This is a genomic window from Rothia sp. HMSC065B04 (assembly GCF_001812285.1).
GTDB classification, from domain to species: domain Bacteria; phylum Actinomycetota; class Actinomycetes; order Actinomycetales; family Micrococcaceae; genus Rothia; species Rothia mucilaginosa.
The window spans coordinates 722,782-780,452 of sequence record NZ_KV808408.1 but is presented as its reverse complement, the minus strand read 5'-3'; the positions used below and the strand labels follow the sequence as shown (position 1 = coordinate 780,452).

The window sequence follows — 57,671 nt, the reverse complement described above, 5'->3', positions numbered from 1 at the left end:
CAGTTATTTTCGTGTACATGCTCATCGGCGCCGTCATCTTCCTGGTACTGCGAGCTATGGGCGAGATTCTGCTCTCCAACCTGAGGTACAAGTCCTTCTCTGACTTCACCACCGACCTTGTCGGCCCCATGGCGGGATTCTTCCTCGGCTGGTCCTACTGGTTCATGTGGGTGGTCACCGCCGTCGCGGATATCATCGCAATCGTCGGCTACCTGCACATGTGGTGGCCCGACCTGCAACCATGGATCCCGGCGCTCGCCGTCATCGGCGTTCTGCTGACCCTGAACCTGGTCTCCGTGAAGAACTTCGGCGAAATCGAATTCTGGTTCTCCATGATTAAGATCGTCGCCATCGTCGCCCTGATTATCGTTGGCGGCGGCATGATCGCCGTCGGCTTCACCTCGCCCAGTGGCGCGCAGGCATCCGTCGCAAACCTCTGGAATGACGGCGGAATGTTCCCCAACCACTTCATTGGCTTCCTCGGCGCGTTCCAGATTGCCGTCTTCGCGTTCATGGGCTCAGAGCTCGTCGGTACCACCGCAGCAGAAACCCAGGACCCCGAAAAGACCCTGCCCAAGGCAATTAACGCTGTACCGGTACGTATTATGGTCTTCTACGTGGGCGCGCTCGCTGTCATCCTGATGGTCACCCCCTGGCGCCTGGTCAGCCCCGATAAGAGCCCCTTCGTCGCCATGTTCACTCTGGCGGGCCTGGGCATCGCCGCGCACATCATCAACTTCGTGGTGATTACCAGCGCAACCTCCTCGGCGAACTCCGGTATCTTCTCCACCTCGCGTATGGCATTCGGCCTGGCACGCGAGCGCAGTGCACCGCAGTTCCTGGGCAAGATTTCCAAGAACGGTGTGCCGCGTAACGCGTTGTTCCTTTCCGCCGTGATGCTGCTGTCCTCGATTGTGCTGCTCTACGCGGGCGACTCGATTTCTCGTGCGTTCAACCTGGTCACCACCGTGGCTGCGGTGCTCGTGATTTTCGCATGGGCCATGATTATGGTCAGCTACCTGATGTACCGCAAAAAGTTCCCCTCGCGCCACAAGAAGTCGAAGTTCCGTCTGCCCGGCGGCCGTTTCTCCGCGTGGCTGTCGCTGGCGTTCTTCGCTTTCACCATTGGTGTGCTGACCATGAACGAGGAAACCCTCATGGGTCTGCTCGCGATGCCCGTCTGGTTCGTGATTCTGGGTATCGGCTGGGTCTTCAAGCGCCGCGCTGATGCCCGACGTCACGAAGCAATCTCGACCCGCACCGCGCAGATTGCGATTGTGGAGGCGTCCGAGATTTTCTCGGCACGCTAAGCCGCATCTACTATCTGCGCCGGCTATCGGTACCGGCTGCCACAGCTGGTTTCCCGCGCATGCGTAAAGCCCGCGTCACCTGCTCCTCTCAGGGAGCAGGTGACGCGGGCTTTCGCTGTCTCCAGGGATGAGAATTTGAGAGGCTCGCGGGAGTGCGCTTAGGCGGGGGGCTTAGACGAACGCCATCTCAGTCTCTTCGGCAAGCGGGTCGTCGTCGTCATCGGTGCGGTAGAAATCCCAGCGTTCACAACCGCAACCGGAACGCATCGCCTCAATGACGGCGGCAGCTGCCTCCAGCGGGTCGAGCGCGTGCAGGTTCCACAGCGCATGCACCGGTACCGGGTGCCTCCAGCCGTGCTCCTGTAGGAACTCCGGGTCGAAGGCGGGCAGCGCCTCGACGGTGGGTTCAAGCTCGCAGAGGAAACCAGTGGGGGAGCGGAAAACCGTCACCACGGGGGTCGGGTCGGCGTCTTCCAGGCAGGCTCCGTCGAAGAAGTAGTAGGTGCTCAGGCGGCGGTTCCAGGCAAGCTGCGCGAGGCGTTCGCCGAAGACCTCCACCGTCTGCTCCCACTGGGTGCGGTGGTACGCCGCCAGGTCGGTGTGGGCGGTCTGCACCACGCCGATGCCCTGCTCGGTGAGTTCGCGGGCGCTCAGACGTGCGGGTTCTGCCGGTTCTGCCGGTTCCGCGGGAGCGCCCGCAGGGAAGCCGCCGTCCGGGGTATCCGGCTCTGCTAGTTCTGCTTCGGGGAGCTCAGCGTTAGCCAGCTCAGTGTTAGTCAGCTCAGCATCGAGGAGCTCAAGCTCCTCCGCCGCGCTCACCTCGGCCTCGTTCGACTCAGTGGCGCTCGCCTCCACGGCAGCTACGCTGGCTTCGTTCCTCGTCCACAGGCGTAGCTCGCGGGCAATCTGCGTGCGTCCGCGATGCAGGGTCGTCTGCCAGGAGCCGAACTTGGCGCGTACCGCACCCAGGGGCGGCACCTGCTCAATGAGCGTGGGAATGGTAGACCAGTAGCCGTAGTTCAGCGCCGTCGGCTCGCGGTCGTAGCGGGCGCAATAGCTCAAAAAGAGGCTCAGAGTCTTCGGCGCAAAATCCTCGGGTACCGCCGCGGCGTCGATATACCACTCGTTCTCGAGCGCCTCCGCCGGGTAGATGCCGGTGCGGAGCATGCCCAAGGACCAGTTGCCGTCGCCGAGGTAATCGTTGACGGTCTGAACCGGTGCCGGCCACGCCGATTCGCCCTCCATGCTGGCGGCAAGCAGGGTGTACAGGCTACCGCCCTCGGTACCGATTTCTTTCACGCCGCGCTGCCGGATGTCCTCAAGGGTCTGCGCGTAGGCTTCTTCCTCCAGTTGGGAGTAGGGGTGTGCGGCAAGGTATTTGAGCGTTGCGCCAATCTTCGCCAGAACGTGCGCAATGTCTTCATTGCTGAAGTGGCGTGCCTCCAGCGCGGGCGGCAGGTCGTGAATAATATCGCAATCAAGAATCAGCGCCGTGTACTCGGGCTCCGGAGGCAGATCGTAGGCTTCAGCGAAAACGTACCAGAGGCCGCATGCGAGCACCGTGTAGCTCGGGGCGTCTGCCGTGACCGGGCCAAACTGCCAGATGCCGGAGCTCAGCGCATAGTTCAGGTACTTCTTGTTGATGTGCGGGTACAGAAAGTTGAGGCGGCGGAGAACCTGGGTAGGGGTGAACCCCAGCGCGGCGAGTTCGGCGATGAGTTCCGCGTACTCGTCGTGAAAATCTAAGTAGCCCTCCGGAGCGTTTGATAGCGCGGCTTGTTCGCGCATGGGTCCCTCTTTCATCTGCGGGATGTGGCGGCACCATGTCGTACCGTGCCGCCGAAACCCTGAATGTGTGCACGCAGACAAGGGCGTTTGCGTGGTGTGAGGCCACCCCTTATCTGCATGAATAAGCGATATTTTTTCAAAAAATATGCTCTTTTATCTAAATTTATCGCTGAAACTAAGCACTATTCAAATACGTGAACCCCTAACACGGTTTCTTACGGAAAGATGACAATATTTAGCGCACCCACAGGGCAAAATGTGCGTAAAGACTCGTAATCTGCACTAGAAGATGCGATAGAAAAATACGCTTACCCGCACCCGCACAGGCGAGCAAAATACGCCCCGCGCTGACTCTTTTCTGAGCATTACCGGTCAACCCATGAGCTGCGGCGAAATATGCGAAACTGGAAGGATGAGCGAACACCCCCTCCCGAGCAGCATCCGCCCGCGTGCGGATCGAGCTGCACACCCCGCGCCCAGCAGCGCCGCCGGCAACGAACCCAGCAGTGCCGCACACCGCGAAAAACACGAAACCGGCGGCAAGACTGAGCAGCCTGCCGAGCACCTCATCAACGCGCTCGCCGTAGAAACCGGTATCGCGCCGCACCGCATCCGCGCAGCCGTGGCGCTGCTTGACGCCGACAACTCCGTACCCTTCATCGCCCGCTACCGCAAAGAAGCAACGGGTGCACTCACCGACACCCAGCTGCGCACCATCCAGTCGCGCCTGGGTCAGCTCCGCGCCCTCGAAGAGCGCCGCAACCGCGTGCTCGAAGCGCTCACCGAACGCGCCGACGAAGGCCTCATCGACCCGCTCACCCTGCTGCAGCTGCGTTCCTCGCTCATGAACGCCGCCACCATCGCAGACGTGAACGCCATCTACGCCCCGTACCGCAGCGAGCGTGTGACCCGCGCCCAGATGGCGCGTGCCGCCGGGCTTGATTCCCTCGTCGAAGACCTGCTGGAGGTGCCCCTCGCTGAGGCGCACGCCATCGCCGCCGCGTACATTACCGACGGCACCGAAGACGACGAGGACGAGGGCATTGAGGTTGCAGAGGCGGACGAAGCCCTGCAGATTCACAGTGCTGAAGAGGCCCTCGACGGTGCCCGCGCAATCCTGGTTGACCGCGCCCTCACCGACCCGGTGCTGAGCGAAAAGCTCCTCAAGCGCCTGCGTGAAGGCGGCGTGATTGAGTCCCGCGTGATTGCAGGTCAGGAAAGCATCGGCGCGAAGTTCTCCGACTATTTCGCCTTCTCGGACCGTATTCGTTCCATTCCGCCGCACCGTGTGCTGGCGCTGCACCGCGCCAAGGACGCCGGCGTGGTGCGCCTCAAAGTGGATGTGGCACCCGCCCCCGTGGCGCTCAGCCGCCTGCGTGGTGCCGCCCGCGCCGAAGCTGAGGCCGCCGCCGAAAATTACGAGAACGTCCGTTCTGCATACGAGCGTGAAGTCGCCGCCGCGCTACGCATCCCCGTGCAGGTGCTCAACACCGTCGACGACGAAGACCGCGTGCTCGGCTGGCTCGCCGCCACTGTGCGCACCGCATGGCGCAGCCACCTGCGCCCGCGCCTTGCCGAACGCATCCGCCACCAGCTACTCGACGCCGCCGCACAGCACGCGACCGAGGTGTTCGCCTCCAACCTGCGCGATATTCTGCTCGCCGCACCCGCCGGACACAAGACCACCCTCGGCCTGGACCCGGGCCTGCGCCACGGCGTGAAATACGCCGTAGTCGACGGCACCGGTGAGCCGCTGCGCGTGGGCACCGTCTACCCGCACGCCCCGCGCAACCAGTGGGCAGAAGCACTGCGCGAGCTCGCCGCCGCCTGCCGCGAGCACGGCGTGGAACTCATCGCCATTGGCAACGGCACCGCAAGCCGCGAAACCGACAAACTCGCCAGCGAACTGATTCGCGCCCTGCGCGAGGAGGGTGTAGAGGCGCCCCAGAAGGTGACCGTTTCGGAGGCGGGTGCCTCCGTCTACTCCGCCTCGGCCCTGGCCGCCGCCGAACTGTCCGACTACGACGTAACCGTGCGCGGCGCCGTCTCCATTGCACGCCGCCTGCAGGACCCGCTCGCCGAGCTCGTCAAAATCGACCCGCAGTCCATCGGCGTGGGACAGTACCAGCACGACGTGCCGCCCGCCGCCCTGCGCCGCGCCCTCAACGACACCGTCGAAGACTGCGTGAACGCCGTGGGCGTGAACCTCAACAGCGCCTCCGTGCAGCTGCTCGCGCACGTGGCGGGCGTGGGCACCGCAACCGCCGAACGCATCGTCGCCTACCGCACCGAACACGGCGCCTTCGCGAACCGTCAGCAGCTGCTGAACGTGCCGCGACTGGGCGCGAAGACCTTCCGCCAGGCGGCAGGATTCATCCGCATCCGCGGCGGTGAAGAGCCGCTAGACGCCTCCGCCGTGCACCCGGAAGCCTACCCGCTCGCGCGCCGCATTATTGCCGACGCGCAGGCACGCAACGGCGCCCACTGGGTTGCCGGCGCCCTGGGTACCTCGGATGGAACCGACCCGCTCGCCGGGCTGAACCCCGCCGACTACGTGCAGGATAGCGATACTCAGGCGAGCGCGGACGAAGCCACCGCCGGCGTGTACACGGTCGAGGACATCTTCACCGAGCTGCGCCGCCCCGGCCTGGACCCGCGCGGTAGCTTCCGCACCGCCCGCTTCTCCGAGTCCGTCTCGCATTTCGAGGACGTACGCCCCGGCATGGTACTCGAGGGCACCGTCTCGAATGTGGCGGCATTCGGTGCGTTCGTGGATATTGGCGTGCACCAGGACGGCCTCGTACACATCTCGCAGATGAGCCGCGGCTACGTGGCGAACCCGCACGATATTGTGCGTAGCGGCGACATCGTGCAGGTGCGCGTCGTGGAGGTCGACCCGGCGCGCCGCCGCATCTCCCTTTCCCTGCTGGTAGAGGACGAGAACTAGCGGGGGAGAGCACGAGCGTTCACTGACCTGTTGGGCAATCCGCGAATGATCATTCTCTAAAACCTTAGCTCCCGCAAGAGCACGCAAAAGCCCCGACAAGCACTATCCGTGCCTGTCGGGGCTTTATGTAGGTGTGTATCGAGCTATACGCCCGTGCTACACCTTAGAAGTCGATGTTCGCCGGGTCAGCGCCAATACGACCCTCGGGGGTAGAAAGCGCATCCACAGCCGCGATGTCCTCAGCGGTCAGCTTCACGTTCACCGACGCCAGGTTCTCCTCAATGCGGGAGGGGGTCACAGACTTCGGGATAGCCACGGTGCCCTTAGCCAGGTGCCACGCCAGCACGACCTGCGCGGGGGTTGCGCCGTGGCGCTCCGCGATCTCAGCCAGTACGGGGTTCTGCAGCAGGTCGCTACCGTTGCCCAGCGGGCTCCACGCCTGAGTCGCGATGCCGTACTCGGCGTGAACGGCGCGCAGCGCCTCCTGCGAGAAATAGGGGTGCAGCTCAATCTGGTGGATGACCGGAACCACGCCGGTCTCCTCGATAATCTCGCGCAACTGCTCCTCGGGGAAGTTCGAAACACCAATCGAACGGACCTTACCCTGCTTCTGCAGCTCAATCAGCGCACGCCAGGAATCCAGGTACAGGCCCTGCTGCGGCTTAGCCCAGTGAATCAGGTACAGGTCAACGTAGTCGGTGCCCAGCTTCTTCAGGGAAGCCTCGAACGCCTCGAACGCGCTCTCGTAGCCCTGGTCGGAGTTCCACAGCTTGGTGGTGAGGAAGATGTCTTCGCGAGCCACGCCGGAGTTAGCGATAGCGCGGCCCACGCCCGCCTCGTTGCCGTAGCTAGCGGCGGTGTCGATGTGGCGGTAGCCGATCTCCAGGGCGGTGCTCACAATCTTCTCGGCGACCTCGTCCTCAATCTGCCATACGCCGTAGCCCAGCTGCGGAATGGATCGGCCGTCGTTGAACTTTACGTTGGGTACGTTGTAGCTCATGATGCTCCTTTGGAATTTTATGGGGAGGCGGCGCCTCCGTAAGTAGTCCTACAAGGCTACGTCTCAGAGCCCCACGTTGAGAAGGGCCACGGCAGAATCAGGTATGAATCTAGCCCGAGGCGTAACCAAATGACAAAAATGACGGGTGCCAGACATCCCAGTAGACTCGAGGGCGGCTACCACTCAGACTCGAAGGCGGCTATCGCTCGACAGCCGGCGCAAAGAGCTCGCGCACATCCTCAGCCGTGACCGCCGCGGAGGCGAACTCGCCCTCACCGACCACCGCATCGAAGAGCGCCGCCTTCGACTCCTTGAGCTGCATGACCTTCTCCTCAATCGTGCCCTCGGCGACCAGACGATAGACGTGCACCTCCTTGTCCTGGCCGATGCGGTGAATACGGTCCACCGCCTGCTGCTCGGCGGCGGGGTTCCACCACGGATCCATGATGAACACGTGATCCGCCTCGGTCAGGTTCAGACCGAAACCGCCAGCCTTGAGCGAAATGAGGAATACCGGCTCCTGACCGCTCGTGAACGCCTCGATGACCTCGGCGCGGTTGCGGGTCGAACCGTCCAGGTACAGGTGGCCGATGCCCTCCTCCGCCAGGCGCGCCGAAATGCTCTTGAGGTAGCCGGTGAACTGGCTGAACACCAGCACGCGGTGGCCCTTCTCGAGCAGGTCGGGTAGCTGTTGAGCCAGGTAGTCGCGCTTGACCGACGACACCCCGGCGTAAGCTTCCGGATCAATCAGCGCGGCATCAAGCGCCAGACGGCGCAGCAGGGTCAGCGACTGGAAAATCGTGAATCGGTTCTTGTCCATATCCTCCAGCAGACCCAGCACCTTCTGGCGTTCACGCTGCAGATGCGTGTCATAGATGCGGCGGTGACCGGGAGCCAGCGGTAGGTTCACGCGCGTATCGTTCTTCGCCGGAAGCTCCGCCGCCACCAGCTCCTTGGTGCGGCGCAACATAAGCGGGCGGATGCGCCGGCGCAGACGAGCCGCCGTCGCCGCGGCGTGCGCAGGGTCCTCACCGGACTCCGCCGGGCGAGCGTACAGGTCACGGAACGCACGGGCGGAGGGGAACAGACCGTCCGCCACAATCGCCAGCAGCGCCCACAGCTCCATGAGGTTGTTCTCAATGGGCGTGCCGGTCATCGCGATCTTGGTGCGGGCGGGCATCGCGCGGGCAATGGACCAGGCGCGGGTGCCGGTGTTTTTGACGAATTGCGCCTCGTCCAGCAGGAGCGCACCCCAGCCTTCGGGGGCGGACTGCTCGCCCGTGGAATCGCCAGCGTGCTCGTCAGCGGTGTGCTTGTCAACAGCACGGCCCAGCGTGCGGGCGTAGCCGGTGTATGCGTCCTCGTCCATGCGCAGCAGCGTGTAGCTGGTTAGCACCAGGTGCGCCCCGGCAATCCGCTCGGCAAGCGGGGTCTTACCGGAGGTGGTTTCGGTGATGGTCACGACCTTCGCCTCGGGCAGGAAGCGTTCCGCCTCCGCCGCCCAGTTGGTGATGACGGAGGTCGGGGCAACCACGAGGAAGGGCGCGAACGGCTCGATGCTCTCACCGCGCTCGGCGGCACGTTCGGAGGCGGCACGGTGCTCCTCAATCACGTGGGCGAGCAGGGCGAGAGCCTGCACGGTCTTACCCAGGCCCATATCGTCGGCGAGAATACCGCCCAGCCGCTGCTCGTACAGGAAGGACAGCCACTGGAAACCCTCCACTTGGTAGGGGCGCAGGGTCGCCTGCAGACCGGCGGGTACCGGGCGCTGAGCGATAACCCGACGGGAGGTCTTCTGAGGTGCGGGGGAATCCTGAGTGCCCTTGTCAGAGGTCTTTTCAGTACCTTTTTCGGGGTTCTCTTCAGTATCCTCCAGGCCCTCAACCAGCTGTAGCAGCGAACGCACCTGAGCATCCCATCGCGCGGTCGTATGCACGCTCGCCGCCAGCGACTCCAGCTCAGAGAACAGCCCCGCCTGGTGACGGTTAATGCGCAGCTCACCGCCCGCATCATCGAGTTCGCGAGCCTCCGCAATGAGGGTGCGCAGGGTCTTAAACTCGGGTCGACGCAGTGAGAAATAGGTGCCATTACCGAGCAGAATACGGTCCGCCCCGCGATCGAGCGCCTCAAAAATCTGGGCAAACGGCACGGTCCAATTATTGACCTTCACCGCAATGCCCAGGCCGAACCAGTCACGAGAATTGCCCTCGCTCACGGTGATTTCAATCAGCGCGTCGGTTGCCTCCACGAACTCCGGCGGAGTGCCGATAAAACGCACCTGAACAGCGGAAACACGGCGAAGCTTCGGCAGAATCGCGCTGAGCAGCTCGCGGGTCTCCCAGCCTTCGATGCGGCGCTCTTCCAGCCCGGAAAGCGCCGGGTGGGCAGCAAGAATGGCGCGCACCGAACGCAGTACGCGCGCCTCAAAACGCTCATCGCGAACCTCGCCGCCCTCTTCACCGGGGTAACCGAAAACGGGCAGGGAGTACACATCGGAGGCACCCGCAGAGTCCTGTGCGCTCGCCTCCTCTGCACTGTCCTCCGCGAAGGGGTTCAGCGGGTACTCCCAACGCCAGCTCAGCTGCGCGTCGTGGCGTACCTGCTCGTCAAAGCTGATTACAAGCACCAGATGCGGCGGCTTCACGCGAGGTAGCGCCAGCGCCGGATCGGGGGTCAGCGAGGGAATGGAACGGCTGAGCGCGGGCAGATACTCCTTCTGGAACGTGGCGCGTTCCGCGGCGGGAATGTGTACGGTTCCGGCATTAATGAGCGATTCGGAGGCGGCATCGAGCGGCTCAACCAGGGGGATGAGCGCCAGCTCCACGCCCTCGGGCAGTTCGGGCACGGCGGGGGAGTATCGCACCCGTTCACCCTGCGCTGGGTTGATGGTCGGGGTAGAGGGCTCAGTAGGCGCCTCCTGCGCGTCCTTTTGGGCAGTCTTTTGCACGAAAGATTCGCGGCCCACTTCATCCAGCGCGCCGGGGCGCGCGGTCTTCCAGTGCACCGCCTTTGCCGCCTGTTCGTACTCCTGCTGGGCGAGCCCTCCCAGGGCAAAGAAGCCGGTGCGCGGGGTGCCGATGGGGTGGCAGTGCGCGGCGGGTAGCCAGAGCTGGCGCAGTAGTTCGCCTTCGCGTCCTTCCCAGCTGAGCGCGGCTTGAAGCTGCAGTCCGGCGCCTTCCGCGTGTTTCTCTTCGCTGGCGGCGGCGTGCAGGCGCACCTGTGCGGGGCTCAGCACGGCGTAGTTCACTTCGCGACCGTTGACGAGCAGGGGCAGGCCAATATCCTCCGCGCGGGCTAGTACGTCCCAGAGCAGAGTGGAGGCAGAAGCGCTGATTGAGATCCAGTCGCGATGCGAGGAATACATGTTCTGCCAGGGGCGGGCAATTGAGTAGAGCTCGGCGAAGAATCGTTCGTGTTCGGGGTAGATTTCGTGCCGTCCGACGGGCCCGCCCACGCTGGATGCGAAGGTTTCCCAGCTGAGTCCGCCCTTGATCCAGCGCCCGGTTTTGGACGCCATGAGCGGGCGGGCGAGCAGGTTAATGCTGGGGGTTGCGCCGGGCATATTGCGGCCGCGCGCGTAGGAGCCGGAGACGCTCAGGGAGAAATCCAGGGCACCGCTCACGCGCATCGAATCAATGCCCGCAAGGTCCTGACGTGTGGAAAGAACGGAGGAGAGGTCGCGTCGCCATGCCGAGATTTTGGTGGCGGATGCCTCTGCCTGCAGGCTCGGGGAGGCGCCTAGCTCGTTGAGTGCAAAGCTTCCCTGGGGGTTTGCGGGCTCGGTAGCCGCTGCATCGGGTGCGGGCAGTTTCGCCGCGGTGGTGAGCGCACCGGAGGCGCGCAACGCCGCGAGCGGGTCGGCGGCTTTCTTCGCCTCTGCAACATCCGCACTCTTCGCTGCTACGCCATGAGAGCCAGTATTGGGCACGCCGACGGGTCCGGGGTGTTCGCTGAGCGCCTTTTTCGCTACGGAGGCGCGGTCGAGCGCGGTGAGCATGAGCGCTACGGCGTGCTTGCAGTCGGTGAGTACGGGGCAGGTGCAGCGGGCAGTGAAGGTTGCGGAGCCGCTGACGGCGGGGAAGAAGCGGACGGTCACTTCGTAGGGGATGATGGTGCTTCCGTTGACGAGCCCGGTGAGGGTGCGTTCGTCTTCGTCGTAGCTGTAGCGGATGACTTCGCGGTTGCGCTGGTAGGCGACACCGCGCTGGTAGGTGCGGTGCCCGGCCTGGCGAATGATCTGCGGTACGGTGACGGGAATTTCGGGGAAAGGATTGTTGGCGCTCACCAGCTCATTATCGCGTATCGTGCGGGCTTGCGCCTTGTCGCCGGTCATTTGCTGGCGGCTGCCGGGCTGACTGTTGGATTGACTGTCGGGCTGGTTGCTGGGGCGACTATTGAGCGGTGGTTTGGGGTGTATTTCGTATTTGTGGTGGGGGAGTTTTTAACGCATAAAAACACCGGTATTCACATAAGATATTCCGCACCGTATTAAAAATTCACGCCATTTAAAACGTTCTCACAAGCCAAAATGCTAATAATCTAAATCTCTTTCAAAAAACGCTTTACTTAACTTGAGAAAATGCTGTAAGCTAAACCCAGCTTCAAGAGTTTCGACTGATAAGCTCCGACTATGGTCGAACGCCAACCCCATGTTCACGGGTGGCTCGGATGACGAAGCGGTTTGTATTCACCACCGGAATAACCGGTGGTAATTGGTACAGACAAGAGCAACGCGAAAGGATCGCGCCACTCACGGCGCAGGTTGTCACATGTACAACGGCTCTGCAACCAAAGCAGCAATCTCTCTGAACCCCTCCCGCTCCTACCAGGAAAGCCTGCGTGCCGCAGCTGTCCCCGCGCGAGGCGGATACACCGCAGTCAGCATTGACGACTACTCCCGCATTTCTTCTAAGCGCGACGAGTTCCTGAACTTCCTTCTTCTGCCCAACCCCGAGGGCATCCCCGCTATTGAGTACGCCGGTCTGCGCGTAGCGTAGCATTAGGGGTATGAATTTCTCCGGTATGCTCCTGGACTCCGACGTTCTTGCGGAGATCCGTAAGGCGGATCCAGACCCCGCCGTGGTCGCTTTTCTGCGCCGCCGCTCGTTCCGGCACATGTACATTTCTGTGCTGAGCATTGGCGAGCTGAAGGGCCTGTACCCCTACCCGGAAACTGATCGCTGGATTACCGAACTTCTTGAGCGCTTTGGCGACCACGTTATTAACGTGGATGCGCGCGTGAGCCTCGAGTGGGCGGGCCGTCAGGCGCCGCGCGGTGTGCATGCCGTGGGTCGTGATGATGCCGGTCCGCTGCCTACCGCCGCCCTGGAGGGTCTGATGGCGGCGAGCGCGAGCGCCTATGATTTGGAGCTGATTTCTTCTAAGGCGCAGGTGTACCGTGCCTGGGGTGTTGAAGCTTCCAACCCGTGGACTGAGGATTAAAACTTCGCCTGATACGCGTCCTCGCGTGCGCGTCTGTATGAATACCTGTGCGAATAGTTGTGAGAACCCGCTTTCGAGTGTTAATCGGAGGCGGGTTTCGTCGTTAATTCGTGGCATGATTGAAGGACGATGAAAAGCACCTCACCTATCTCTCGTTATTCCATGCCCATGCCTCTGTGGCTTCAGGGTGTTGTTGAGCTAATTGTTACTGCCCTGTTCTCTGCGCTTGCTGTGTTTGCGGCGATGTCTGCCGTGTGGGCGACCAAGGGTTTTGGCGACATGGAGTTCTCCTCCGTGGCCGCCATGTCGGCGCACCTGTGGCTTCTGATTCACGGTGTTCCTTTGGATCTTGCGGCTGCTTTTGGTGCTTCTGCCGGCACGATGACGCTGGTGCCTCTGGGTTTGAGTATTCTGCCTCTGCTGCTCTGCTACCGTTCGGGTCGTCGCCTGGCGCGCGCCTCGTATGAGGGTGAGTTTTTGATTCCGGTGCTGTCCGGTTCGGTGACCTATGCGCTGATTAGTTCGGCGATGTACGGTTGGGCGAGCCCGCATCCGCAGCCTCTTCAGGCGTTGAATGCTGCCCTGGTGCCTTTGGGTATTGTGGTGGCTGGTCTGATGTGGGGTGGTTACCGTGAGGCGCGTTCGCTCTCGCGCATGGTGGGTGTTGATACTGCGGAGCAGATTTCGCAGATGAGTCAGTATTCGCGTTGGGCGGGTTCGTACGCCTGGGCTGTGGTGCGTGCTGCGGTGGTTGCTTTTGTGGCGCTGATTGGTCTGGGTGCGGTGCTTTTGGGTATCGGTATTTTGGCGGGCTGGTCGCAGATTGTTGCCACCTACCAGGAGCTGCATGCGGGCGCTGTGGGTGATACTGCGGTGACTTTGCTGCAGCTGGGTTTCTTGCCGAACCTGGTGATTTATGCGATTGCGTGGTCGACCGGTGCCGGTTTCTCCTTTGGTGCGGGTACCTCGGTTGGTTTGACCAGTAGTGATGCCGGTACTTTGCCGATGCTTCCGATTCTGGGTGCTGTGCCCGAGTCGATGGGCACGTTCGGTCTGGTGGGTCTGCTGGTGCCGCTGGGTGCCGGTGCGATTGCTGGCTGGTGGTTCTTGCGTGAGGGTGAGGATCACCTGGATGAGTGGGTTGCCCTGAAGGTTCCGTTCCGCCCGCTGTCTGCGCTGATTTCTGCGGTGGTGCTGGGCGTGATGACCGGTATTATGACGTCGTTTGGTGCCCTGTGGCTGGGCTGGATTTCGTACGGCTCTCTGGGTATTGGTCGTTTTACGGAGGTTGGTGCTGAGCCGCTGACTTTTGCGGCGCATACCGCGTTGACGGTGGGTGCCGGCGTGACTTTCGGTATGTTGCTGAGCCGCGCCCTGGTGCCGGATAGTAGCCGTGAGCTGCCTCGTTTTGCGGATGAGCGCCCGAACCTGGGTGAGCGTCTGATGAGTTTTACTGCTTCGACTCGTGAGCGTTTTGCACAGGGCCGTGAGCGTTTTGCGGAGCGTCGTGAACAGCGTGCGCAGGCGCGTGCGGAGCGTATGGAGCGTGAGGCTGAGGAAGCTGCGGCACGTGAGGCGGCTGAGCGTGAGGCCGAGGAAGCTGCAGAGCGTGAGGCGGCAGAGCGTGAAGCTGAGGAGGCGGCACGTGCGGAGGCTTCCGAGAATGTTGTTGAGGCTGAGCTGTCTGTAGTATCTGGGCAGTCCGTAGCATCTGAGCAGTCTTCTGAGCAGTCTGTTGTATCTGAGGTGGCGACCGGTCACGTTCCGGTGCATCCGCAGGAGCCTGTGGTTGCCGTTCCGGTAGAGACGACTGAGCAGCTGGCGCAGCGTGCGGCGGCGGATGCTTTCGCTGAGATTGTTGCAGAGCGCGAAGAGGCGGCTGAAGAGCCTGTAGTAGCAGAATCCACTGCGGACGCTACTCAGGAGTCTGTCTCCGAAGAGCTTATTGCGCAGGAGAGCTCTGCTGAGGAGTACGAGCCGATTGAGGCCGTTCAGCAGGTCGATTACCTGCACTCTGCACATGCTGACTCTGCGCATGCTGAGGATTACGAGAGTATCGAAGCTTCTGTTGAGCCTGCCTCCAGCGAGCACGCTACTTATGAACACACTGCTTATGAGCCCGCCCTGTACGCTCACGACCCCTCCGATGAGCAGACCCGCGAGCTGATTCAGGAGCCCGTCTACGAGGCTGCTGAACCTGTTGAGCGTGAGGACGCTGTCGAAGAGCCCGCAGAGCAGGCGCTGCGTTCGAAGGGCCGCGCGAGCCGCATTATGGCGTACTTCGGCTTTGGTCTTGAGCAGCCCGCCGCAGCGCAAGATGACTCAGCGCAGGATAGCTCAGCCGATGCCGCTCACGCCGCATCCGCCGCGCAGGATTCCGCTCGGGACCGTGCCAATGACCGCGCGCATGAGCGTGAGCAGAAGCGCGAGGCGAAGAAGGCGGCTAAGGCGGCACGCAAGAAGCAGAAGAAGGACTCAGAGCGCGACTTTGTGGATCGCGAACTGGATGTCCTCTCTGCTGATCAGGCGATGAAGCGCATCTTTGAGGTTCGTAGTCAGACCGGAGTGCTTCCGCTGGTGACCGATGAGGCGTCTACCGTGGAGCTGCCCCCGCTGGATGTCATCTCCTCGAAGTCCCAGGGTTCTAGCGCCCAGGGTTCTAACCCGCGTAAGAAGAACTAGCGCACTGCATTCTTAGCGAGGGGAAGAAGAGCTGGACGCGCCGGTGAGCTTGTCCATCGTGCCCTGGAACTTCTCGTCGCAGGTGGACATGTCGGTCTGAGTCAGCGCGGCGGCGCGGCACTCACGGTACTCCTGCGCGCCGGGCATGAAGGCGAGGCCAATGCCACCGAGCAGGGTCATAGCGCCGTAGATAATGCTGACGCCTGCGGCAATGTAGAAGAACCAGGGGCCACGGTAGATTGCGGTGCGCACAATCGCAATAATGCTCAGGGTAATGCCGGCGAGCGCGAAGAGGAAGAGCGCCAAGAAAAGCGGCATCGTGGAAAGCACGAAGGAAGACGCCGCAAAAATCACCAGCGCGGCAACAATCAGCATGAGCGAGGTGCGAATATTCGCTTTCTGCTGTTCGATGGGGTCGATGGGCTTGCGCGGCTTCTTGCCCTGAGGTCCCCGAGGCTGCGGCATCATGTTCTGCGGTGCCTGCTGCGGCGCTCGCGGTGGAACCTGCTGGTTCTGCGGTGCACCGTTGTTCGGGGTGGGCTGCTGCGGGGTGTCGTTCGGAGTGTTGTTCGGGGTGTTCTGCGGGGGAGTAGACATACCTATAAGGGTACCGCCCCGTCTGCCCGTGACCTATTGAGTTTGCGACCTGTTGAGTTTGCGTCCGGTGAACCCCAGTGAGGATTCGTCTCGCCGGGGTTTCTTTGTGCTCGCCTTTGGGCTTTAGGCGTGTTGTGAACCTCTTACCCCCTTTGGATAAGGGTGTGAGACGGGTTATACTAGTCGGGTGCGAATTGTGGTTATGGTATCCGGCTCCGGAACGAATCTTCAGTCCATCCTCGACGCTGTAGCAGCGGGCGAGCTTCCCCTCGACATTGCGGCAGTGGGCGCCGACAAGCCCTGTCTGGGCATTGAACGTGCCCAGGCGGCGGGCGTACCCACCTTCCTGGTGCAGCCCGGCGACTACGCCGACCGCCCCTCCTGGAACCGCGCGCTGGAAGAAAAGATCGCTTCCTACAACCCCGATTACATTGTGTTCGCCGGCTTCATGCGCATTGTTGACGCGCAGCTGGTCGAGCGTTTCAAAAACCGCATTATTAACACCCACCCCGCCCTGCTGCCCTCCTTCCCGGGTGCGCACGGCGTGCGTGACGCCCTAGCGCACGGTGTGAAGATTACCGGCCTGACCGTCCACTTTGTGGATGCGGGCGTTGACACCGGCCCCATCCTCGCCCAGGCGGCAGTGCCCGTTCTGGATGACGACACCGAAGAAACCCTGCACGAACGAATTAAGGTGCAGGAGCGCCGCCTGCTCGTGCAGACCATCGCATCCCTGGCTGAATCTCACGGCGCTGCATCTGACGGCGCTGCATCCGACAGTTAATTCCGCCCACTAGATTTTTGCGGCGGAATGAGCCGAGCTCACACCCCGCCGCCCACACACGTTCCGTTGTGGCACCCGAGTACCCCTGAGGGGAAGGTGCACAGCGGCGGGGAATACCCCCACACATATCCTGTCTATCCGGGCAGGCTACGTCCATCCACCAGCTGTGCCGCCGAGAACCGGCGTGCACGTCTAAAGCATCGGAGTATTTGTGTCTCTCATTGAGCTCGATCGCGTGCCCCTGCGCCGCGCCCTCATTTCCGTCTACGACAAGACCGGTCTGGAGGAGTTCGCCCGCGGCCTGCACGAGGCTGGCGTTGCGCTGGTCTCCACCGGCTCCACCGCATCCACCATCGCGGCAGCAGGCGTACCCGTCACCGAGGTCACCGAAGTGACCGGTTTCCCCGAGTGCCTCGAAGGCCGCGTGAAGACCCTGCACCCGCGCATCCACGCCGGTATTCTGGCTGACCGCCGCAAGCAGGAGCACATCGACACCCTCGGCGAGCTGGATGTCGAGCCTTTCGACCTGGTGGTTGTGAACCTGTACCCCTTCGTTGAGACCGTTTCATCCGGTGCCGATCAGGACGCCATCATCGAGAAGATCGACATTGGTGGCCCCTCCATGGTTCGCGCTGCCGCGAAGAACCACGACGCCGTCGCAATTGTGGTAGACCCCGCCGACTACGCGCGCACCGTTGAGGCCGCTAAGAACGGTGGCTTCTCCCTGGATGAGCGCCGCCGCCTTGCCGCTGGCGCATTCGCCCACACCGCCGCATACGACACCGCTGTGGCCACCTGGACTGCATCCCAGTTCCTGCAGGATGAGGACGCTAACTTCTGGCCCCCGTACGCTGGCCTGGGCTTCGAGCGCAGCGAGACCCTGCGTTACGGCGAGAACCCGCACCAGCGTGCCGCCCTGTACGTTGACCCCGCCGCTGCCCCCGGCATTGCTCAGGCGGAGCAGGTGCACGGTAAGGCGATGAGCTACAACAACTACGTTGATGCTGATGCCGCTCTGCGTGCCGCTTACGACTTCGACGAGCCGGCTGTTGCCGTTATCAAGCACAACAACCCCTGCGGTATTGCTGTGGCAACCCCCGGTGCGGCTGACCCGATTGCGGACGCTCACGCGAAGGCGCACGCTTGCGACCCGCTGTCCGCGTACGGCGGCGTGATTGCCGCTAACCGCCCGGTGACCGCCGCTATGGCTCAGACCGTCAAGGGCATCTTCACCGAGGTGATCGTGGCTCCCGGCTTCGAGCCCGAGGCGCTGGAGATCCTGCGTGAGAAGAAGAACCTGCGCCTGCTGGTTCTGCCCGAGAACTTTGCCCGCGAGGCTATCGAGTACCGCCCCATTTCCGGTGGCGCACTCTTCCAGGAGGCTGACCGCCTACAGGCTGAGGGTGACGACCCGAAGAACTGGACCCTGGTTGCCGGTGAGCCGGCTGACGAGGCAACCCTGCGTGACCTCGAGTTCGCGTGGCGTGCACTGCGTTCGCCCAAGTCCAACGCTATTCTGCTTGCCGATAACGGTGCCGCCGTGGGCATCGGCATGGGCCAGGTGAACCGCGTGGATTCCTGCAAGCTTTCGGTGGAGCGCGCGAACACTCTCGGCGGTGAAGGTAACGAGCGTGCCCGCGGTGCGGTTGCCGCATCCGACGCGTTCTTCCCCTTCGCTGACGGCCTGCAGGTTCTGCTGGACGCCGGCGTGCGTGCCGTCGTGCACCCGGGCGGTTCGATCCGCGACGAGGAAGTTATCGAGGCGGCTAAGGCTGCTGGCGTGACCATGTACCTGACCGGTACCCGCCACTTCTTCCACTAAACACGTGTAGCGGGCTCAGTACGCGCTGAGCTACCTGCTGTGAGCGGGGCATCCTGGGGTAAACCCGGGGTGCCCCGCTTTTATACCAGGTGCCCGTGCATCCGTATTGTGGGCAGTCGTATTTATAGAATTTTTGCTCTATTTTGCGCCGGATTTGCGCATGAGGGCGCGTTAACGGCGACCAGGATGCGCACGGATTGGCTAAAAATTCGCTAGGATTAGGTTGTGCCTAAAGTCAGCGAAGAATACAAAAAGAACAGGCGTTCTCAGATTGTAGAGACCGCCCGCGAATGCTTCATCAAGCACGGTTATCAGAAGGCTTCGATGAGCGATATTATTGCGGCCACCGGCCTGTCTGCCGGAGCGATTTATAACCACTTCTCCTCCAAGGATGAAATCATCCTGGCGGCAGCCCGCATGGACATGGCGCCCTTCGACCGCATCCGCGCCGAACAGCCCTGGGACTACGTGTTCGGGTGCCTGAAGGTGCTGGACACCCCCAAGATTCGCCGTCACCTGCTCGTCACCTGGGGCGAGGCCGTGGCAATGCCGCAGCTGGCGACCGTGGTGTCTGAGCAGCTGAGCTACCTGCGCGATCAGTCCCTGGAGCGCTACCGCGCCTGGGGTGCCGCTGAGCTGGACTTCACCGAAGAGGAGCTTGAAGAGTGGCTGACCGTTATCGGTGCCGCGGTGCTGTCGGTGCTGACCGGTTACGTGGTGCAGACCCAGCTGGTGGCTGGCGGTAAGAAGGAGAGCGCTCGTGAGGCGTACCTGGAGTATGCTTCCGCTATCCTGCGTCAGGCGTAGGGTGTGTAGACCCGCTTAACGGCCGCCGATAAGCCTGCCGGGGTGTGTTGTGCGCCCCTCGCCGGTGTTGCGCCGACGCCGTAAAAACTTCATCGTGATGCTTTGTAAAGCCCGTTTTCCTTCTCGAAGGAAAGCGGGCTTTACGGTATTATGAGGTGTAGCTCATATTTTTTCATTCAGGGTTTTCAACTGGATGCGCCCGCCGCCTCCTGAAGATCGCCCGGCGCATGCCGCGGCAACCCCGATGATGAGCGACCGAAGATAACGCAAAAACACTCCCAGGAGCGTAATGTCCGAGCAGAAGATCCTCGAGATGCCCCTCGCCGACCTCGACCCCGAGGTTGCAGAAGCCATTGAGCTGGAGCGCAAGCGCCAGCAGAACACCCTCGAGATGATTGCATCCGAGAACTTCGTCCCCCGTGCCGTCCTCGAAAGCCAGGGCTCGGTACTGACCAACAAGTACGCTGAGGGTTACCCCGGCCGCCGCTACTACGGCGGCTGCGAATTCGTTGACATCGTTGAGTCCCTCGCTATTTCCCGCGTGAAGGAACTCTTCGGCGCTGAGCACGCCAACGTTCAGCCCCACTCCGGTGCGCAGGCAAACAACGCCGTTATGCACGCGCTACTGACCCCCGGTGACACCATCATGGGTCTGTCCCTGGCACACGGTGGCCACCTGACCCACGGCATGAAGCTGAACGTCTCCGGCAAGCTGTACAACGTTGTCGCCTACAGCGTGGACGAGAACGGCTACGTTGACATGGAGCAGGTGCGCGAGCTGGCCCTGGCCGAGCGCCCCAAGCTGATTATCGCCGGCTGGTCCGCGTACCCCCGCCAGCTGGACTTCGCAGCGTTCCGCGCGATTGCTGACGAAATCGGCGCGTACCTGTGGGTGGACATGGCTCACTTCGCGGGCCTGGTGGCTGCGGGTCTGCACCCGAACCCCGTCCCGCACGCACACGTGGTCTCCTCCACCGTGCACAAGACCCTGGGCGGCCCCCGCTCCGGCTTCATCCTCTGCACCGAGGAGCTGAAGAAGAAGATTGACTCCGCTGTGTTCCCCGGCCAGCAGGGCGGCCCGCTCATGCACGTGATCGCTGCGAAGGCTACCGCGTTCAAGGTCGCCGCATCTGACGCGTTCAAGGACCGCCAGAAGCGCACCGTTGAGGGCGCACAGATCCTGGCGAACCGCCTGCTGCAGCAGGACGTGAAGGACGCCGGCGTTGCGATTGCTTCCGGCGGTACCGACGTTCACCTGGTGCTCGTTGACCTGCGCAACCACGCCCTCAACGGCAAGGAAGCAGAGGACCTGCTGCACCAGGCTGGTATTACCGTCAACCGTAACGCCGTGCCGAACGACCCGCGCCCGCCGATGGTGACCTCCGGTCTGCGTATCGGTACCCCCGCACTGGCAACCCGCGGCTTCGACGCCGAGGGCTTCACCGAGGTAGCCGACATTATCGCTTCCGTACTGTTGCCGAACCCGGACATCGCTGCGTTGCGTGCCCGCGTTGAGGCACTGTGCGCCAAGTACCCCCTCTACCAGGGCAGCGAGAACTGGTAGACCCATGAATGACCCCGTTCGCTCAGCATCCCTTCGTGGGTGCTGAGCGGGCGGGGTTATTTCGCCCTCTTACTTTTACCGCCCTGCCCGCTACACCCGTTCAGGGACGTAGCGGGGGAGTGGTACCTCCTAGGCACACCCTAGAACCCAACACACAGACCATCCGTTTCGGCGAACCCGCCGCAATCTATGGAAGGAAAAACAATGCCCCAGATTCTAGACGGTAACGCAACCGCCGCAGCCATCAAGGAAGAGCTGAAGGAGCGCGTCGAGGCGCTCAAGGCTAAGGGTATTACCCCCGGCCTGGGTACCGTGCTGGTCGGTGACGACCCCGCATCCCGCTCGTACGTGGGCGCTAAGCACCGCGACTGTGCAGAGATCGGTATTAACTCCATCCGTGTGGACCTGCCCGGTGACATCACTCAGGAAGAGCTCGACGCAGAGATCGACAAGCTGAACAACGACCCGGCGTGCACCAGCTACATTGTGCAGTTGCCCCTGCCCAAGCACCTGGACACCAACCGCGTGCTGGAACGCATCGCCCCCGAGAAGGACGCTGACGGCCTGCACCCGACTAACCTCGGCAAGCTCGTGCTGAACGTTTCTGAGCCGCTGGATTCCCCGCTGCCCTGCACCCCCAACGGTGTCATTGAGCTGGTGAAGCGCCACGGCATCGACTGGAACGGTAAGAACGTTGTGGTGCTCGGCCGCGGCATTACCGTGGGTCGCCCGCTGGGTCTGCTGCTGACCCGCCGTGAGGTGAATGCAACCGCAACCCTGGCGCACACCGGTACCGAGAACCTGGACGAGGTACTGCGCGAGGCTGACGTTATTGTTGCCGCTGTGGGTGTTCCGCACGTGCTGAAGGCTCACCAGGTCAAGGACGGCGCAATCCTGCTGGACGTTGGTGTTTCCCGCGCTGAGGACCCGGAGACCGGCAAGAAGAAGCTCTTCGGCGACGTCTCCCCGGAGGCTGCACAGAAGGCGTCCTGGGTTTCCCCGAACCCCGGCGGTGTGGGCCCGATGACCCGCGCGGAGCTACTGGTGAACGTGGTTGAGACCGCGGAGCGTCAGGCGGCGTAAGGCTCGCAACATTTCAGAGCTAATAACTCAAAAGGGCGGTGCCCCGGTAGAACAATCTACCGGGGCACCGCCCTTCACACTGTCATCACAAGAAAAGGCAGATGCTAAAGAATCATCTCGTAGAAGTAAGCATCGGCAAGGTACAGGGTCTCTGCGTACTCGACGGGGCTACCTTCTTCGGTGTAGCCGGTCGCGCAGACCTTGAACGCCGCCTCGCCCACGGGAACCTGGTGGTTGAACGCCTCGGCGTCGGCGTCGGTGAAGAGCGCCGCGCTGGTGCGTACGCGGGCGTGCTTAATGGCGTTGGGGGTGTCGGCAAGCTGGTCGAAGGAGCTTGAAGCGCCGGACATTTCCGCCATCATGGCGTCCAGGATGCTGCTTGCGGCGGCCTTGACAAAGTAGGAACGCTCAAAGCCAATGACTTCGTGGTTGGCAAGACGCAGACGACGCACGAACAGCACCTGCTCGCCCACCGGCACGGATAGGTGGGTGGAAATCTCTTCGGTGGCGTCCACCCAGCGGGTCGCAATCATGCGGGTGGAGCCCTCAAAACCGCGGCGGCGCATATCGTCAACGAAGGTGTCCACGCGCGGAATGTAAGTGGCGTCGGTGCGCTCGGCAACGTAGGTGCCGGAGCCCTGCACGTTGTAGAGCAGGCCGCGTTCAATCAGAACCTTCAGGGCGCTACGAACCGTCTGGCGGCTCACCCCAAAGTTCTGCTGAATCATGCGTTCGGTGGGCAGCTTATCGCCGGGCTTGCCGGGAATAATGTAGCGCTGCTCAATGTAGTGGATGACCTGCTCGTACTTCGGGCCGGGAATCGGGGGTAACTCGTAGCGGCTCTCAGCGTTGTGAGCGGTACTTTCGGATGCGGTGGTGCCCGCAGAATGTGAGGGGGCACCGTGGTCGGTGGTATGTGAGGAGTGTGAATTCATCACCCAATAGTTTACCGTTCAGCCAGAGAAAAAACGCGCACGAGTGAAAATTTCTCTTCCCTCAAACTGGCATAATTAAGACTATGCATTTTTCTAACACCCCTGCACCGCGCCCGAGCGGTCTGCTTCGCGTGGCGAGCGTGAATGTGAACGGTATCCGAGCCGCCTACAAGAAGGATATGGCGGCGTGGTTGGCGAGCCGTGACATCGACATTCTCTGCCTGCAGGAGGTGCGCGCCCCCGACGCTATCGTGCGTGAGCTGCTGGACGAATCCCAGTGGCATATTCTGCACGCGGAGGCGGCAGCGAAGGGGCGCGCCGGTGTGCTGGTGGCGACCCGCCGCACCCCCAACTCTGCCGGTGAAGTCCTGGAGAACCAGCCGGTCGCGACCCGCTCGAATATTGGCGAAGAGTACTTTGACGATTCGGGCCGCTGGGTTGAGGCGGACTACGTTCTGCCCAACGGCAAAACCCTGACCGTGGTCAGCGCCTACGTTCACTCCGGCGAGGTCGGCACTCAGAAGCAGGACGATAAGTACCGCTTCCTGGAGCGCATGCTGGTGCGCATGCCTGAACTGGCAAAGCACTCGGACCACGTGCTCATCGTGGGCGATTTGAACGTGGGCCACACCGAGCTGGACATTAAGAACTGGAAGGCTAACCAGAAGCGTGCCGGCTTCCTGCCGGAGGAACGCGCCTACTTTGACCGCTTCTTCGGCGATATCGGCTACCGCGATGTGGCTCGTGAGCTGGCGGGTCAGGTGCCCGGCCCCTACACCTGGTGGTCTTACCGCGGTAAGGCGTTCGATAATGACGCTGGCTGGCGTATCGACTACCACATGGCGACCCCGGCGCTCGCCGAAAGCGCCGTGGAAGCGGTCGTGGACCGTGCGGCAAGCTACGATGAGCGTTTCAGCGATCACGCGCCGCTCGTGGTTGACTACCGCATCGGTGAGTAAGACGCGGACCCACCTACAGATAAGTTTTTGAAGATGTGCTGCACCGTCCGCAGCACCGCACAGGAAGAACTGCACAGGAAATAACTATGGCAGACGAAAAGAAGCAGGATAAGTCCCTCATCCCTAACGCCTCTCAGCAGAAGGCACGTATCTATTCGGGTGCGCAGCCGTCGGCTGATTCGATGCACCTGGGTAACTACATTGGTGCTGTGAACAACTGGGTGGCGTTGCAGGACGACCCGAATAACGAATGCCTGTTCTTTATCCCGGATATGCACGCCATCACCGTTCCTCAGAATCCCGAGGAGCTGCGTGAGCGTACCCGCCTGACCGCGGCGCAGTACATCGCCTCCGGTATTGACCCGACCCGCACCCCGCTGTTCGTGCAGTCGCACGTGCCCGAGCACGCCCAGCTGGCGTGGATTCTGAACTGCTTCACCGGCTTCGGTGAGGCCTCCCGTATGACCCAGTTCAAGGACAAGTCCCAGAAGCAGGGTGCCGAGAACGCCTCCGTGGGTCTATTCACCTACCCGATTCTGATGGCTGCCGACATCCTGCTCTACCAGGTGGACGGCGTGCCCGTGGGCGAGGACCAGCGTCAGCACCTGGAGCTGACCCGTAACCTGGCTCAGCGCTTCAACTCCCGTTTCGGTGAGACCTTCGTGGTACCCGAGCCGGTGATTCTGAAGGAAACCGCTAAGATTTACGACCTGCAGGACCCGACCTCGAAGATGTCCAAGTCTGCAGCCACCGACAAGGGCCTAATCAAGCTTCTGGACACCCCCAAGACAACCCAGAAGAAGATTAAGTCCGCCGTGACTGATGACGGCTCCGTCATCGCCTACGACCGCGAGGCTAAGCCCGGCGTCTCCAACCTGCTCTCCATCTACTCAGCAATGACCGGCGAGAGCATCGACGAGATCGTGGCACGCTACGAGGGTAAGATGTACGGCCACCTGAAGGTTGACCTTGCCGATATCGTGGTGGAGCGCCTCACCCCGGTGCGTGAGCGTACCCTCGAGCTGATGGACGACCCCGCCGAGCTGGACCGCCTGCTGGCTGTGGGTGCATCCGCTGCCCGCGAGATCGCTACGGTCACCATTGAGAACGTGTACAAGAAGGTTGGCTTCCTGCCTGCCGCAGCAATCTAGCGCGCTGTTCAGCCAGTCCGGCTGAGACGCCGCATTACCTGCACGATTGAGATGACAGCACAAGAGAACTCTTCGAGCCCCACGACGGCTCCTGTATCCCCGACCCTGAAACCCGGTCGCCGCTACCTGAGCGTTATTGCGCACGTGAGCGGTGAGAATGTTCAGCGCCTGGAAGAGTGGAAGCGCGCGGTAGCCGGTGGTGCGGTGGCGCCTATCAGCACCCACGTGACCGTGTACCTGACGGAGCTGAACGAGTCTCTAATGGCTGAGGTGCAGTCCCCGCAGCTCCGCGAGGCGCTGGACACGCCGCGTTTTGAGGCGCGCTGGGGTTCGGTGCACTCCTTCCGCCCGGTCACCGAGGTGGAGTACCTGAACCTGGAGGCGGGTAGGGCCGAGTTCGAGCAGATTCACCAGAAGCTGGTTGAGCTATTCGGTGCCGGCGCGGCGTCCTTCCCCTACGTGCCGCACGTGACCCTGGGTCACGGGCTCACGGAAGAGCAGGTGGCGAACGCCCGTGAGGTGTTTGATGCTCTGCCTGCCGAGCAGCGCACCTTCACCGTGGATCACCTGCACTGCTACTCCTATGACGGGCAGGACTGGGAAGAGATTAGCGTTCTGCCGCTGCGTTAGGAGCTGGCGTATAAGCCTGGAATACGTAACGAGAGATGCGACCGATAAGCTATCGGTCGCATCTCTCTTTACGTTTTCGCTAGGTTTATTTCAGCGTGAGAGCCCTAGTGGGAGTGGCCCTCATGAGCCTTACCGGACTCGTGCGCGTCAGCCGAAGCCGAGGAGGAAGCAGCGCCGTGTGCCTCAGAGCCGTGTGCCTCAGCCTCAACCGGTGCAGCGTTCGAGGAGGAGACACCCAGGATCTCGTTCGGGGTCTTCGGAAGCTCCACGCTCATCAGCTCCTTCGGTGCTGCCGGGTTCGACAGGGACACCGCAATGAGCTTCTTGGTCGCCGGGTCGGTCACGTAGGCGGTCTTACCGTCCACCCACAGTGCCGGACGCTCGTCCTGCCACGTCTCAGACTCGGTCCACGCCTCCATGAGCTGTACGGAGCCGAGCTCGGCACCGGTCGCCGGATCGAAGACGCGCAGCTTACCGTCGGTGGTCAGCAGTAGCGCCTCACCCTGGGGGCCGCGAGCCAGCGAACGGAAGGTGTAGCTCACGCCAGAAGGCAGGGAGTAGACGGTGCGGGTTGCCGCAACGGTGTCGATAATGGAGAACTTCTCGGGGCGCTCCAGCTTAGCGTCCTTGTCGGTCTTGTAGTCCGCCAGAACGTACTGGGAGTCAGCCTTGCCAGCCTGGTTACCGGAACGCGAGTACGGGTCCTCGGGATTGGTGATCTTGGTGAATTTGCCGTCCTTGTAGATCAGCGCGCCGTCGGTGCAGCCGATGGAGAACGCGCCGTCCTTGGCGATAGCTTCACCGTGAACGCCGGGGCAGGCGGGGCTCTCGGTGACGGTCTTGCCCTGAGCATCCACAACAGCGGCGCCGGTGCGGGTCTTCGAGTCGCCGACCGCTACCAGGTACTGGTCGTTGGGCAGCGGGATTGCGAAGCCGTGGTGCGGCTTCGGCAGGGTGACGGTGGTGGTCTCCAGGGAGGAGGCGGTGCGCTTGTCATGGGTCAGCTTCGCCGGATCGTACACGGCGAAGGAGCCGGTGCCGTCAGCGAATGCCGCGACCTTGCCGTTGTCCTTGATGACGTGACCGGTGTGGTCAGCCGCCAGAGACAGCGAAGACAGCGACGGGGAAGTGGTGTAGTAGTGCGAGTGGTCGCCGTGCGCTACGGACCATACGCCGGTGTCCAGGAAGGTGTAGCTGTTGCCGTCTGCAACGACGAGGTGGCGGTTATCGCCAGCGTCGGAGAGGCGCAGGAAGCCTTCCTTGGGGATGTCTGCGAGCAGCTTCATGTCCTTGGCATCATAGACGAGCACGCCACCGTCGTAGGTGATGGCGACGCGACTTGCCGCGCCCTTGCCTTCGGTGATGGGGGCGGGGGTTGCGCTCGCGGAGGTGGAGGCGCTGGGGCTGGTCTGTGTATTCTGGCCGGTCTGGGTGGTCTGGGAGCCGCATGCGGTCAGGGCGAGGGCGGCTACTGCGCCGAGTGCGCCGGCGCGGGTGAGGAAAAACTTACGGGTCATGTGCATGCACCAAGACTAACATGAGAATGGTTCTCTATAGTGGTTGATCCTTGGCTCGTATCAGAGTCTGGAAGCGCAACCCACGCCGGGTGCGTAAGGCATTCCGAACCCCGCCCAGCCGCAGGGAGCATCCTTCCGCGCCCCACTAGGCAAAAGCCCTGAAACCGCCCGCAAAATGACCCATTAGGGCAAAAGAAAACCGGCTCCCTTCCGAAAAGAAGAGAGCCGATTTCTAGAGGTATCTTTTGCTCGAGTAAGGCTCATGTACCTAACTCAGGACCAAAAATTTAGAGAAGGTTGTTCAAGCCTCGCGCCTTGACCTCGCCCACGGCATCCTTGACGGCCTGTGCCTTGGAGCGCGGTGCGACCAACAGGGCATCGGGGGTATCCACCACAACGATGTCGTCGAGACCAATGATGGAGATCTTACGCTCGGTGTTTGCAACAACGATGCCGGAGCAACCGTGGTTAATCACGTTATCCTTCTCGCCGAGAATGGTCAGCTCTTCGCCGCTCTTCTCGGTGTTCAGGCGCGCCACAGCGTCGAAGTCTCCAACGTCGTCCCAGCTGAAGGAGCCGGGAACCATTGCGACGTCACCTGCTGCCGCTGCGGGCTCAGCCACAGCGTAGTCAATGGCGGTCTTCGGCAGGGTCTCCCACACGCGGTCCATAACAGCCTCACGCTCGGGGGTGTCCCAAGCGTTAGCGATCTCCATAATGCCCGCGTACAGCTCGGGCTCGTTTGCCTCGAGGTGCTTGAGCATCAGGGCTGCCGGTGCCACGAACATACCTGCGTTCCAGGTGTACTCACCGGAATCCAGGTACTTCTGTGCGGTAGCGGTGTCCGGCTTCTCCACGAAGGTGTCCACGGCGTGAGCATTGGGAGCACCTTCGATGCCCAGGGACTCGCTGGCGTGAATGTAGCCAAACGCGCTGGAGGGCTCGGTGGGGGTAATGCCGATGGTGACAATCTTGCCGGTTGCCGCGGTGATGACAGCTTCGGTCACCACGCGGTGGAATTCGTCCACCGGGCTGATGACGTGGTCAGCTGCGAAGGAACCAATGATGGCGTCCGGTTCGCGGCGGTGGATGATAGCGCAAGCCAGGCCGATAGCTGCAGCCGAATCCTTGGGGGAGGGCTCCAGTACCAGGTCAGCGGCACGCAGTTCAGGAATCTGCTGGGTAACCGCATTGGCGTGCGAAGTGCCGGTAACTACCATGACGGAACCGTTGCTGAGATCGATGAGACGGTCGTAGGTGTCACGCAACAGGGAATTGCCCGACGAGGTGAGGTCGAGCAGGAATTTCGGGGCGTGCGCGCGGGATAGGGGCCACAAACGCGAGCCAACACCGCCGGCAGGAATAAGCGGGCGGAATCGAGTGAGTGCAGTATTCATCGCTTCAAGAATAGCGGGTGAATTTGTCATATATCGAATTCTTTTAGGTTTTAACAAAAAAGTGTCAGGCGGCTCTCATTTAGGCGATGTTTGAGGTTAGGTTAAGGTAAGTCCCGCACAAACACAGGGAAGTAGGCGATATGGTAATAAAAACATGCTCTAATTCGCTTTTGGAACCTGTAAAAAAACCCTAAACAGGGTGTCAGTAAGCTGTGAATTTACCTGATATCTTGGAAGTAACAGACGAACAAAAGCAGTCGGTGAGCACACAGCTGTGCCCGGAAGCTGAGGGTCACAATGACCCCTCAGAACCCGGAAGCTCGCCGTCGCAGCAGGAGGTTATTCAGTGTTGAATGGTTCTAAAGGAACCCTCTACCGCGGCCGCTGGGGCATGTGGTCCTGGGTTGCTCATCGCATTACCGGTATCGCGATTTTCTTCTTCCTTCTTGTACACATCCTGGATACTGCCGTCGTGCGTATCTCCCCGGAGGCCTACAACGGCGTACTGAGCCTGTACAAGAACCCCATCATGGGTCTGGGTGAGACCGCGCTTGTCGCCGCCATCGTCTACCACGCGTTCAACGGTATTCGCATTATCCTCATTGACTTCTGGGGTAAGGCAACCAACTCGCACGTGGAGCACATTCAGGCGAAGAACAAGGACGGCAACGTCGAAATCAGCCAGAAGGCAACCTACACGCACATCAAGATTCTCTGGGTTGTGCTTTTCCTCTGGGCAATTACCGTTGCGGGCTTCGCAGCGCGTCACCTGCCGATCGTTTTCTCGCACATGGGAGGTCACTAAACTATGGCTACTCCGCTTAAGCCCCGCACCTATGTACCCCGTCTGCGTGACAACCGCATCGACGGTGTGAAGTACAACCGCTCCTCCTCCAAGCGCAACAACTTTGAGATGTTCGCTTGGCTGGGTATGCGCCTGTCCGGCGTCGTACTCGTCGTGCTGATTTTCGGCCACCTGTTCTCCAACCTCATGGTCGGCGACGGCATCCACGCCATCGACTTCGGCTTCGTGGGCGGCAAGTGGGCGAACCCCTTCTGGCAGGTCTGGGATCTGCTGCTGCTCTGGCTGGCTATGCTGCACGGTGCTAACGGCATCCGCGTCATCATCGATGACTACGCAGAGAAGGACCGCCTGCGCGTTTGGCTGAAGGTGATCCTCTTCGCAGCATGCGCATTCGTCCTGCTGGTTGGTACCCTCACCATCTTCGCGTTCGACCCCTGCCCCTCCGGCGCAGCGGCTGAACTGCTCCCCAGCTTCTGCTCGGCACGCTAACGGCGACGTATCCGAGACAAACGAAAACATCTAAAACACAGAAAGAACATCATGCAGGTACATAAGTACGATGTAGTGATCGTCGGTGCCGGTGGCGCAGGTATGCGTGCCGCCATTGAGGCCGGCCAGCGAGTTCGCACCGCGGTACTGACCAAGCTATACCCCACCCGCTCCCATACCGGTGCGGCACAGGGTGGCATGTGCGCCGCTCTGGCTAACGTTGAAGAGGACAACTGGGAGTGGCACACCTTTGACACCGTCAAGGGTGGCGACTACCTGGTCGACCAGGACGCAGCAGAAATCATGGCTAAGGAAGCTATTGACGCTGTGCTCGACCTGGAAAAGATGGGTCTTCCCTTCAACCGAACCCCCGAAGGCCGCATTGACCAGCGCCGCTTCGGCGGTCACACCCGTGACCACGGTAAGGCTGCTGTGCGCCGCGCATGCTACGCAGCTGACCGTACCGGCCACATGATTCTGCAGACCCTCTACCAGAACTGCGTTCGTCACAATGTGGAGTTCTACAACGAGTTCTACGTTCTCGACCTGATTCTGGTCAAGGACGAAGAGGGTAAGCCCCGCCCCGCCGGCGTCGTCTCCTACGACCTGGCAACCGGCGAGGTCCACGTCTTCCAGGCTAAGTCCGTGATCTTCGCATCCGGCGGCTGTGGCAAGATTTTCAAGACCACCTCCAACGCACACACCCTCACCGGTGACGGCATGGCTATCGCACTGCGTGCAGGCCTGCCCCTGGAGGACATGGAATTCGTTCAGTTCCACCCGACCGGCCTGGCTGGCCTGGGCATTCTCGTCACCGAGGGTGCTCGTGGTGAAGGCGGTATTCTCCGTAACGCTGACGGTGAGCGCTTCATGGAGCGCTACGCACCCACCATTAAGGACCTCGCACCCCGCGATATCGTGGCACGTGCAATGGCAAACGAGGTGCGCGAAGGCCGCGGCTGCGGTCCCCACAAGGACTACGTGCTGCTGGACCTGACCCACCTGGAGCCCTCGCACATCGACGAGAAGCTGCCGGACATCACCGAGTTCGCTCGTACCTACCTGGCAGTGGAACCGCACCACCAGCCCATCCCGGTGTTCCCCACCGCGCACTACGCAATGGGCGGTATCCCCACCAACAACGAGACCGAGGTCTACCACAACAGCGAAGAGACCATCCCCGGCCTCTACGCAGCTGGTGAGGTTGCTTGTGTGTCCGTCCACGGTGCAAACCGTCTGGGCACCAACTCCCTGCTGGACATCAACGTGTTCGGTAAGCGTGCAGGCCGCAAGGCAGCAGAGTACGCAGCATCCGCTGAGTTCGTACCGGTTCCGGACGACGCAGCAGATCGCGTTCTCAACATGCTCAACGGCATCCTCGAAGGCAAGGGCACCGAGAAGGTCGGCGCTATCCGCGCAGACCTGCAGAAGGCTATGGAAGCTGACATGCAGGTGTTCCGTACCGACGAGACCATCCGCGCAGCACTGGCAACCATCGCTGAATTGGAAGAGCGTTACAAGAACATCTCCATCCAGGACAAGGGCAAGCGCTTCAACCTCGACCTGCTTGAGGCTGTTGAGCTTGGCTTCCTGATTGAGCTGGCAAAGGTCATGTCCGTTGGCGCGCTGCACCGTAAGGAATCCCGTGGTGGTCACTACCGCGAGGACTTCCCCAAGCGTGACGATGTCAACTTCATGAAGCACTCGATGGTCTACCTCGACCCCGAATCCGAGTTTGAGGGTGTCAAGGGCCTGCGATTCGAAACCAAGCCCGTTGTCTACACCCGCTACGAGCCGAAGGAGCGTAAGTACTAAAATGGCTGAAAACGAACTCCCCGAACCGGAATCCGTCAAGCTGTTTGAGGGTATGACCGGCGGCGACTCCGACTCCATCCCCACGTACGATGTGGTCATCAAGATTCGTCGCTACAACCCGGAAGTTTCCTCCGAGGCGTACTGGGATGAATTCCCGCTGACCATGTACCGCACCGACCGCGTGCTGGATGCTCTGCACAAGATCAAGTGGGAAGTAGACGGCTCCGTCTCCTTCCGCCGCTCCTGCGCACACGGCATCTGTGGCTCGGACGCAATGCGCATCAACGGCCGTAACCGCCTGGCTTGCAAGACCCTGCTGAAGGACCTTGACCTGTCCAAGCCGATTACCGTTGAGCCCATCAAGGGTCTGCCCTGCGAGAAGGACCTCATTGTTGACATGGAGCCCTTCTTCCAGGCATACCGCGAAATCATGCCGTTCTTCATCAACGACTCGAACGAGCCTGAGCGTGAGCGCCTGCAGACCATTGAGGACCGTGCACGTTTCGATGACACCACCAAGTGCATCCTCTGTGCAGCATGTACCTCGTCCTGCCCGGTCTTCTGGACCGACGGTCAGTACTTCGGCCCCTCCGCTATCGTGAACGCACACCGCTTCATCTTCGACTCGCGCGATGATGCAGGCGACCTGCGTCTGGAGATCCTCAACGACAAGGAAGGCGTATGGCGTTGCCGTACCACCTTCAACTGCACCGAGGCTTGCCCCCGTGGCATCCAGATCACCAAGGCTATTGCCGAGGTGAAGCAGGCAATCCTGAGCCGCTCGCTCTAATCTGAGTACGCGGTATCAGCTGATACAGCATTGACGATTCAAGCCGTCACCCACACCGGGTGGCGGCTTGAGTCGTTTAACAAAAAAGGCCGGCAACAAAATCGTGGGGCAGAGCATTTTCGGGGCTTCGGCGGGTGGGAGTATTCTTCACAATCTGTCATAAAGTCATAGATATTCTCGAGTGCTGTCAGAAAGGGACAGCGGGTAGGTAAACCCCGGCGGGCGGCGTTATTCTACTGTGTATGGTTTTCGCTAATTCTCGCTACGATTTGTCCACCCCCGTCTTCGACGACTGGGTGGAGCGCACGATGGGTACCCTCGTGCAGTTCCGCCGCGAAGTGCACGCGAACCCGGAACTTTCCTTCCGCGAAATCGCAACCACTGAGCGCCTCATGAACCGACTGCGAGAAGCCGGCATGAACCCCGTCGCCTGCGAAGGTACCGGCTGCTATGTCGATATTGGAAGCGGCCCCTTCGCCGTGGCTCTGCGCGCCGATATTGATGCTCTGCCCATTGTTGAGCAGACCAACCTGCCCTACGCCTCCACCGTGCCCGGCGTGATGCACGCCTGCGGTCACGATATTCACCAGACCGTCATGCTCGGCGTGGCTCTGGCACTGCACGAGCTGAACGAGAAGACCCCGCTGGGCCGTAGCGTCCGTATTCTCTTCCAGCCCGCTGAGGAGCAGCTTCCCGGTGGCGCCGTGCAGATGATTGCTCAGGGTCTGCTCAAGGACATTCCGCGTGCCTTTGCCCTGCACTGCGACCCGAAGGTGGACCTGGGCCAGATTGGTACCCGTATCGGTGCGATTACTAGCGCATCCGACACCATCAAGATTCACCTGAGCGGTCACGGCGGCCACACTTCTCGCCCGCACCTGACCGAAGACCTCATCTACGCGATGAGCCAGATTGCTGTGCAGGTTCCCGCCGTGCTGACCCGCCGCACCGACGTACGTTCGGGCGTGCTGGTTGCCTGGGGTCAGGTCAGTGCCGGTGTTGCTCCCAACGCTATCCCCGCCGAGGGCTACCTGGCGGGCACCATGCGTTGCCTGGACGTTGAGGTATGGCGTCAGGCAGGCAACATGCTGGACGAAGTGATTGAGCAGGTCGCCGTACCCTTCGGCGTGACCGCGCGCGTGGAGCACATCCGCGGTGTGCCGCCGGTCGTGAACACCGACCTGGAAACCACCATGCTGGAGAACGCGGCTCGCGCCGAGCTGGGCGAAGACTCGATTGTGCTGGTTGAACAGTCCATGGGCGGAGAAGACTTCGCCTGGATGCTACAGGAAGTTCCCGGCTCCATGTTCCGTCTGGGTACCCGCGCCCCCGGCGATCCCACCTACGATTTGCATCAGGGTGATTACGCCCCGAGCGAGCAGGCGATCGGTATTGGTGTGCGTGTTATGGCGGCAACCGCGCTACGCGCCGTCCGTTTTGAGCTGGCGAAGGCGGCGAAGGCTGCAAACCCCATTCGCGATGAGGCACGCTAAAGAGCTTTTCGAAAGCTTATTCTGCAGTCTTGAAGGCGCGACTCTATAGCCGCATTAAGCCTTGAAAAGTGTAGAAGTTTCACCCCGTTACCTCTCACCGAGTAGCGGGGTGAAACTCTATGCACGCGATAGAATTAAAAGGATTATGAGGACATTTGCGTCATGTTTCCGACCCCGTGCCCACACACCTGCGGGGGATGAAGGAGGTGGCGCATCATCACACGGCGCACGCCGGAGGAGGACACCCAATGAGCTTCTTTGGAATCGGCAAGAAGAAGTTGGATGAACAGTCGCGCGAAGAACAGAGCGCCGAAACTGCTAAGGTCCAGAAGGAACAGGTAAGCGAAGACGCTCCCAAGAATGCGCGACTGAGCCAGAAGATTATGGAACAGCAGCAGTGGGAGGACTCCCTGCGCCGCTTCGTGAAGTCTGAAAGCGCACGCCAGCAGAACCACGATGAAGAGCAGAATGAAGAGCACCGCGCTGTTGAGGATCTCAAGCGTGCCCTTCTGCACGGCGATGAGAAGGTTGAAGAATCTTCCGCTACTGATGAGCTGACTGAGGATCAGGCGGAGGAGCAGGAGCGTCGTAGCCTGCTGGCTGCGCTTGGTGCTTTCCCCCAGGAATCTGAGGAGCCTGTTGAGGCCGAGCAGGTAGCTCAGGCCCAGGACGTTGAAGAAGATGACGCCCCGGTTGCTGAGGCTGCTCAGCCCGCTACCCCCGCGTTCCTGCGCGATGACGAAGAGTCTGCAGATGAGGATGCATCTGTCGAGGTGCAGGAGCCTAAGGACGCTGCAGAGGATGCACGTTCCCAGTTTGAGGAGCACCTGCGTGCTCTGCGTGCCCAGAACACCGAAGATACTGCCGCTGAGGATGCTGAGGCCGATGCAGATACTGCAGACGAGGCAGAGGGCCGCGAAGAGCTTGAGGTTGCCGAGGCTGTTGTAGAAGCTTCCGAGAACAAGTCTGAGAACGCTCATTCTGCATCTGAAGCTGAGGAAATTCATACCGTTGAAGATATGAAGGCAGCCCGCACCCATGCCGCCGTGACCGAGGCGCAGAACGCCGGTCTGGACGATCTGGCGGCAGCCTACGCGGCACGCCTGGGCATCACCTTGGACAGCGAAGAGGAGACCTTTGTAGAGGTTGCTTCCGATGAGGCGATCGCTGAGGAAACTGCTGCTGACAAGGCAACTACTGAGGCACCTGAGCCCGCTGAAGCTACTGAATCTGTTGAGGACACCGATGTGTCTGAGGTATCCGCAACTGTTGCTGAGACTGCTGAAGACTTCGAATCCGAGGAGACCGTTGACCTCACCGCAGGTGAAGAAGAAGTTGTAGAGCCTGCTACCGCTACTGAGGAAGAGCCGATTGAGGCTGTCGTTGAGGCGCCTGAGCTGCTGGCATCTGAACTTACTGAGGAAGAAAACGCGGTCTCTGATGAGACCGAGCTGCTCTCCGCCGTATCCGTTGAGGAGAAGCATGACGTGTCCGTCTCTGAAGCGCCCGCGGCTAAGGACTTCGACGCTGAAGAAGAGAACACCGCAGAGCTGATCTTTGACGCCTCCGCTGTTGCTGCCCCCGTAGTTGCTGCAGCTGCCGTTGCCTCTACCGCAAAGACCGAAAAGGCTGAAAAGGCTGAGGAGAAGACCGAAAAGGGTACCTCTCAGAGCGTCGCGCTGACCGCAGAGGGCATCGATAAGAAGGAAGCAGAGAAGCACGAGTCTGCTGCTCGTGATGACTCCGCTGAGGAGCCCGTTGCTGAGTTGAAGGAAACTGAGCAGAAGCTCAGCGAAGACGAAGCTGAACTGGTTGCCGAATCCATCATCCTGAGCGAGCCCGTTGAGGGCGCGGCAACCCTGCCCGCGCTCCCCGAGCAGCGTGCTCTCCACGGCCTTGCGGAGCTTATGCGCACCCGCGGTTCGGGCACCATGAGCCTGGAACTGCGCCAGGTTGATGAGGATATGCACTACCGTCTGCTGCACCGCGGCCGTGAGGTTGAAACCGGCATTGTCGTGCCCGGTGTTGACTGGTTTGCACCCGTTGCGGCACTGTACACCGAGGCTCAGCAGGTCGGCGCAACCTGGAACCGTGCGGCTGTCTCTTTGAAGCCGCGCCTGGGTGATGGCCTGGAGGTTCACGCATCGTACCTGGGTGCTGTGGATGGTCAGACTATTAGCGAGAGCTTCCTGCTGGAAGGTGCCGCTGTTGAGGCTAAGCCCGTTGCGACCGCTGAGGCCGCTGAGGCTACCTCGCAGGATGAGCCTCAGGAAGCTGCTGTTCAGAGTGTTGACCCGGTTGAGGCTGAACGTGAGGCTATCGAGCGTGAGCTGGAGGCTGAACTCGCTGAGAAGCAGGCTGCGAACGAGGCTGAGGCAGCTGCCGAAGCTGCTGAAGAGCCTGTAGTTGAGACTGCTGAAGAGGGTGCCTCCGCGGGTCTGCTGACTGCTGCAGGTCTTGCCGCTGCCGGTACTGCTGTGGCTGGTTCTGCCGCTTCTGCGCAGGAGAAGGAAGACGTAGAGGAGGCTGTTGAAGCTTCTGCCCAGCCTGCCGCCCAGCCTGCCCAGGCTGAGTTTGCGCCGGTTGAAGCTGAGTTCGAGCACGATTACGAGAACGACCCGGTCTTCGGTGCCGCTACCGTAGAGCCCGAAACCGAGCATGCTGAAGAATCTGCCGCTGAGGCATCCGAGGTATCTGCCGAGGACTCTGTAGAGACCGGCGAAGATATGGAAGCCGCCCTGGCTGCCATCGTTGCCAACGCTCAGAAGAAGCTGGACGCTGAGGAAGCAACAGCCCCCGCAGTTGCTGAGGAAGCACCCGCTGAGGAAGTTTCGGCTGAGGAAGTTTTGGCTGCCGAGGAGCAGAAGGCTGCCGCCCCCGTGGTTGCTGAGTCCTTCACTCTGGATCGTACCCAGCCCGTTGAGGAATCCGCAGAAGAGCCGGTAGCAGAGAAGGCTGAAGAGCCTGCCCTGCCCGCGTTCCTGGACGACTCTGAACTGCTGCCCGAGAAGGAAACCTCCGCTGCTTCCGCTGAAGCACCCGCCGAGGAACCTGCCCTCGTAGACGTTGAGCCTGCCGCTGAGAGCGCATCTGTGGCTCCCGGTCTGGCTGGTGCTCTTGCCGCAGCTGCCGCTGTGGGCACCGCCGGTGCTGATGCGAAGGCAACCGAAGCAAAGGCATCTGAGTCGAAGGCTGCCGAGGTAAAGGCTCCTGTCGCTCAGGAAGAGCCCGCTGAGAAGGTCGCTGAGCTCAAGACCGTTGAGGTGACCCCCGCAGCTAAGATTGGTGAGGTTTCCGCCGCGGCTGCGCCCGCCTCCGAGGCTACCGCTCAGACTGCACCGGTAGCAGAGGCGACACCCGCTGCGGCGACCACCCCGGTTGCCCTGCCGGAGAGCACCCCGGCAGGTATCTCCTCCAGCATCTCGGCATCCGCGCTGAGCGAGCTCAACCAGCTACCCACCATCGTGGCTGAGCCGGACACCCCCTCCGCCGCGGTGCAGAGCCCGCTGGTTCCCTCGGAGACTCAGCTGGCAGCCGGCAACCTGGTTCTGACCGAGGCTCAGGTCGCTCAGCGTCTGGCGCCGGTTGTCGAGCACCTCTTCGGCGAGAACGGCACCGCAAAGGATGCCACCACCGTGCTGATTCGTGTACGTGCCCTCGGCTCCTACTACGACGCCCTGACCCACGTGCGCCGCAACGGCTTCTGGGAGCAGGTCCGTACCTTCGAGCTGATTCCCGAAACCCTGCTGGACATTCCGGCGCTGAAGACCGACTCGTACAGCGAGGGTGAGGGCTCGCCGCTGGCTATGAGCCTGACCTTCACCCCGGGCGTGCCGGTTCAGGCGGCATTCGATTATGCGAATGAGCAGGCGTTTGTCACCTACCCGCGTCCGCTGGATGCTGAGCGTTATGTTGAGGAGCTGCGCATGTTCCCGCGTCTGGGTTCGAAGATCCCGGCTCATATGACGAGCGCGCTTTCGCACTGGAACCTCTAAAACCTTGTAAGGTGCGCCGCGCCGGCTCCCCGTGTGGGGGTCGGCGCGGCGCGCTATGTTTGTCATTTTTTCGATGAGGAAGATTGTTATGACTGATACCCCTAATACTCCTGAGGCTTCTGCGGCGCAGAACGTTCAGGACACCGCCGCCCGCGCGGCTGAAGCCTTCGGCACCCTGGTGGAAACCATGGCGCTGTTGCGCGCACCGGGCGGTTGCCCGTGGGATGCTGAGCAGACTCACGCCTCCCTAATCCGCTACCTGGTGGAGGAAGCCTACGAGGTTGTCGAGGCGGTAGAAACCGGCGGCGAGCCGAATATGCCGCTGCTGCGTGAGGAGCTGGGCGACGTGCTGCTACAGGTGGTGTTCCACTCTGATATTGCTGCGGCAAACCCGCAGGGCTTCGACATCGTGCAGGTGGTTGAGGGCCTTGTGCAGAAGCTTCGTTCGCGCCACCCCGATGTGTTTGCGGCTGAGTCTGAGGGCTCTTCGGAGGCGCCTCGCACCGCGGCTGAGCAGCAGGCGGCGTGGGATGCGTTGAAGAAGAAGGAGAAGAGCGACCGTGGCGCGCTGGATGGTATTCCACCGCATCTGCCGGCGCTCGCTATGGCTGAGAAGACTGCTGTGAAGGCACGTAAGGCGGGTATTATTCTGCCGCCGGAGCCCACGAGCATGGAGGACGACCTGCGCTATATGCACACTGAAGAGGAATTCGGCGAGCTGCTCTTTGCGTTGGTGAGCCGCGCACAGCGTAATGGTTTGGATCCGGAGCGTGCCCTGCGTTCGTACACTCGTCGCTATATTGCTCAGCATACGCATGATGAGCCGAGCTATTAGAAACGCTGGTTGAGTTCTTCTGTGAGACGCTTTGAAATCTGTTCTCTGAGGGAATGAAAGGTTTCAAAGCGCCTTCTGTTTGTTTGGGGTTGTGTTGGGCAACCGTGAGGATGCTCGTGGCACATGCCCCGGCATTTGGGCTCATGTTGTGCTTTGGTCGAGTACCCACACCCTCACAATGTGGGGGAGTGTGGGTCTTGTTCCGCTTTGTAGCGCCTGACTAAGGGTTATCTAGACCTTCATTAAGGCAATAAAAAAGCGGTGGCAACTAGTGTGTTTGTGTGGGAGTTTTGCTAGAATTTAGGGGACGCGACTTGTCCACTACCGGGTGAGCCGTTCACATCCTTGACATCTCATAAGGAGAACAATTCATGGCTGTTATTACCGCAGTTCACGCACGCCAGATCCTGGATTCCCGTGGCAACCCGACCGTTGAGGTTGAGGTTCTGCTCGAAGACGGTGCTTTCGCACGCGCAGCTGTGCCCTCGGGCGCATCCACCGGTGAGTGGGAAGCTGTTGAGCGCCGCGATGGCGACAAGTCCGTATACCTGGGCAAGGGTGTTCTGGGCGCAGTGAAGTCTGTTATCGAAGAAATCGCTGAAGAGGTCATCGGCATTGAGGCTTCCGACCAGCGCGCTGTTGACGCAGCCATGATTGCTCTGGATGCAACCAACAACAAGGGCAAGCTGGGCGCAAACGCAATCCTGGGTGTCTCCCTGGCTGTTGCTAAGGCAGCTGCTGAGTCCGCTGACCTGCCCCTGTACAAGTACCTCGGCGGCCCGAACGCTCACGTTCTGCCCGTCCCCATGATGAACATCCTCAACGGTGGTTCTCACGCAGACTCCAACGTTGACATCCAGGAGTTCATGATTGCTCCCATCGGCTTCGACAACTACTCTGACGCTCTGCGCGCAGGTGTTGAGGTTTACCACTCCCTGAAGTCCGTGCTGCACGACCGCGGCCTGGCAACCGGCCTGGGCGACGAGGGTGGTTTCGCACCCAACCTGGAGTCCAACGCAGCTGCACTGGACCTGATCGTTGAGGCAATCGAGAAGGCTGGCTACAAGCCGGGCGAGCAGGTTGCACTGGCACTGGACGTTGCATCCTCCGAGTTCTACAACGACGGCGCATACGAGTTCGAGGGCCAGAAGAAGTCCGCAGCTGAGATGAGCGCATACTACGCTGACCTCGTTGCAAAGTACCCCCTGGTTTCCATTGAGGATCCCCTGGATGAGAACGACTGGGAGGGCTACAAGACCCTGACCGAGCAGATCGGTGACAAGGTCCAGATCGTCGGTGACGACCTGTTCGTGACCAACCCCGAGCGTCTGGCTCGCGGTATCGAAGAGGGCGCAGCTAACGCTCTGCTCGTGAAGGTGAACCAGATTGGTTCGCTGACCGAGACCCTGGATGCAATGGAGCTGGCACAGCGCCACGAGTACCGTTGCATGGTTTCTCACCGTTCCGGTGAGACCGAGGACGTCACCATCGCTGACCTGGCTGTTGCAACCAACGCTGGCCAGATCAAGACCGGTGCTCCCGCACGTTCCGAGCGCGTTGCTAAGTACAACCAGCTGCTGCGCATCGAGGAAGAGCTGGGCGACGCAGCTGTTTACGCTGGCAAGTCCGCATTCCCCCGTTTCAAGGCATAATGACGCTTGAAAGCTTATAAGGGGATGCTCTGCTGAACTTCCCTGAACAGGCCGGGTCGATCCCAATACATCGTGAGGTAATTCATCACGTTATGTATTGTGGGTCGGCCCGGTTTTTCCTTGTCAGAGGCATATAATATTGGGTATATACTCACTCACGCTTCATACTTTCAACTGGTTTAATGCGTCAATTGACGGCTTAAGCCTATGAGCTAACTGGTGCTCTCTGCTCGGCTAATCGGGTCGTACCTGACTATCTCGTGATGTGATTCATGACTGGTAGTTGCGGTGCGGCCTTATTTTTTATGCCTTGATAGGACACCCAGATCTTTCCACTCAATTTCTTAAAGGACTGTCATGACTGTATGTTTTATGATCCTCGCCCATTCGCGACCTCAGCAATTTCTTGAACTCACCCGAATCATTAAAAACTCGGGTGGAGAAACAGTCGCTTTTATTGATAAAAAAGCTAATTTGCAGGAATTTGAAACTGCTGATGCTCATTTTGTAAGCCGCCGGTTTAACGTTAACTGGGGAGGTTATTCCCTGACACGTGCTATGCAGGTTCTGCTGCGTGAGGCTCTGCAAACCTACCCCGACGCTCATCACTATATTTTCTTGTCTGGCCAAGATTATCCGGCTCGTCCGCTCACTGAATACATTGAGTACCTAGGCCGAGAAGAGAACCGTGACCGATGCTGGATGAACTTCTACGCAATGGCACCTGGTACGCAGTTCTATACTGTTTTGAAGTACCCGCGTTCCTATGACTTGAAGGCGCGTTTGGGCAATAAGGTGTACGCCCTGGTTCAGAAACTTTGGGACGTATACTACTCTCGTCGGCCTCGCATGAAGTATCCGGTGCAGTTTTACCGTGGCTCTTCTTCTTGGGTTGTTTCTCGTGAAGGAGCGCTGGCAATGGTGAAATTCCTTGATTCCAATCAGGGCAAGGCTATGCAGAAGTTCTTGCGGAAAACCCACGTTTCTGATGAGATTTGGGGTGCCACTGCTCTCCTGAATTCTTCTGCGAAGGAACACGCTACCAACTGGGATACCGATGGTCAGCTGGAACCCGGAGTGATGAAGGGCGAGAACAAGGTTTACCACCATTACATTGATTGGGATCCTGAACGTGAGAACCCTGCTCTTCTAAATAGGGGTGATCTTGAGAAGATTGATGCGTCAGGTAAGTGGTTCATCCGAAAAGTTGATGCTGAAAAATCGCAGGATTTGCTCGATATTCTGCGTCAACGACAGATTTTATAATCCTCAGCTCCTGCCCCATCCGTGAAGAAAAGTGGTGCTACGAACCCGGTAGAATATGAAGGAAGCGCTTAGCGGTACAGAATGGAACGAGGGATTGAGTAATGAGCCAGCGAGCAAACCAGCAGACCCGGTCGCACTCTCAGAGTTCCACCGAACCCGCTCAGGGCGCTGCCTCCTCCAACGCGCCGCGTGGCGCCGCTAAGGAAGCCCGCACCTCCCTGTTGAAAAAGGCTAGCGCCCTTTTCTTCGGCGTGGGCTTGAACCAGCGCCATCCCGAGCGTGAACGTCAGGCGCAGGCTCGCCGTGAGGAACGTGCCCGCCGCCGTGCCGCTGCCCAGCAGGGCCGTGAAGAGGGCGGATACGACGCCCCCGTGGCGGCTCATATGTTCTCCGGCCGTAGCTTCCTGACCGCTGTTGTGGTGGGCGTGATTGCGCTCGGTACCGCATACCCGGTGGTCACCTACTTTGACCAGGACCGGGAAATCAAGCAGATTAACGCGCACATTTCTCAGCTGCAGCAGGAGAACGCCCAGCTGAAGGCGGAGCAGACCTGGTGGAACGACGACAACTACGTTCGTCAGCAGGCACGTAGCCGCCTCTACTATGTGAACCCCGGCGATACCCCCTACGTGGTCACCGGCATTACCGAGGACTCCACGAAGGCTGACGGTACTTCTGCGAATGCGAAGAACGCCCCCGAGGACGCCTGGACCACAAAGATCTGGGATTCTCTCGAAAAGAACTAGCCCCAGCTGCCGGCAGCAACCCTGCACGTGCAGACACCCGGCATAAGCGGACGAGGTGACCCCTCGTACCAGAAACTTAGGATTATGAGCACCGAAAACACCATTGAAGAGCTGAAGGCACGCACCCCCGGCGGCTTCGGCGTAACTGTTGAAACCCTGACCCCCACCGAGCAGGACATCCGTGTTCTCTCCGCGCAGCTGGGCCGTAAGGTCCGCGACGTGATTGAGATTCCGGCACGCTGCGTGTGCGGTAACCCGCTCATGGCTGCTACCGCGCCGCGCCTGAGCAACGGCACCCCCTTCCCGACCGTTTTCTACCTGGCGCATCCGGTGATTACCGCTGCGGCTTCCCGCCTGGAGGCGGGCGGCCTGATGTACGAGATGACCGACTCGCTGGCTGAGGACGCGGACCTGGCGGCACAGTACGCTGCCGCGCACGAGAACTACCTGGCTGAGCGTGAGCGCATCCGCCTAATCAGCGGCACTGAAGAGGTCCCGGAGATTGACGGCATCTCTGCCGGCGGCATGCCGACCCGTGTGAAGTGCCTGCACGCCGTTATCGGCCACACCCTGTCGGTGGGGCGCGGCGTGAACCCGATGGGTGACCGCGGCCTGGACGCTATCGCCGAGTGGTGGACCCCCGAGGTCTGCTCCTGCGACCCCGCGTGGCGTGAAGAAGCCTAAATATTGATTCTGGTGCGCCCGCATCGTCTTGAAGGACGGTGCGGGCGCATAATAGATAGAAGAAAGAGCGCCGAAAAGCGAAAATTTTTCGCCTACGGCGCTCGCGTTGCCTTTTGGCACTGATTGGTATTGAAGACCTGAAAGGAACCCACCGTGCGCGTTGGAGCGATTGACTGCGGTACGAACTCTATTCGCCTGCTGATTGCTGATTCCACTACTGAGGTGGTGGACGGGGTCGAGAAGACCGTCCTGAAGGACGTTGTGCGTGAGATGCGCATTGTGCGTCTGGGTCAGGGTGTGGACGCGACCGGCTGGCTGGCGCAGGAGGCGCTGGACCGTACTTTCGCTGCGGCTCGTGAGTACGCGCAGTTGCTGAAGGAGCACGGCGCTGATTCGGTACGTTTTGTGGCGACCAGTGCGACTCGCGATGCGGGTAACCGTCAGGTGTTTGTGGACGGTATCCGCGAGATTTTGGGTATTGAGCCCGAGGTTATCAGTGGTGATGAGGAAGCTGCTCTGTCCTTTGCTGGTGCGGTGCGCGCTGTCGGTTACGGTGATGGCGATACCCTGGTGTTCGACCTGGGTGGCGGTTCGACTGAGTTCGTGCTCGGTGACGAGTCGGGTGTGAAGGCTTCCCGCAGCGTCAATATTGGTTGTGTGCGTCTGACTGAGCGTCACATGATGAGCGCCCCGTCGACTGACTCGCAGATTGCCCGTGTTGAGGCTGATACTGACGAGGCTCTCGACGTGGCGCGTAAGACGGTGCCCCTGCAGGATGCGTGCCGCGTGGTGGCTGTGGCTGGTACCGCAACCACTGTGGCTGCCGCTGCGCTGGGTCTGGACCGCTACGATTCTGAGGCTATTAACGCTCAGAGCTTCTCCGTAGAGACCGTTCAGAAGACCGCCCGCTGGTTGGCTTCGCTGAGCCGTGCCGAGCGTGAGGAGCTCGGCTACATGCACCCCGGCCGGGTGGATGTGATTGGTGCCGGCGCGACGATTTACGCCCGCATCCTGACCCGTCTGAATGAGATGACTGATGGTGCCGTGGATTCGGTGACCGTCAGCGAGCACGACATTCTGGACGGTATCGCTCTGTCCCAGCTGTAGGCTTGTGCGCTCGCGCCGTGAACCGATGGTGGTTCACGGCGCGGCTCAGCTTGAGGAGTTTTAATGTTCCATTCTGAGCGTCGGCGAGGTATGCCCCTGACCGGCTGGTCTTTTGCGCAGTCTTGCGCCTGTGCGTCTCGTGTATTTGGTGTGCGCGCTTCGGTTGGTTCTGACCGAGGCGCTATTCGCCGCATCCGTAAGGGTGCAGCTTTGGGTGCTAGCGCCGCGTTGACTCTTCTGCCGTTGTGGACTCCGATGGCGCCTGTTGCCTGGGCGACGGACCCGACCCCTTCTGCTTCCCCGAGCCCGAAGCGGGAGGTGACGGCGACTCCTTCGCCGTCGGCTACTGCGGTGCCGAAGACTTCTGCGACTGCGAGTAAGGGCACGTCGACCACGAATGGTGATGATGTTCGTCAGCGTGAGTATTGGCTGAAGGAGTACGGTATTACGTCCTTGTGGTCGCAGGCTACGGGTAAGGGCGTGACGGTTGCTGTGATTGATACGGGCGTGGATGGTACTCACCCGGATCTTGAGGGTAATGTTCTGCGTGGTTATGACGCCTCGGGCGTGGGCAGCGAGGACGGCTGGAAGGGCCTGGGTGCTGAGCCGATGCACGGCACGGAGGTCGCTTCTCTGATTGCCGGTCACGGTCACGATACGCAGGGCTATTCTGCGATTGCGGGTCAGCCGGGTAAGCCGACCGGTGTGATTGGTGTAGCTCCCGATGCGAAGATTCTGCCGATTTCGCTGAATATGGGTACGACCGGCGGTAAGAGCATTGATGAGCAGATCCCGGCGGCGGTGCGTTACGCGGTCGATAATGGGGCTCAGATTATTAACATGTCGATTGGCTCGAATAAGACGAGCTGGCCGCAGAGCTGGGATGAGGCGTTTGCCTATGCGGAGCAGAAGGGCGTGCTGATTGTTGCGGCTGCGGGTAACCGCGGTAGCGGCTTGACGCAGGTTGGTGCTCCGGCGACGATTCCTGGCGTGTTGACGGTGGGCGGTATTGACCGGAATAAACAGGTTTCTGAGGGCTCGTCGACTCAGGGTATTTCGATTGCTGTGGTTGCTCCGAGTACGGATATGATTGCGGCTGCTCCGGGTAATGGGTACATGATTTGGTCGGGTTCTTCGGCTGCTGCTCCGTTGGTGACGGGTGTTGCTGCTTTGTTGAAGCAGAAGTATCCGAAGGAGTCGGCGGCTCAGCTGGTCCAACGTTTGATTGCTTCGGCTGATGATGCTGGTGTGACGGGCCGTGACCCTTTGTATGGTTACGGTATTTTCAATCCGCAGGATGCGATGGCTTTGGCGTCGCCTGCGGTGACGGCTAATCCGTTGGGTTCGATTTCTGAGTGGATTGCGGTGCATCGTAAGCAGCAGGTGAGTGAGCCGACTCCGAGTGATGCTGCCCCGGTTCATGAGGAGGGTGAGAGCATCGTGAAGGCGGCTGCGCCGGATGCGCGTCGTCCTCCGGAGGATCGTGGCTGGTTGCCGCCGGTGATTTTGGCGGCGCTGACGTTGTGGTTGACGATTATTACGGCTGGTTCGGTGCATCGTTTGCACAGGCTGCATGTGAGTGCGGGTGAGGCTGCGCGGATGGCTCGTGAGATGGCACATCATCCGGGTACTCATCACGGAAAGCACCGTGTTTCAAAGGGGTCGCAGCAGGGTGCTCGGAAGAGGACTCGTTAGGGTTCTTGTGAGTCTGGGATGCCGGTGTTTTTCTTCTCTGTGGGGGGCTTCTCCTGTTCGCCCGGGGCTGACTTTTGAGTTAGTCCCGGGCTTTGTTATGCGGGGGCTGGCTTTCGACGGGGGAACACCCCAATAAACGAAAATATCGAACATGCCGCGCAAAAAACAGAAAGGGTAATTTTGACCGTAACCCGCATCGCGAGATGAACCCTGTTCATATCTTCAAAACTTTTAACTTAGGGTCAGCTCAAAGGGGCCATAAGTGCGAAATCACCTAAACAAAGGCGTAAAATAGAAGATAACAGGTATGTGATAGACAGGCTCGTGCTGCTAGCCACTTCGCGTTGCGCAAGGACTTCCAGAGCGGGCCGCTTTGTTCGTCAGGGGAGCTTTCGGAACGACCCGAAAGTTGCACATACCACCCTACCGGGGCTACCGAACCTCGGTACCTAAAGACTAGGAAGTAACAAAATGGCATTCACTAAGGTGGCACAGGACCGTCCTCGCGTCCTGATCGTCGGTGGCGGCTACGTCGGCTTCACCGTTGCTAAGAAGATCCAGAAGGCTATCAAGGAGACCGGTGGCGTTGTCACCATCGTTGAGCCGAACCCCTACATGACTTACCAGCCCTTCCTCCCCGAGGTTGCAGCAGGTTCCATGGAAGGCCGTAACGCAACTGTGCCGCTGCGCCAGCACCTGCGCGACACCGAGCTGATCCCCGGCCGCGTTCTCTCCATCGACCACGCAAACCGCACCGCTGTAGTGGAGCCCACCGATAACGGTGAGCCCTTCGAGCTGAAGTACGACGAGATCGTCCTCGGCGCAGGCGCTGTGACCCGTGCATTCCCGATTCCGGGTCTGGCAGAGGTTGCTATCGGTCTGAAAACCATTGAAGAGGCAGTTTCTGTTCGTAACTGGGTTCTGGACCGCATCGAGGTCGCATCCATGCTGTCCGACCCTGAAGCACGTCGTCGTGCCCTGACCTTCGTCGTTGTTGGTGGTGGCTTCGCTGGCGTTGAGACCATCTCCGAGCTCGAAGACATGGCACGCGTTGCTGTTGAGCGCAACGAGCGTCTTTCCGTTTCTGACCTGCACTTCGTCATGATTGAGGCTGCACCGCGCATCATGCCCGAGGTTCCCGCAGACCGTGCAGAGAAGGTCGTTGCAGAGCTGCGTGCGCGCGGCATCGAGATCCTGCTGAACACCTCCCTCTCCGACGCAACCGACGGTAACCTGCAGCTGATCAACATGGCTGACAAGTCCCCCGCAGGCGAGATCAAGACCGACACCCTGATCTGGACCGCAGGCGTGGCAGCATCCCCGATGCTGAAGAACACCGACTTCCCGATTGACGAGCGTGGCCGCGTTCGCGTGAGCGCAGACCTGCGCGTCACCGGCGACGACGGCGTGGTCGAGGGTGCTTGGGCTGCAGGCGACAACGCAGCTGTTCCGGATCTCTCCGGTGGCGGCGTGGGCGGCTTCTGCGTTCCCAACGCTCAGCACGCTTCCCGCCAGGCTGTTGTTCTGGCTAAGAACCTGCTGGCTGCTCGCCGCGGCGAGCCCCTGACCGACTACTACCACGAGACCATTGGTGTTGTGGCAGGTCTGGGCCTGTGGAAGGGCGTTGCAAACTTCAAGGGCAAGACCATTGGCGGCCCGCTGGCATGGATCATGCACCGCGGCTACCACGGCTCTGCAATCCCCACCACCGAGCGCACCGTTCGCGTTATGACCACCTGGGCTCTGAACCAGATCTTCGGTCGCGACACCTCCTCGATCCGCCACCAGCGCTCCCCGCGCCTGGCATTCCAGGAAGCAACCGGTACCGCACCGGCACGCCAGAAGGCAAAGCTCTAAAATAGCCTGACTTAGGGGTACGCCCCTGGGATAGCGCATTTGAGATAAAAGCAATGGGCGGTGTGGAAGACTTTGGTCTTCTGCACCGCCTATTTTGCGATTGGATGCTTGCGAGCTGTTTAGCTTAGCTGCCCACCAGCGCTTTTGCGTGATGCTTGCTGCGGCGGGGCGCGGGGAACTGTTTGAAATGTGTCTCTGCTTAGATTCGAGTGCGTTTTCGTGGAATAATAAATATTTGTGTCCCGGACTGTTCGGGATACGCCCTCATAGTCCAATTGGCAGAGACAGAGGACTTAAAATCCTTGTGTTCTGGGTTCGAGTCCCAGTGGGGGCACTGCATAGACACGCGTAGATGCGCGGTATAGATAGGCGGCGGCTCTTCCCGTAGGGGAGGAGTCGCCGCTCGCGTGTTTGAAGGTTTACATGTCTGGGTTTTTTTGGGGGGGGGGTAAAAGACGATGCCCCCGACCAGTTCGGTTGCCATGGGGATGCCCACCTGCTCGAAGGAAGCGATGGTACCCGCGGGTTCCACGCTCAAAAACGCCCGCATACCGTCTTCTGGAGCCCAAAAACATGAGACCCTATATAGAGACACAGCCACAGACGCACCTCCGCCTGAATGGGGTAGTAGAGTCAGAAAGGCACAACATGCAGACTAAGCCCTCCATCATTGCCGTCGATATGGATGGCACCTTCCTCACCGACTCCAAAACGTTCGACACCGAACGTTTCTCGCGCATCCTATCCCGCCTGCAGGCGCAGGGCATCCACTTTGTTGTGGCGAGCGGAAACACCTACGCCAAGCTGCAGGACTATATGCGCGGCTTCGAGAACCAGGGTCTCATCTATATCGCTGAAAACGGTGCGTATCTTGCCGATGAGAGTGGCAAGCTTGCCGTGCATCCCTTTCTGGACGAAGATGTGCCGCGCATTATTGAGGTAGTGCAGGGATTGGACCGGATCGGTCTGCTGGTTTGCACCACCGAAGGTATCTACCTGCCCAAGGACCGTTGCGACCAGATTGTGCACATGATTCGCGGCTATTTTGAAGACACCGGTCAGGAGCTTCCCGAAACCCTCACGTTGGAGGACTTTGCGGCGTTCTTCTTCCCCGGCTCGGTCATGGTTGACTCTGTTGAGGATTTTGAGGGCGCACCCATTAAGTTCCCGCTGTTGACTCCGCCTAAGCAGACGCAGCAGTTGAGCGTTTACCTGCGTGAGGTTCTTCCGCAGACCGTCACTCCGATGGTTAGCGGCTTCGGTGCCATTGATCTGGTGCGTACCGGTGTCAATAAGGCGACCGGTCTGGAGGACCTGTGCGAGCGTCTGGATGCTGATCCGGCGGGCATTCTTGCCTTCGGTGACGGTGAGAACGACATGGAAATGCTCCGCTACGCGGGCTGGGGTGTTGCCATGTCTAATGCCCCGGAGGTTGTGCGAAATGCTGCTGATGAGGTGATTGGCTCGAACGAGGAACAGGCAGTTCTGGAGTATCTGGAACAGCTCCTGGACCGTTTGGAAGCTTCGCACTAGACGCTTCACAAAGAGACGCGCAGAAGCCTTTGCATGCGGGGCGGCGCGGGCCTGGGTGAACCTCAGGTAAACACCGCCCTGAAATATTCTGGCAAGGTCGCTAGAAGCCCATGCTGGTAACGAACAGCGCCCGTGAGCACAGAATCTATCCGATATAATTAACAGAATTAGTTTTGTACCCGTTTAAGGAGAGAAAGATGGCGGGAAACCCGCTTCTGAATTCAATGACGAAGAATGTCACTCAGGGTGACTCTCGTTTCGGTCGTTTTGGTGCGCAGCCGCAGCAGACCAGCCAGCAGGCGCAGTACGGTCAGCAGGCACAGTACGGCCAGCCGTACGGTGAGGCTGACTACGGCGTAGCAGCCCCCACCTACTCGGAGCCCATCCCCGCCGGTGAGCGCCTGACCATGAACGATGTCTTGGTTAAGACCGGTATCAACCTGGGCCTGGTCGCTGTCGGTGCCGCTGTTGCATGGAATGCACCGGTGCTGCTGCTCCTGGGCATGGTTGGCGGTCTGGTCCTGGGTCTGGTGAACTCCTTCAAGAAGAAGGTTTCCCCGATTCTGGTCATGACCTACGCGCTCATGGAAGGTCTGCTACTCGGTGGTCTGTCCGCTGTTGTGGATATGCGCTACCCCGGCGTGGCAGTTCAGGCGGTTCTGGCAACCCTCGTGGTTGCGGGTGTGACCCTGGCTCTCTTCGCCAACGGCAAGATTCGCACCACCCCCAAGCTGAATAAGATTTTCATGATTGGTGCGCTCAGCTACCTGGGTTACGGCCTGGTGTCCATGCTGACCGCGGGTATCTTCGGTTCCTCGCTGAACAGCTTCTCTATTGGTGGTATTCCGCTGGGCCTGGTGGTTGGTCTGTTCGCTGTTGCGCTGGCAACCTACTCGCTGCTGCTGGACTTCACCACCACCTCCGAGGCTGTGGAGGCTGGCCTGCCCGAGCGTGAGTCCTGGCGTCTTGCATTCGGCCTGACCGCTTCTCTGGTCTGGCTGTACGTTGAGATCCTGCGTGTTCTCATGTACCTGGCAAGCATCTTTAGCAACGACTAAAGCTCGTTATGAGGCGGCGGTACCGTGATGGTGCCGCCGCCTTTGCCGCTTTACTTCCCCGATGTATCGAGGCGCAGGGGAGGGGCGCAACAACATCACCACATACCGCCTCCGCTGGGGCAGCCGAAGCTGCCCCGCGCGGGCGCGACACCGATAACGATTTGGAGACACCGTGAAAATTACACCTGTTGCAGAAGAGCATGTAGCCGAGGAGGAGCGCGGCTACCGGGTGCCTTTTGCTATGGAAGTTGCTGGTGCTTGGGCGTGGCGCATCATTATGATTGCCGGTGCCGGTTGGATCCTTTGGAAGGGCCTGGGGCACGTCTCCCTGCTGGTTATTTCTCTTCTGGTGGCTCTGCTGCTGGCGGCTCTGCTGAGCCCCGCCGTGATGCTTCTGCGTAAGAAGGGCGTTCGTGCCGGTGGCGCGGCGGCTATTGCCGAAATCGGTATGATTCTGGTGCTCGCCGGTATTATTTCGCTGACCGGTCAGCAGATTCTGCGCGGCTTTGTGTCCATGGCGGATAAGGCGATGCAGGGCTACCAGCAGCTGATTGGTTGGCTGAAGAACCTCGGCTACGAGTTCGGTGCAGACCAGCTGAACCAGCTGCTGGAACAGATGGAGAGCGCTGTAACCAATAACCCCAGCTCCGTGCTGCACGGTGTGTCTCAGGTGGGTTCGACTGCGGCTGAGGTTGCAACCGGCACCCTGCTGACCCTGTTTACCCTGGTCTTCTTCCTGATGGAGGGTGAGCGTATCTGGCTGTTCGTCACTCGCCTCTTCCCGAAGGACGCGCGTGCCGCAGTCAACGGTGCGGGTCGCGCGGGTTGGAAGTCCCTGGGTGCGTACGTGCGCGTTCAGATTCTGGTGGCGGCTATTGACGCTATCGGCATCGGTATTGGTGCCGCAATTCTGGGTGTTCCGCTGGCTATCCCGCTGGGTGTGCTGGTCTTCCTCGGCTCCTTCGTTCCGGTGATTGGTGCCCTCATTTCCGGTGCTGTGGCTGTGCTGCTGGCGCTGGTTGCTCTGGGCCCGGTGCAGGCGCTGATTATGCTCGGTATTGTTCTGCTGGTTCAGCAGCTCGAATCCAACATTCTGCAGCCGCTCATTATGGGTAAGGCTGTCTCCCTGCACCCGCTGGCGGTTATTTTCTCGGTGGCTGGTGGATCCATGATTTTTGGTGCGGTGGGTGCTCTGTTCGCTGTGCCGACTCTGGCTGTGGTCAACGCGGTGGTGCGTTACCTGGCGAACCGTGACTGGGAGAAGGAAGCACCTCGTGAGGAGGAGTTCCTCTTCCCGCACGAGGTGGCTCGCCGCGAGCAGGCTGAGGAGAAGGCCCAGGAACGGCAGGAGAGCGTCAAGAATCTGGCCTCCCGGGTGCCGAGCCGTCAGAAGGCTGAGGAGCCTGAGAACCAGGCTTCCGAGGCTTCGGACTCCTCCGAAGACTAGGGGCCTGCATCGAGCGGGAGGTTTTGGCGTAGGGCACCCCGCCACCCTCGATAACGCACCGCTAACTCGTCCCGGCGATACCGCCGGCCGCGATGCCGTCTACGGCGGTGTCTCGCCAGGGGGCTACTTGCGACCGGGTAGCCCCCTTCGCTGTACCCATCCTCTAAAATGGGATGAGCAATACATCACCATCCCGCGCCCGCGGGACAACGCACCGTCAGAATGGAAAACCCGTGAGCGTAGATCTCGACTCCCTGCCCGTGACCATTACCGATATTGAACGTGCCGCAGAGCTGCTCGAAGGCGTTATTGAACGCACCCCGGTCGCCCATTCGCGTGCCCTGAGCCAGCGCCTGGGTTCCGAGGTGTTCTTCAAGTGTGAGAACCTGCAACGCGCCGGTTCGTTCAAGGTGCGCGGCGCGTATGTGCGCATGGCAAAGCTCTCCGAGGAGGAGAAGAAGCGCGGCGTCGTGGCGGCGAGTGCAGGTAACCACGCTCAGGGTGTGGCTCTGGCTGCTGACCGTCTGGGCATTAAGGCTCGCATTTACATGCCGCTGGGTGCGGCACTGCCTAAGATTACCGCAACCCGCGATCACGGCGCTGAGGTTGAGTTGCACGGTGTGACCGTGGATGAGGCTCTGGCGGAGGCGAAGCGCTACGCCGAAGAGACCGGCGCGGTGTTCGTGCACCCCTTCGACAATGAAGACATTATTGCCGGCCAGGGAACGATCGGTCTGGAAATCCTGGAGCAGGTTCCGGACGTTGACACCGTGATTGTGGGTGTTGGCGGCGGCGGTCTGCTGGCTGGTCTGTCCGCTGCTATCCGCGCGAAGGAGCAGAAGCTCGGTAAGAAGATCAAGATTATTGGTGTTCAGGCGGAGCACGCGGCGGCGTACCCGCTGTCGCTGGCTGCGGATGCTCTGGTGCCGCTAAAGAAGGTTTCCACCATTGCTGATGGTATTGCGGTGGGTCGCCCCGGCCAGATGCCTTTCTCCATCATCAAGGAGCTGGTAGACGATGTGGCGACCGTGAGTGAAGACGATATCGCTCGCGCCCTGATCTTCCTGATGGAACGTAACAAGCTTGTGGTGGAGCCTGCCGGTTCGGTGCCCGTGGCTGCGCTGATGAACGGCAAGCTGAAGGAAGAGTACGGCGACCTGGGTACGGTCGTGTGTGTGCTCTCCGGCGGCAATATTGACCCGATGCTGATGCTGAAGGTGATTCAGCGCGGTCTGTCTGCGGCTGGCCGCTACATGACCGTGAAGATGATGCTGTCTGACCGTCCGGGTGAGCTGGCGACCATTTCCCGCATTATTTCTGAGAATGATGCGAACGTGACCGGTGTGGATCACACCCGTGTGGGTGGTTCGCTGTCCATGGGTGATGTGTCGATTACCATCGACATGGAAACCAAGGGCGTGGAGCATTGCCGCCAGGTGATTTCTGCCCTGGAGGATGAGGGTTTCAAGCCCATCATCGTCTACTAAGCCGATATATTTATTAGCCGACGAGCTATAGCGTTGCCTCGAATCGGAAGGGTGGAGGCAACCAGATAGGCACACGCAGGCAGACAAAAAACAGTGCGGGGTGCTGACCGTTATAGTCAGCACCCCGCACTGTTTGTTTTAAATCTAGCGCTGTCTCTTAGCCCTAACTTCTTAGCCCTGGTAGGGGGTTGCGGAGATAATCTTGGCGCTCAGTTCCTTACCGTTCGGAGCGGTGTAGGTGACTTCGTCACCCTGCTTAGCGCCCATAATTGCTGCGCCGAGGGGGGACTTCTCAGAGAAGACCTTCAGGTCGCTACCTGCAGGCAGAGTGTCCTCAATTTCGCGGGAGCCGAGCAGGAACTTCAGGGTGCGGCCGGCAACCTCAGCTTCGATGACCATGCCGTGTTCTACCACGCCGTCGTCAGCGGGAGTATCGCCGATGTGCGCGGTTTCCAGCAGGTACTTGAGCTGCTTGATGCGTGCCTCGTTCTTAGCCTGCTCGTCACGTGCAGCGTGGTAGCCGCCGTTCTCGCGGAGGTCACCCTCATCGCGTGCCTGCGCGATGCGGTCAACAATTTCCTGGCGGTACGGGCCGGAGAGGTACTCCAGCTCCTGGGTGAGGCGGTCGAAGGCGTCCTGAGTGAGCCAGGCACCGGTGTTTTCAGCCATGCGTGTCCTTTGCTTATGCGCCGGCGTTGCCGGTGCGAAACGAATAAACCCGCTACCGTGTGCCAAAGAAAAGGCGAGGAGGTGGTAACGGAATGAATCAACAGACCTATTCTAGAACACCGGAGGATTTTCGGCTGTTACGCCGGTCGTATCTTCCCCTCTGAGCGCATCTTCGTCGGTACGCACGCCGGTAGCTGAACGCTCCGCCAGCATCAGCCTGTTTCTTGCCCGTGAATCTGCTGGTAGGGCGGGGTATTTCAGGATGTCACACGGCGTCATCTGCGCTAGTGCACCGGCGCTATCCTTGGGTATCATACGAGAAGCTACAACCGTAAAATTTCTGCCGCGTAGCGCTCGCACTTGCGAGTCACAGACACATCACCCCTGGCGCATCACACAAAGGAGACCACCGTGAGCGAAGCCATTGAACAGCTGAAGGCAAACCTGCCGACTCACCCTCCCGTGGACTCCCTCAAACCGCTGGAGGAGGACTACACCGGTCTGCGCATCCTCGCGGTGCACGCGCACCCGGATGACGAGTCCTCCAAGGGTGCAGGTACCGCTTCGGCGTATATTGCCCGTGGTGCCCGCTTCATGGTGGCGACGATGACCGGCGGCGAGCGCGGTGACATCCTGAATGAGGAGATCGCTAAGAGCCCGCGTGCGCACCGTGACCTGCCGGGTCTGCGCCGCGCTGAGATGGCGGCTGCCCGCGAGATTATGGGTATTGAACACCGCTGGATTGGCTTCTTCGACTCTGGTCTGCCCGAGGGCGACCCCATGCCGCCTCTGCCCTTCGGTAGCTTCGGTACCATGCCCCTGGACCGTGCCGCCGCGCCGCTCGTGCGTCTGGTGCGTGAGTACCGCCCACACATCATCATCACCTATGACGAGATTGGCGGCTACCCGCACCCCGACCACATCATGACCCACAAGGTTGCTGTGGAAGCATTCGAGAAGGCGGGCGACCCCGAGGCGTACGTAGGTGAGGGCGAGCCCTGGACCCCGCTGAAGCTCTACTACGACCGCGCGTTCAACCCCGAACGCACCCTCGCCCTGCACGAGCATCTGCTCGATACGCACGGTGAGAGCTTGCTGAGCGGCTGGATTGAGAACATCGCGCACCGCGCCTCCTCGGGGGAGGCACCTCGCCACGAGACTACGACCCGCATCCTGGTGACCGATCACTTTGAGCAGCGCGATCAGGCTCTGCTGGCGCACGCCTCGCAGGTGGACCCGAACGGCGTGTTCTTCGCCGTTCCCAGCGAACAGCTGAAGGATATCTGGCCCTGGGAGGACTACACGCTGGCGGCCTCGCACGCTGAGGTTCAGTTGCCCGAATCTAGCCTGGACGAGGGCCTGAGCGACTACTACGTTATCTAGGCTGGGGTGCATCGCCCCGCGCGTTACAATGATGCCCTTCACCCACGATATGAGTCGTAGGTGAAGGGCATCATCCATTCTTAGGCGCGCGATGCGTGCAGCCCCTGTACGCACCCCCGGATACCGCCACCAGATACCACAAATTTTGAGCCGATTCTCAGCCCAACCGCGATGCTGATTGCCGCGAAGGTACGGCGCGGCGGCGTAGAATAAGAGCTTGGACTCTTTCGTTATGAGCCCGCTGAATTATCTGCCACGACAGCCGAATGAGGTATGAGCTATGAGCGCCAACGCCCTGCCCGTGATTACTGTGCACGGCCACGCCAGCAACCCCGGCGCTGTCACTGAGCCTACCGTCTATGAGCAGGCTCTGGCACGCTCGCTGAGCCCTGAATCCCTGCCGGCACATATTGGAGTGCTGGTGGACGGTAACCGCCGCTGGGCGGCTCAGCGCGGCTTGAGCACCCGTGAGGGCCACGCCGCCGGTGCGGAGCGAATTATTGATTTTCTGGCGTGGTGTACGGAGCTGTCGATTCCGCAGGTGAGCCTGTACATGCTCTCCACTGAGAACCTGAAACGCCCCGAGAAGGAACTGACCGGTCTGGTCGCTGTGATTGATGCGTTCTTGGTGCGTCTGGTGGAGTCCGCCTGCGGCCCGGTGCGCGCCATCGGCAATATTGACCTGATTCCTCGCCAGCTGCACGAGCGCCTGGACTGGGCGATTGAGCAGACGGTGCACCTGCCCGGTGTTCGCGTGAACATTGCGGTCGGCTACGGCGGCCGCCAGGAGATTGTGGACGCGGTCCGCTCGGTTCTGCGCGAGGCTGCCGCTGAGGGGGCATCCTTGGACTCGCTTGCCGAACAGCTGAGCGTGGAGGATATTTCTTCGCACCTGTACACCGCCGATATGCCCGACCCGGACCTGCTGATTCGCACTTCGGGCGAGCAGCGCCTGTCCGGTTTCATGACCTGGCAGAGTGCGTATTCTGAGTTTTACTTCTGCCGCGCCCTGTGGCCGGATTTCACACGCGTTGATTTTCTGCGTGCCCTGCGGGATTACGCGAACCGTTCCCGCCGCTTCGGTTCCTAGAACCTATGCGTTCTAGCGCCGCCGGCGCGTGTTTCTCGGCCGGCTGGCTGGCTGGTTCCTGGCTAGCAGCCTCCGGTAGTACAGCCTCCAGCAATACAGAATGGACGTTCTATGCTCGCTGAGCTTTCCCGCCTCTACAACGCTGGAGGCGCCTCCACAATTGCCGCTCTGGTGCTCGGCAGCTACCTGCTGTATTTTCTGTGGTGCGCCCTGCGGCTGTGGCGTATTGATGTGCGGGAGCACCGTCTGCCGCACCGCATCCTGATTCCTTTGGCTATTGCCACCTATACGGCGCTGCCGGTGTCTTTGCTTTTTGCCGGTCGCCCCGCCGATATTTGGCGTGTGATTGGTGCCGGTCTGGTGCTGTGGTTCTGCTACCTGCTTCTGCGTATCCTGTCTTTTGGCGCGCTGGGCCGCGGGGATGTGAAGCTTGCCGGTATTCTGGGCGGCGTGCTCGGGTACCTGTCCTGGGCGAATCTTGGCTGGGCGTCGCTGGTGACGTTCCTTGCCGGTGGTCTGGTGTCTTTGGCTCTGGTGCTGTTTACGAAGGCGCGCGGTAGCACCCGCATTGCTTTCGGTCCGTTTATGCTTTTGGGGGCGCTGGTGGCGTTGGCTGCTCCGGCGTATTCTCTGTGGTAGATTTCGAAGTAGGGTGACCGTCCGGCTAAGTGGCGGGCTTGTTCTGTGTGCGGCTCGCGGCTGTTTGCTCTGCTCTCTAGCACCTATTCCCGATAGACTTGCCGGGGGCTTTTGAAAGGTTGATGTTATGCCTACTCCTCCCTATATCCGTAAGCTGCGTGAGCGGATTGGTTCGGATTACCTGTGGCTGTCCGGTGCGACGGCTGTGGTGTACCGTGAGCAGGATTCTAAGGTGCTGCTGGTGCGCCGTAGCGATAACGGGGCGTGGACCCCGATTACGGGCATTGTGGACCCGGGGGAGAGCCCCGCACTGACCTGCCTGCGTGAGGCGCAGGAGGAGGCGAACGTGCAGATTGAGGTGCTGGAGCTGGCGCAGGTGAAGGCTGACCCGCCGATGCAGTTCGGTAATGGTGACCGCTGCCAGTTCTTGGATCATACGTTCTTGTGCCGCTGGGTTTCTGGTGAGGCGAAGGTGAACGATGAGGAGTCTTCGCAGGTGCGTTGGGTGGATGTGTCTGACCCGGCGGAGCGTGCGTTGCTTTCTGAGCGGATGCTGGACCGTATTGATGCGGCGCTGAACTATGACGGCCACTGCCGTTTTGGTTTGGAGTCGGTGCCGCCGGAAGAGTACTAGACCGGCTGCTGGGGCTGAGGAAAAGCCTCCGAATGAGGCACGTAGATACAGAAGGAGGGGCGACCCGCCGTCATGGCGAGTCGCCCC

At 60.7% G+C, this 57,671-nt stretch carries 43 protein-coding genes, 1 tRNA gene and 1 riboswitch (1 of these 45 running past the window's edge); of the genes, 36 read left to right on the top strand and 8 right to left on the bottom strand.

Going from position 1 to position 57,671, the window contains the following annotated elements; genetic code table 11:
* Window positions 1-1,310, top strand: the 3' portion of a protein-coding gene (locus HMPREF2845_RS06355; protein ID WP_070634191.1) for an amino acid permease. 166 nt of this gene lie to the left of the window's left edge; the window shows 1,310 of its 1,476 coding nt (coding positions 167-1,476); its start codon lies off the left edge, out of view; its stop codon occupies window positions 1,308-1,310.
* A 171-nt stretch (window positions 1,311-1,481) separates the two neighbouring features.
* Here HMPREF2845_RS06355 and HMPREF2845_RS06350 read toward each other — a convergent pair whose 3' ends face one another.
* Entirely contained in the window at window positions 1,482-3,098 is a 1,617-nt protein-coding gene (locus HMPREF2845_RS06350) for a dehydrogenase (RefSeq protein WP_070634190.1), read from the bottom strand.
* Between the two features lie 412 nt (window positions 3,099-3,510).
* Between HMPREF2845_RS06350 and HMPREF2845_RS06345 the strand changes: the two genes are divergently transcribed.
* Window positions 3,511-6,045 carry a helix-hairpin-helix domain-containing protein gene (locus tag HMPREF2845_RS06345; protein WP_210394527.1) on the top strand — a complete coding sequence of 845 codons (2,535 nt, stop codon included), beginning with the start codon at window positions 3,511-3,513 and terminating at the stop codon, window positions 6,043-6,045.
* Window positions 6,046-6,208: 163 nt separating this feature from the next.
* Here HMPREF2845_RS06345 and HMPREF2845_RS06340 read toward each other — a convergent pair whose 3' ends face one another.
* Together HMPREF2845_RS06340 and HMPREF2845_RS06335 are read right to left on the bottom strand one after the other, a co-directional pair.
* The gene (locus HMPREF2845_RS06340; protein WP_070634189.1) at window positions 6,209-7,045 is read right to left on the bottom strand and encodes an aldo/keto reductase; all 837 of its coding nucleotides are present in this window, start codon (window positions 7,043-7,045) and stop codon (window positions 6,209-6,211) included.
* A 199-nt stretch (window positions 7,046-7,244) separates the two neighbouring features.
* A complete protein-coding gene (locus tag HMPREF2845_RS06335) occupies window positions 7,245-11,378 on the bottom strand; it encodes a DEAD/DEAH box helicase (protein ID WP_070634188.1) in 4,134 nt (1,377 codons plus the stop codon).
* A gap of 266 nt (window positions 11,379-11,644) precedes the next feature.
* Window positions 11,645-11,779, top strand: a riboswitch (SAM riboswitch).
* 35 nt (window positions 11,780-11,814) lie between these two features.
* Between HMPREF2845_RS06335 and HMPREF2845_RS06330 the strand changes: the two genes are divergently transcribed.
* The 3 genes from HMPREF2845_RS06330 (at window position 11,815) to HMPREF2845_RS06320 (ending at window position 15,169) form a co-directional block, all read left to right on the top strand.
* The gene (locus tag HMPREF2845_RS06330) at window positions 11,815-12,042 is read left to right on the top strand and encodes a nuclease PIN (RefSeq protein WP_070634187.1); all 228 of its coding nucleotides are present in this window, start codon (window positions 11,815-11,817) and stop codon (window positions 12,040-12,042) included.
* A gap of 10 nt (window positions 12,043-12,052) precedes the next feature.
* Entirely contained in the window at window positions 12,053-12,487 is a 435-nt protein-coding gene (locus tag HMPREF2845_RS06325; protein WP_049337480.1) for a PIN domain-containing protein, read from the top strand.
* 168 nt (window positions 12,488-12,655) lie between these two features.
* Window positions 12,656-15,169 carry a cell division protein PerM gene (locus tag HMPREF2845_RS06320; protein WP_246824613.1) on the top strand — a complete coding sequence of 838 codons (2,514 nt, stop codon included), beginning with the start codon at window positions 12,656-12,658 and terminating at the stop codon, window positions 15,167-15,169.
* Window positions 15,170-15,181: 12 nt separating this feature from the next.
* On the opposite strand, the gene HMPREF2845_RS06315 is transcribed toward HMPREF2845_RS06320, so the two are convergent.
* Complete coding sequence (locus HMPREF2845_RS06315; RefSeq protein WP_049362023.1) at window positions 15,182-15,766, bottom strand: 4-hydroxyphenylpyruvate dioxygenase; 585 nt, start codon at window positions 15,764-15,766, stop codon at window positions 15,182-15,184.
* Window positions 15,767-15,968: 202 nt separating this feature from the next.
* Between HMPREF2845_RS06315 and purN the strand changes: the two genes are divergently transcribed.
* The 5 genes from purN (at window position 15,969) to HMPREF2845_RS06290 (ending at window position 21,826) form a co-directional block, all read left to right on the top strand.
* Window positions 15,969-16,550 carry a phosphoribosylglycinamide formyltransferase gene (gene purN / locus HMPREF2845_RS06310; RefSeq protein WP_044150744.1) on the top strand — a complete coding sequence of 194 codons (582 nt, stop codon included), beginning with the start codon at window positions 15,969-15,971 and terminating at the stop codon, window positions 16,548-16,550.
* A 211-nt stretch (window positions 16,551-16,761) separates the two neighbouring features.
* Entirely contained in the window at window positions 16,762-18,372 is a 1,611-nt protein-coding gene (purH, locus tag HMPREF2845_RS06305) for a bifunctional phosphoribosylaminoimidazolecarboxamide formyltransferase/IMP cyclohydrolase (protein WP_070634185.1), read from the top strand.
* Between the two features lie 225 nt (window positions 18,373-18,597).
* Window positions 18,598-19,179 carry a TetR/AcrR family transcriptional regulator gene (locus tag HMPREF2845_RS06300; protein ID WP_005506809.1) on the top strand — a complete coding sequence of 194 codons (582 nt, stop codon included), beginning with the start codon at window positions 18,598-18,600 and terminating at the stop codon, window positions 19,177-19,179.
* 289 nt (window positions 19,180-19,468) lie between these two features.
* Window positions 19,469-20,743 carry a serine hydroxymethyltransferase gene (gene glyA / locus HMPREF2845_RS06295; protein ID WP_070634184.1) on the top strand — a complete coding sequence of 425 codons (1,275 nt, stop codon included), beginning with the start codon at window positions 19,469-19,471 and terminating at the stop codon, window positions 20,741-20,743.
* A 204-nt stretch (window positions 20,744-20,947) separates the two neighbouring features.
* Entirely contained in the window at window positions 20,948-21,826 is an 879-nt protein-coding gene (locus HMPREF2845_RS06290; RefSeq protein ID WP_005508973.1) for a bifunctional methylenetetrahydrofolate dehydrogenase/methenyltetrahydrofolate cyclohydrolase, read from the top strand.
* Between the two features lie 104 nt (window positions 21,827-21,930).
* Here the strand turns inward: HMPREF2845_RS06290 and HMPREF2845_RS06285 are convergent, their stop codons facing one another.
* The gene (locus HMPREF2845_RS06285) at window positions 21,931-22,764 is read right to left on the bottom strand and encodes a GntR family transcriptional regulator (RefSeq protein WP_049341501.1); all 834 of its coding nucleotides are present in this window, start codon (window positions 22,762-22,764) and stop codon (window positions 21,931-21,933) included.
* Window positions 22,765-22,844: 80 nt separating this feature from the next.
* Between HMPREF2845_RS06285 and HMPREF2845_RS06280 the strand changes: the two genes are divergently transcribed.
* The 3 genes from HMPREF2845_RS06280 (at window position 22,845) to HMPREF2845_RS06270 (ending at window position 25,501) form a co-directional block, all read left to right on the top strand.
* Window positions 22,845-23,720: an exodeoxyribonuclease III gene (locus tag HMPREF2845_RS06280; protein ID WP_005506814.1), complete on the top strand. Its 876-nt coding sequence runs from the start codon at window positions 22,845-22,847 to the stop codon at window positions 23,718-23,720.
* A gap of 86 nt (window positions 23,721-23,806) precedes the next feature.
* A complete protein-coding gene (gene trpS, locus HMPREF2845_RS06275) occupies window positions 23,807-24,871 on the top strand; it encodes a tryptophan--tRNA ligase (protein WP_049338682.1) in 1,065 nt (354 codons plus the stop codon).
* Window positions 24,872-24,922: 51 nt separating this feature from the next.
* Window positions 24,923-25,501: a 2'-5' RNA ligase family protein gene (locus HMPREF2845_RS06270; protein WP_005506816.1), complete on the top strand. Its 579-nt coding sequence runs from the start codon at window positions 24,923-24,925 to the stop codon at window positions 25,499-25,501.
* 104 nt (window positions 25,502-25,605) lie between these two features.
* Here the strand turns inward: HMPREF2845_RS06270 and HMPREF2845_RS06265 are convergent, their stop codons facing one another.
* Both HMPREF2845_RS06265 and HMPREF2845_RS06260 read right to left on the bottom strand, forming a co-directional pair.
* Entirely contained in the window at window positions 25,606-27,018 is a 1,413-nt protein-coding gene (locus tag HMPREF2845_RS06265; RefSeq protein ID WP_371260511.1) for a hypothetical protein, read from the bottom strand.
* Between the two features lie 287 nt (window positions 27,019-27,305).
* A complete protein-coding gene (locus HMPREF2845_RS06260) occupies window positions 27,306-28,415 on the bottom strand; it encodes a mannose-1-phosphate guanylyltransferase (RefSeq protein ID WP_049356077.1) in 1,110 nt (369 codons plus the stop codon).
* Between the two features lie 346 nt (window positions 28,416-28,761).
* Between HMPREF2845_RS06260 and sdhC the strand changes: the two genes are divergently transcribed.
* From sdhC to ilvA, 19 genes are all read left to right on the top strand, one after another.
* Window positions 28,762-29,220 carry a succinate dehydrogenase, cytochrome b556 subunit gene (sdhC, locus tag HMPREF2845_RS06255; protein WP_005506819.1) on the top strand — a complete coding sequence of 153 codons (459 nt, stop codon included), beginning with the start codon at window positions 28,762-28,764 and terminating at the stop codon, window positions 29,218-29,220.
* 3 nt (window positions 29,221-29,223) lie between these two features.
* Complete coding sequence (locus HMPREF2845_RS06250; protein ID WP_005506820.1) at window positions 29,224-29,709, top strand: succinate dehydrogenase hydrophobic membrane anchor subunit; 486 nt, start codon at window positions 29,224-29,226, stop codon at window positions 29,707-29,709.
* Window positions 29,710-29,760: 51 nt separating this feature from the next.
* Window positions 29,761-31,524 carry a succinate dehydrogenase flavoprotein subunit gene (gene sdhA, locus HMPREF2845_RS06245; protein ID WP_070542594.1) on the top strand — a complete coding sequence of 588 codons (1,764 nt, stop codon included), beginning with the start codon at window positions 29,761-29,763 and terminating at the stop codon, window positions 31,522-31,524.
* Between the two features lies 1 nt (window position 31,525).
* A complete protein-coding gene (locus HMPREF2845_RS06240) occupies window positions 31,526-32,314 on the top strand; it encodes a succinate dehydrogenase iron-sulfur subunit (RefSeq protein ID WP_005506828.1) in 789 nt (262 codons plus the stop codon).
* A gap of 242 nt (window positions 32,315-32,556) precedes the next feature.
* Window positions 32,557-33,807: an amidohydrolase gene (locus tag HMPREF2845_RS06235; protein WP_049341507.1), complete on the top strand. Its 1,251-nt coding sequence runs from the start codon at window positions 32,557-32,559 to the stop codon at window positions 33,805-33,807.
* A gap of 248 nt (window positions 33,808-34,055) precedes the next feature.
* A complete protein-coding gene (locus tag HMPREF2845_RS06230; protein WP_070634182.1) occupies window positions 34,056-37,802 on the top strand; it encodes an ornithinee aminotransferase in 3,747 nt (1,248 codons plus the stop codon).
* Window positions 37,803-37,890: 88 nt separating this feature from the next.
* Complete coding sequence (locus HMPREF2845_RS06225) at window positions 37,891-38,637, top strand: nucleoside triphosphate pyrophosphohydrolase (RefSeq protein WP_005506837.1); 747 nt, start codon at window positions 37,891-37,893, stop codon at window positions 38,635-38,637.
* 371 nt (window positions 38,638-39,008) lie between these two features.
* Window positions 39,009-40,289, top strand: coding sequence for a phosphopyruvate hydratase (gene eno / locus HMPREF2845_RS06220; protein ID WP_049341512.1), 1,281 nt, complete (start codon window positions 39,009-39,011; stop codon window positions 40,287-40,289).
* Window positions 40,290-40,646: 357 nt separating this feature from the next.
* Complete coding sequence (locus HMPREF2845_RS06215; protein WP_083308743.1) at window positions 40,647-41,555, top strand: beta-1,6-N-acetylglucosaminyltransferase; 909 nt, start codon at window positions 40,647-40,649, stop codon at window positions 41,553-41,555.
* Between the two features lie 101 nt (window positions 41,556-41,656).
* Window positions 41,657-42,301, top strand: a complete 645-nt coding sequence (locus HMPREF2845_RS06210) for a septum formation initiator family protein (RefSeq protein ID WP_070634180.1) — start codon at window positions 41,657-41,659, stop codon at window positions 42,299-42,301.
* An 84-nt stretch (window positions 42,302-42,385) separates the two neighbouring features.
* Entirely contained in the window at window positions 42,386-42,985 is a 600-nt protein-coding gene (locus HMPREF2845_RS06205; RefSeq protein WP_070634179.1) for a DUF501 domain-containing protein, read from the top strand.
* 153 nt (window positions 42,986-43,138) lie between these two features.
* The gene (locus HMPREF2845_RS06200) at window positions 43,139-44,092 is read left to right on the top strand and encodes a Ppx/GppA phosphatase family protein (protein ID WP_070634178.1); all 954 of its coding nucleotides are present in this window, start codon (window positions 43,139-43,141) and stop codon (window positions 44,090-44,092) included.
* Window positions 44,093-44,155: 63 nt separating this feature from the next.
* A complete protein-coding gene (locus HMPREF2845_RS06195) occupies window positions 44,156-45,787 on the top strand; it encodes a S8 family peptidase (protein WP_070634177.1) in 1,632 nt (543 codons plus the stop codon).
* 471 nt (window positions 45,788-46,258) lie between these two features.
* Window positions 46,259-47,644 (top strand): NAD(P)/FAD-dependent oxidoreductase, encoded by a 1,386-nt coding sequence (locus HMPREF2845_RS06190; protein ID WP_049352115.1) that lies wholly within the window; start codon window positions 46,259-46,261, stop codon window positions 47,642-47,644.
* 260 nt (window positions 47,645-47,904) lie between these two features.
* Window positions 47,905-47,978 (top strand) — tRNA-Leu (locus tag HMPREF2845_RS06185).
* A gap of 314 nt (window positions 47,979-48,292) precedes the next feature.
* Window positions 48,293-49,177 carry a Cof-type HAD-IIB family hydrolase gene (locus HMPREF2845_RS06180; protein WP_049358312.1) on the top strand — a complete coding sequence of 295 codons (885 nt, stop codon included), beginning with the start codon at window positions 48,293-48,295 and terminating at the stop codon, window positions 49,175-49,177.
* Between the two features lie 197 nt (window positions 49,178-49,374).
* A complete protein-coding gene (locus HMPREF2845_RS06175; protein WP_070634176.1) occupies window positions 49,375-50,235 on the top strand; it encodes a Bax inhibitor-1/YccA family protein in 861 nt (286 codons plus the stop codon).
* A gap of 172 nt (window positions 50,236-50,407) precedes the next feature.
* The gene (locus tag HMPREF2845_RS06170) at window positions 50,408-51,682 is read left to right on the top strand and encodes an AI-2E family transporter (RefSeq protein WP_070594009.1); all 1,275 of its coding nucleotides are present in this window, start codon (window positions 50,408-50,410) and stop codon (window positions 51,680-51,682) included.
* 233 nt (window positions 51,683-51,915) lie between these two features.
* Window positions 51,916-53,169, top strand: coding sequence for a threonine ammonia-lyase (ilvA, locus tag HMPREF2845_RS06165; RefSeq protein WP_049350045.1), 1,254 nt, complete (start codon window positions 51,916-51,918; stop codon window positions 53,167-53,169).
* Window positions 53,170-53,340: 171 nt separating this feature from the next.
* Here ilvA and greA read toward each other — a convergent pair whose 3' ends face one another.
* On the bottom strand, window positions 53,341-53,838 hold the full coding sequence (gene greA, locus HMPREF2845_RS06160) for a transcription elongation factor GreA (protein ID WP_070634175.1): 498 nt from the start codon (window positions 53,836-53,838) through the stop codon (window positions 53,341-53,343).
* A 411-nt stretch (window positions 53,839-54,249) separates the two neighbouring features.
* On the opposite strand from greA, the gene mca reads away from it, so the two are divergent.
* The 4 genes from mca to HMPREF2845_RS06140 all read left to right on the top strand — a co-directional run bounded on the left by mca (window position 54,250) and on the right by HMPREF2845_RS06140 (window position 57,584).
* Entirely contained in the window at window positions 54,250-55,221 is a 972-nt protein-coding gene (mca, locus tag HMPREF2845_RS06155) for a mycothiol conjugate amidase Mca (protein ID WP_070634174.1), read from the top strand.
* A gap of 280 nt (window positions 55,222-55,501) precedes the next feature.
* The gene (gene uppS / locus HMPREF2845_RS06150; protein WP_049350047.1) at window positions 55,502-56,311 is read left to right on the top strand and encodes a polyprenyl diphosphate synthase; all 810 of its coding nucleotides are present in this window, start codon (window positions 55,502-55,504) and stop codon (window positions 56,309-56,311) included.
* A 111-nt stretch (window positions 56,312-56,422) separates the two neighbouring features.
* Window positions 56,423-56,950: a prepilin peptidase gene (locus HMPREF2845_RS06145; RefSeq protein ID WP_049346792.1), complete on the top strand. Its 528-nt coding sequence runs from the start codon at window positions 56,423-56,425 to the stop codon at window positions 56,948-56,950.
* A 127-nt stretch (window positions 56,951-57,077) separates the two neighbouring features.
* On the top strand, window positions 57,078-57,584 hold the full coding sequence (locus HMPREF2845_RS06140; protein ID WP_005506863.1) for an NUDIX hydrolase: 507 nt from the start codon (window positions 57,078-57,080) through the stop codon (window positions 57,582-57,584).
* Window positions 57,585-57,671 lie beyond the last annotated feature (87 nt).

Coding starts and splice junctions, on each gene's coding strand:
- HMPREF2845_RS06350 (WP_070634190.1), bottom strand. CDS start 3,098: ATGCGCGAACAAGCCGCGCTATCAAACGCTCCGGAGGGCTACTTAGAT.
- HMPREF2845_RS06345 (WP_210394527.1), top strand. CDS start 3,511: ATGAGCGAACACCCCCTCCCGAGCAGCATCCGCCCGCGTGCGGATCGA.
- HMPREF2845_RS06340 (WP_070634189.1), bottom strand. CDS start 7,045: ATGAGCTACAACGTACCCAACGTAAAGTTCAACGACGGCCGATCCATT.
- HMPREF2845_RS06335 (WP_070634188.1), bottom strand. CDS start 11,378: ATGACCGGCGACAAGGCGCAAGCCCGCACGATACGCGATAATGAGCTG.
- HMPREF2845_RS06330 (WP_070634187.1), top strand. CDS start 11,815: ATGTACAACGGCTCTGCAACCAAAGCAGCAATCTCTCTGAACCCCTCC.
- HMPREF2845_RS06325 (WP_049337480.1), top strand. CDS start 12,053: ATGAATTTCTCCGGTATGCTCCTGGACTCCGACGTTCTTGCGGAGATC.
- HMPREF2845_RS06320 (WP_246824613.1), top strand. CDS start 12,656: ATGCCTCTGTGGCTTCAGGGTGTTGTTGAGCTAATTGTTACTGCCCTG.
- HMPREF2845_RS06315 (WP_049362023.1), bottom strand. CDS start 15,766: ATGTCTACTCCCCCGCAGAACACCCCGAACAACACTCCGAACGACACC.
- purN (WP_044150744.1), top strand. CDS start 15,969: ATGGTATCCGGCTCCGGAACGAATCTTCAGTCCATCCTCGACGCTGTA.
- glyA (WP_070634184.1), top strand. CDS start 19,469: ATGTCCGAGCAGAAGATCCTCGAGATGCCCCTCGCCGACCTCGACCCC.
- HMPREF2845_RS06290 (WP_005508973.1), top strand. CDS start 20,948: ATGCCCCAGATTCTAGACGGTAACGCAACCGCCGCAGCCATCAAGGAA.
- HMPREF2845_RS06280 (WP_005506814.1), top strand. CDS start 22,845: ATGCATTTTTCTAACACCCCTGCACCGCGCCCGAGCGGTCTGCTTCGC.
- trpS (WP_049338682.1), top strand. CDS start 23,807: ATGGCAGACGAAAAGAAGCAGGATAAGTCCCTCATCCCTAACGCCTCT.
- HMPREF2845_RS06270 (WP_005506816.1), top strand. CDS start 24,923: ATGACAGCACAAGAGAACTCTTCGAGCCCCACGACGGCTCCTGTATCC.
- HMPREF2845_RS06265 (WP_371260511.1), bottom strand. CDS start 27,018: ATGACCCGTAAGTTTTTCCTCACCCGCGCCGGCGCACTCGGCGCAGTA.
- HMPREF2845_RS06260 (WP_049356077.1), bottom strand. CDS start 28,415: ATGAATACTGCACTCACTCGATTCCGCCCGCTTATTCCTGCCGGCGGT.
- HMPREF2845_RS06250 (WP_005506820.1), top strand. CDS start 29,224: ATGGCTACTCCGCTTAAGCCCCGCACCTATGTACCCCGTCTGCGTGAC.
- sdhA (WP_070542594.1), top strand. CDS start 29,761: ATGCAGGTACATAAGTACGATGTAGTGATCGTCGGTGCCGGTGGCGCA.
- HMPREF2845_RS06240 (WP_005506828.1), top strand. CDS start 31,526: ATGGCTGAAAACGAACTCCCCGAACCGGAATCCGTCAAGCTGTTTGAG.
- HMPREF2845_RS06235 (WP_049341507.1), top strand. CDS start 32,557: ATGGTTTTCGCTAATTCTCGCTACGATTTGTCCACCCCCGTCTTCGAC.
- HMPREF2845_RS06230 (WP_070634182.1), top strand. CDS start 34,056: ATGAGCTTCTTTGGAATCGGCAAGAAGAAGTTGGATGAACAGTCGCGC.
- HMPREF2845_RS06225 (WP_005506837.1), top strand. CDS start 37,891: ATGACTGATACCCCTAATACTCCTGAGGCTTCTGCGGCGCAGAACGTT.
- eno (WP_049341512.1), top strand. CDS start 39,009: ATGGCTGTTATTACCGCAGTTCACGCACGCCAGATCCTGGATTCCCGT.
- HMPREF2845_RS06215 (WP_083308743.1), top strand. CDS start 40,647: ATGACTGTATGTTTTATGATCCTCGCCCATTCGCGACCTCAGCAATTT.
- HMPREF2845_RS06210 (WP_070634180.1), top strand. CDS start 41,657: ATGAGCCAGCGAGCAAACCAGCAGACCCGGTCGCACTCTCAGAGTTCC.
- HMPREF2845_RS06205 (WP_070634179.1), top strand. CDS start 42,386: ATGAGCACCGAAAACACCATTGAAGAGCTGAAGGCACGCACCCCCGGC.
- HMPREF2845_RS06195 (WP_070634177.1), top strand. CDS start 44,156: ATGTTCCATTCTGAGCGTCGGCGAGGTATGCCCCTGACCGGCTGGTCT.
- HMPREF2845_RS06190 (WP_049352115.1), top strand. CDS start 46,259: ATGGCATTCACTAAGGTGGCACAGGACCGTCCTCGCGTCCTGATCGTC.
- HMPREF2845_RS06180 (WP_049358312.1), top strand. CDS start 48,293: ATGCAGACTAAGCCCTCCATCATTGCCGTCGATATGGATGGCACCTTC.
- HMPREF2845_RS06175 (WP_070634176.1), top strand. CDS start 49,375: ATGGCGGGAAACCCGCTTCTGAATTCAATGACGAAGAATGTCACTCAG.
- greA (WP_070634175.1), bottom strand. CDS start 53,838: ATGGCTGAAAACACCGGTGCCTGGCTCACTCAGGACGCCTTCGACCGC.
- uppS (WP_049350047.1), top strand. CDS start 55,502: ATGAGCGCCAACGCCCTGCCCGTGATTACTGTGCACGGCCACGCCAGC.
- HMPREF2845_RS06145 (WP_049346792.1), top strand. CDS start 56,423: ATGCTCGCTGAGCTTTCCCGCCTCTACAACGCTGGAGGCGCCTCCACA.
- HMPREF2845_RS06140 (WP_005506863.1), top strand. CDS start 57,078: ATGCCTACTCCTCCCTATATCCGTAAGCTGCGTGAGCGGATTGGTTCG.